This is a genomic window from Methylocaldum gracile (genome assembly GCF_053646815.1).
Window position 1 is genome coordinate 210,057 of sequence record NZ_CM132196.1, and the last position, 57,671, is coordinate 267,727.

The following is a 57,671-nucleotide window of genomic DNA, read 5'->3' on the forward strand; positions in this document are numbered from 1 at the left end:
TCCCGGCTTGAGTTTCAGCTACGTTCATCTCAATCGCCTAATCAATAAGTACGATCTTGATGCGATTTTCATCACCGGCCCCGGTCATGGAGCGCCAGGCGTATTGGCGCCGGTTTATCTCGAGGGTACGTACTCCGAAATCTATCCGAATAAAAATGAAGACGAAGAGGGGATGCGTCTGTTCTTCAGGGAATTCTCGTTTCCAGGCGGAATCGGCAGCCATTGCACGCCGGAAATGCCGGGATCGATCCATGAAGGGGGAGAGTTAGGTTACAGCATTTCCCATGCCTTCGGTGCGGCGTTCGATAACCCCGATCTCTTGGTTACCGTAATGGTCGGCGATGGCGAGGCAGAAACCGCAGCTCTCGCAGCCTCCTGGCATTCGAATAAATTCCTCAATCCGGTTCGGGACGGTGCGGTACTGCCGATCCTCCACCTCAATGGATATAAGATCAATAATCCGACCGTCCTGGCGCGCATTTCCCATGAGGAACTGGAGCAGCTGTTCGCGGGATATGGATGGACGCCCTATTTTGTCGAGGGCAGCGATCCGGAAACCATGCATCAAGCGATGGCGGCTACTTTAGAACATTGCGTGCTCGAAATTCGTCGGATTCGGCAGGAAGCCCGCCAGGGCGGTGGCCTGAGCCGCCCGCGGTGGCCTATGATCGTGCTGCGCAGCCCGAAGGGGTGGACAGGACCCAAGACGGTCGACGGCCACAAAATAGAAGGTTTCTGGCGTTCGCACCAAGTGCCGCTCGCAGGAATCGCCCAGAATCCGGAGCACCTCAAGATGCTCGAAGAATGGATGCGAAGTTATGAGCCGGAGAAACTGTTCGATGCCACCGGCCGCCTCGTTCCCGAGTTGAAGGCTCTGGCTCCCAGGGGGAATCGGCGCATGAGCGCCAATCCCCATGCCAATGGTGGCTTGCTCCGTAAAGCTTTAAGGATGCCCGATTTTCGCGATTATGCGGTCGAGGTGCCGAAACCTGGTTCCGTGGAGTCGGAAAATACGCGGCCCCTCGGACGCTTTTTGCGCGACATTCTGGCGCTAAATCCTAGTAACTTCCGGGTATTCGGTCCGGACGAGACCACTTCCAACAAGCTGGATGATGTGTACGAAGCCAGCAAAAAAATGTGGCTGGCCGACTACTTGCCGGAGGACGCCGACGGCGGCGAATTATCGCCGGAGGGGCGTGTTATGGAAATGTTGTCGGAGCACACGCTGGAGGGCTGGCTCGAGGGCTATCTGCTTACCGGGCGGCACGGATTCTTCTCGACCTATGAGGCCTTCGTCCACGTGATCGACTCGATGTTCAACCAGTTCGCAAAATGGCTGGATATTGCCAACGACATCCCCTGGCGCGCTCCCGTATCTTCCCTGAACCTCTTGATCACCTCTACCGTATGGCGACAGGATCATAACGGCTTCACTCATCAGGATCCGGGGTTTCTCGATCTCGTGGTCAACAAGAGCCCCGAAGTGACCCGTATTTACCTGCCCCCCGACGTCAATACGCTCCTATGCGTGGCGGACCATTGCCTCCGAAGTACCTATAACGTCAACGTGATTGTTTCGGACAAGCAGAAGCATTTGCAGTATTTGGACATGGAAGCAGCGATAAAGCATTGCATCAAGGGCCTGGGAATCTGGGATTGGGCGAGCAACGACCAGGGTTCGGAGCCGGATGTCGTCATGGTGGGTTGCGGCGACATCCCAACGAAAGAGGCGCTAGCGGCTGTCATGCTCCTGCGCGAGCACTTCCCGACATTGAAGATCCGTTTCATCAATGTGGTCGATTTGTTCAAGCTGCAGCCTGCAAGCGAACACCCCCACGGCCTTAACGACCGCGATTTCGACAGTCTCTTCACCTTGGATAAGCCGATTATTTTCAATTTCCACGGGTATCCGTGGCTGATCCATCGCCTCTCTTACAGAAGAACCAATCATAAGAACCTGCACGTGCGAGGGTATAAAGAGAAAGGAAATATCAATACCCCGCTGGAATTGGCCATCGAGAACGAAATCGACCGTTTCAGCCTGGCGATCGATGTGATTAATCGCGTGCCGGGGCTGTTGGTTGCGGGCGCCCATGTCAAGGAAAAGCTTCGCGACATGCAGATCGAGTGCAGCAATTATGCGTATGAGCACGGTGTGGACAAGCCGGAGTTCGCCAATTGGACATGGCCTCAATAATGAGCGAGCGACGATGGCGCGGCCCGGAAAGGATTTCGTAGACGCACTCCCTCAAGCTGACTGAGAATTCATGCAGAGGAAGCTTTTGGTCCTCAACTCGGGTAGTTCGTCCGTAAAGTATCGGTTGTTTGATCTGAGTGACGAACGTGTCCTGCTGTCAGGCATTATCGAACGAATTGGAGAGACTCACACTTCTTCGCCTGAAGATGGTGGTGAGGGGCATGGATTCGCTGACCACCGTCAAGCCTTTGCCGAAGTGATGCGGAGGCTCGACGAGTCTGGCGAGTTGCCGGACCCGAACGAGCTTTTTGCAATAGGCCACCGTGTGGTGCACGGAGGGGAGACTTTCCGTTCCGCTGTCGTCGTCGACGATTCGGTCATGGCGGCGATTCGAGCGGCTGTTCCGCTCGCGCCTCTCCATAATCCGCCAAATTTGCTGGGCATTGAGGTTTGCCGCGCACTCTGGCCAGGCGTGCCTCAGGTCGCTGTGTTCGATACGGCCTTTCACCAATCCATGCCGCCTCACGCCTACCATTACGCGCTGCCGAAAAAATTTTATCGGGACGATCGAATACGCCGGTACGGGTTTCACGGAACCTCGTTCGCGTACGTCACGAAACGAGCCGCCGCCCATCTGGGGCGACCGCCGGAGTCGTGCAACTTCATCGCGTTGCACTTGGGTAATGGGGCGAGCGCTACAGCCATTAAGCACGGCCGTAGCGTCGATACATCGATGGGCATGACGCCTTTGGCGGGCTTAATCATGGGTACGCGGTGCGGCGACATCGATCCCGGCATCGTCCTCCATTTGATGAACTCCCGCAATTATTCAGCGAGAGACATAGAGTGCCTTCTAAGCAGGAACGCCGGGCTCAAGGCGCTCGTCGGGGCGAATGATATGCGCGAAATTTTGCGGCGTGCTGCGGTCGGCGGCGAAGACGCCCGGTTGGCCGTCGAAATGTACTGTTACGCGATCAAAAAATACATCGGGGGCTACTTGGCTGTGCTGGGTAACATCGATGCGTTGATCTTTACGGGCGGTATCGGTGAGCATGCCGCTCCCATCCGCTACAAAATCTGCTCGGGTCTAGAGCCGTTCGGAATCGTGATCGATGTACGCAAAAACGCAATGGACGCGTCTGAAACGTCGGAGCTGCAAGCCTCCCATGGTCGAGCCAAAATCCTAATCGTGCCGACAGACGAGGAGCTGGAAATCGCCCGCGAGGCCGCGGAAGTGATTGATGCTCGGTCCGTCGGTTCAATCGAATAGTCTCGGAAAACCATTGGTACGTGTTTTTTCACTCCTTTGCGGCTTCTTCCATTTCTTTTGGTACTGAGCTTTCGTGTTCTCTGAATTCCGGGCGGCAGGCTCGTTTGGAGTGCCCATTCCTGGCCTTTCTGCAAGAGCGCGAACGCGTGCCGGTCTCTTTTCTGTGTGTGTGCTTTTGCCCTGATTTATCGCGGCCTCAGAGCTCCAGTCGGAAAGGCAGTAGGAATCGTCGGATATAGCCTTGACAAGGCATGAATGAGTGATAGACTGCAACGCACCCTAGGAGTGGGGCATTTTGTCGCAGGGGCCCTTGGGCCAGGGGCAAGAATGAAGAAGACAAGGATGCACGACGAGGTAGCGGGGCGGCGACGCACCGCGAATGAGTACTAACTTTGGAGGTAAAACTATGGCTGCAACAACAGTTGGTGGCGTAGCAGCGCAAGACAAGCCGCTTTTGGACATGAAGTGGCTGACCTTTGCGTTCATGCTGTACACGGTCTTTTATATGTGGGTTCGGTGGTATGAAGGGGTCTACGGCTGGTCCGCCGGTCTGGATTCGTTTGCACCGGAATTCGAGACGTATTGGATGAACTTCCTGTACACCGAAATCGTACTGGAAGTGGTCACCGCCTCGATTCTGTGGGGCTACCTGTGGAAGACCCGTGACCGCAACCTGGCGGCACTGGCGCCGCGGGAAGAACTGCGCCGGAACATGACGCACCTGATTTGGCTGTTTGCGTATGCATGGGCCATTTACTGGGGTGCGAGCTACTTCACCGAGCAGGACGGCACCTGGCACCAGACGATTGTTCGCGACACCGACTTCACGCCGTCGCACATCATCGAGTTCTACCTGAGCTATCCGATCTACATCATCACGGGTGGTGGCGCGTTCCTGTATGCGCATACCCGCCTGCCGCACTTTTCGACGTCGAAAGGCTTGTCGCTGGCGTACCTGATTCTGTGGACCGGTCCGTTCATGATTCTGCCGAACGTTGGCTTGAACGAATGGGGTCACACCTTCTGGTTTATGGAAGAGTTGTTCGTAGCGCCCTTGCACTACGGCTTCGTGATCTTCGGCTGGCTGGCATTGGCCATCATGGGCGTGTTGCTGCAGATCTTTGCTAGCTTCGGAAACCTGATGGGCAAGGAAATCTGTGAAGCGGTGGATCAAGGTCTGATCGCGAAATAAGTTTGGACGGGTTGCGGCGGAGCGGCGACGGTAACCACCGATCGGCGCGGCCGCTGCGACCGGCACTGGACGTGACGATGACCGCCCGGCGGGCGGTCATCTAAAACGACAATAAATGAACTTTTGGAGGTAACTCATGAGCGCACTTCAATCTGCGGTTCGGTCTCATGCCGAAGCAGTGCAAGTCTCCAGGACCATTGACTACCTGGGGATCTTCATTTTCTTCTTTGTAGTGTGTGGTTCGTATCACATTCACGCCATGTTGACCATGGGTGACTGGGACTTCTGGTCGGACTGGAAAGACCGTCGTCTGTGGGTCACGGTGACCCCGATCGTGTTGGTGACCTTCCCGGCGGCGATCCAGGCGTGGGCCTGGGAAAAGTTCCGCAACCCCTGGGGCGCGACCATCGCGGTGTTGGCGTTGCTGTTTGGTGAATGGGTCAACCGCTACTTCAACTTCTGGGGCTGGACCTACTTCCCCATCAACTTCGTATTCCCGGCGGTTCTGGTTCCGGGTGCGATTTTGCTCGACACCTTCCTGATGCTTTCGGGCAGCTACCTGTTCACGGCGATCGTGGGCGGTATGGCGTGGGGTCTGGTGTTCTATCCGGGCAACTGGCCGATGATTGCGCCGCTGCACGTGCCGGTGGAATACAACGGCATGCTGATGTCGATTGCCGACATTCAGGGTTACAACTATGTCCGTACCGGTACCCCCGAGTACATCCGCATGGTTGAAAAAGGCACCCTGCGTACCTTCGGTAAGGACGTAGCGCCGGTATCGGCTTTCTTCTCGGCGTTCATGTCGATCCTGATCTACTTCATGTGGCACTTTGTGGGCCGTTGGTTCTCGACCATTCGGTTCTTGAAGCAGACCTAATCGGGACCGGAATCGGACGTACAAGCAAAACGCACCCAGCCTTTGAAGCGCCCTGACGCGGGGGCTTGAGAGGCGGGTACAACAGAATAGACTCGAGAGAGGAAGAACCTATGAAACTACTCAAAGACAGGATCGCCAAGTGGTCCATGGTCGGTTTGCTGGCCACGTTTGCCGCGACCAGCTTCTACGCGCCGAGCGCCTCGGCCCACGGTGAGAAATCGCAGGCGGCGTTCATGCGTATGCGTACCATCCACTGGTACGATCTGAACTGGTCGAAAGAGAAGGTGAAGGTCAACGACACCGTCGAAATCACCGGTAAATTCCACGTGTTCGAAGGCTGGCCGGAAACGGTCGCCGAGCCCGATACCGCGTTCTTGAACATCGGTATTCCGGGTCCGGTCTTCATCCGCAAAGAATCGTACATCGGTGGCCAGTTGGTGCCGCGTTCGGTGCGCTTGGAGATCGGCAAGACCTACGAGTTCAAAGTTGTGTTGAAAGCGCGCCGTCCGGGTGACTGGCACGTGCACACCATGATGAACGTCGAAGGCGGTGGTCCGATCATCGGCCCCGGCAAGTGGATCACGATCGAAGGCTCCATGAGCGAATTCAAGAACCCGGTGACCACCCTGACCGGTCAGACCGTGGATCTGGAGACCTACAACGAAGGCAACACCTACTTCTGGCACTTCTTCTGGTACGCCATTGGCGTCGCCTGGATCGTGTACTGGGTCCGTCGTCCGGCCTTCTTGCCGCGCTACCTGATGGTGGAAGCGGGCCGTGCGGACGAGCTGGTCTCGGCGGGTGACAAGAAAGTGGCGATGGGCTTTGCCGCGGCGACGATCCTGATCGTGATCTTCGCGATGTCGAGCGCCAACAGCAAATACCCGATCACCATTCCGTTGCAGGCCGGCACCATGAGAGGCATTCAGCCGATCGAAATGCCGAAGTCGACGATTTCGGTGAAGGTTGCCGACGCCACCTACCGGGTACCGGGCCGTGCGATGCGCATGAAGCTCACCGTCACCAACAACGGCAACAAGCCGGTGCGGTTGGGTGAGTTCTACACCGCGTCGGTGCGTTTCCTGGACAGCGATGTCTACCGCGACACCACCGGTTATCCGGAAGACCTGTTGGCGGACGATGGGCTTGAAGTGAGCGACAACAGCCCGCTGCAGCCGGGTGAGACGCGGACGATTGACGTCACCGCCAGCGATGCGGCGTGGGAAGTCTATCGTTTGTCCGACATCATCTACGATCCGGACAGCCGCTTTGCCGGTCTGTTGTTCTTCTTTGACGATGCGGGCGGCCGTCAGGTCACCCAGATCGACGCTCCGCTGATCCCGTCCTTCATGTAAGACCAAGGGGGCGCCGGGTCCCGGCGCCCTCAAGGCTTTACGACCGACGGTCGGCACTGAAAAGCCCTCCTTCTCTGAAGGAGGGCTTTTTTCTTTGTTTAGATCGGAGATTAATTCGGATCTCGGGTGCGCTGTGTGCGGCCTAGAGAGCTTATAACGCGGAAGGTGGCTTATTTGGGCCCAGCTGATTATCCCTCTATATTATTATGAGGGCAGGGTGTTCCCCTTAAGACTATAGGTTCCTATATCTCGGTGGGTCATAGGTTTCGCATCGCTTGTGCCGATTACCGGCTAAATGCTTCCGAATGATGCCCACGCTACCGCCGAAAATGTACCAGCTGGTAATTTACCTGAATTCTATTCACGACAGAGCCAGAATGAACTGAAGACAACCTTCAACTCCTTTCCGGCTTCTAGTGATATAATTTATACCGTTTTATCCATATCTATTGCTGGCGTAGCTCAGTCGGTAGAGCAGCTGATTTGTAATCAGCCGGTCGGGGGTTCGAATCCTCTCGCCAGCTCCATTTCGCTATCCATTGCCTTGAATCCGGGTATCGCTCAGCGGCTCTCGCGACGGATATCTAAGCGGCGTACGAATTCGCCGATGATGATTTGATAGAGTCTGTCACCGAGGACGTGATCCTCGATGCCGGCATCGATGTTCGGGTTATCGTTAATTTCGATCACGTAGACACCGTTCTCGGTTTGTTTGAGATCGACTCCGTAAAGACCGTCCCCTATCAGTTTGGCGATGGCCAGCGCGGTATCGACGACAGCGCTAGGGGTCTCTTCGATTGGTAAAGTCCGAAAGTTTCCCTCTACGGCCTTCCCGGACGATCGGTGCCTGACGACTTGCCAATGCGCACGAGACATGTAGTACTGGCAGGCGAACAAGGGTTGTCCATTGAGTATGCCCACTCTCCAGTCGAACGACGTATAAACGAATTCTTGGGCGAGGATCAGATCGGATTCCTTGAACAGTTTTTGCGAAAGTGTTCTAAATTCACGCTCGTCATCGGCTTTGTATACGCCCCGAGAAAACGAGCCGTCCGGGATCTTAAGGACGACGGGGTAGCCGATGTTGCCATTCATCGATTCGACGTGCCCCTTTTGGAGAATTTTGCTTTTCGGTGTGGGAATGTGGTGCGCGTCCATTAGTTCGGCCAAATAGACCTTGTTGGCGCACTTCAGGATGGAATCGGGATCATCTATGACCACCATGCCTTCAATCTGCGCTTTTCTCGCGAAGCGATAGGTGTAGTGATCAATATTGGTGGTTTCGCGAATAAATAGAGCGTCGTATTCCGCCAAGCGCTCGTAATCTCTCTTCTCGATCAGTTCGACATCGACCCCTTGTTTTTTTCCGGCTTTGACGAGCTTTTGCAAAGCGCCGGCATTGGAAGGCGGCATGTTCTCGGCGGGATTACGCAGCACCGCCAGATCATAGCGCGACGTGCTCCTGGCGCGGGGCCTCCGCCATGGTTTCGCGAGGTAGCTGTTCAGTCCGTCGATGAAAAGTTGCCGGTTCGGTTCGCACATCGAGCTCGTGAGGTGCATCGGCTTTACGGTGTCTATATGCCACTTGCCTTGATAGCGGAACTCGACTTTAAGCAACGGACATTGAAATAGATCGAAGATCTGCCGGGAAAGGTCCTGCATATTCGGATCTTCGCAGCGACCGAAAAAAATCGGAAGCTCGAAGGTCTCATCGATTTTGCTCTCGCGCTTCTTGAAGCGTTTCTGGATTATGCCGTTGAGATCCTCGATGTTAAGGCTGTAAATGGATTTACTGCTGAGGCTGGTGAGGGTTCTCACGGTCGGAATGACCCGATGGCTGCGCGGCTCTGCCAGCAAAGAGCAAAAATACCCCATGCTTAAGTAACGATAACTGCGGCACAAATTGATGACGCGGACATCCTTCGTTTTTAGGTACTCGGCCTTCGATAAATAATCGCAGGCTGCAACCACGGGCACGCGCGGATAGTCCGGCTGCCAGTCCTTTAGACTCTCGACAACGACGATGTGGACGGACATATCAGTGGCGCCGGCGCGACTTTGATTTGCGAAGGATCAGTACAGACTTTTGTCCGGTTTTTCCGTAGCGGGCCATGCGTTGAAAATCGGTCTTGAGAATGGGCATGTTGATGCAGTCGGTGGCTGTCTTTCCGGCTGAATAATCGACATAGGGATCGTGCACGTAAAAATAATGTTCGTCGAAGCCTGTCACCACGATCCAGTGGGGAAACTTTTCCTGATAAAGACGATAGGAACTGATCAGCACAACCGGTATGCCGCCTTGCTCCATTTTTTCCTGCAACTCATTGCAGTTGAGGGCGGCATACACGATCTTGACCGGTAGTCTTTTCAGTTCATCCAAAAAATCCTCCTGTACGACCTGCATCACCACCCGTTTCTCTGGATCACGTACCGAGGTAATGAAAAGCGCGCCTTCATCATTGACATAAACCTCGACATCGAACCCGCGGTGAAACGCCGAAAGCGCGAGTCCATAAGGCCCGCACCCGCCGTGCCCGGAGGTCATGAAAACAGTGGTCGATTCGCGCCATAGCCGCAACTCGAGTTTTCGGTCCAGCTCTACATCGGATTGCAGGGTCTTCATGGCCATCATCAGGGATGCCGGACCGCAGGTGAAATCGAGAGTCTGCTGGTAATACGGCACCCGAGCCAGTTCCGGATTCAAATGAGGTGCCAGCATTTTCTCGAACCGCAAGGCCGAGGCGTGGTCTTCGTAGTAGTCGGGAACGCTTTCCAGATAACGATAGCCGAGATTTTCAAACAGTTTGATCGAAGGTCGATTATCGCGCCGAACTTCGAGCCGCAAGGTCACGCATTCGCGGTCCAGGGCCAATTCTTCGGAGGCTATTACCAGAGTCCGGCCTATGCCCTGGCTGCGATACGGCGGGTCGACCGCGTAGGAATACAGGCGCGCCAGCGAGGTGCCGGTATGGAATAGCACCATCGAATATCCGCGAATCACCCCTTCATGATCATCCACGAGGGTCGCCGCATTCGCCTTGGTAAGGAGATACCGGAAGTTGCGCCGGGAAATACGGTCCGTATCGAAACATCGGTCTTCGATCCGAACAAGGGCGTCCAGATCGTCCAAGTTGGCTGCGCGAATCATCAACGGTAGTGGGGGATAGGTGTCGGAAAAGATACTAGGCAGTTGTATGCCGACATCTTACCCGAAAATAGGTGGGCATTGTGCTCGCGGGGTCAAGCGCGGGAACAAGCCTGCGCTTGTCTGATGCCGATCAGCGGAGCTTGCTCTCGATATCAATGCGTTCCCAAGGCAGTTCGGTGAATGACGCGCCCATGTGGCCGTGTGCCGGTAGCATCCGGTAAAACATCCCTTTGTATTGCGCGGGCAAGTAGCGAAGTCCGAATTTCCGGATGATCGCTCCTAGCCGGAAATCGATGCATTCTTCGAGTCTGTTCTTGATCGTATTTTCGTCGACGCTGCCGGTACCGAATGCCGACACTTGAATGCTGACCGGCCTGGACTGCCCGATCGTGTAGCTCAGCTGGACTTCGCATTCGTCGGCGAGCCCGGCCGCTACAACGTTTTTGGCGGCGTAGCGTGCGGCATAGGCGCCGACGCGGTCGATACGGCAGGGGTCTTTGCCGGACAAGGCCGATCCGGAATGCCGCGCGTAACCGCCGTAGGTATCACTCGCTGTCTTTCGTCCGGTCATGCCCGAGTGTGCGGCGGGGCCGCTTTTCGGGAAAGTGCCGCGCGGATTGATGAAGATGTCTGTCTGATCGTCCGGCCGAATCGATTCGTTCGCAAAAGCGGGATTGATAACGTGGTCGAGAAGATCGGCGCGAAGCTGGGCTGCGTCGATTTGATCGCCCCCATGAGGCCCGGCGATCAGGGTAATGCTGTGAATCCTGTTCGGTCTGCCGCTTTCGAATTCCACGCCGACCTGCGTGGTACAGTCGGGCGATAAGTAGGAAACGGTTTTGTTCTCGCGCGCCACGGTCAGTTGCCGGGCCAAGCGGTTGGCCATGGTAATCGGAAACGGCATCAGCTCGGTCGTTTGATTGCAGGCGAAACCGAACTGAGTGATTTGATTGCGGACGGTGATTCGGTCGAGCTCCTTGTCGGTCAATTCCCGCTCGTCCCATTCATACCGTTGATCGAGAGGTTGCGCCATAAGGCTGGTGACCACGGTGCATTCGGCGGCGTTGAAATCTTCCTTGCGATAACCGACCGCGCCGACAACCTGCCGCGCCAGATCCGGAATGTCCACGGTCGCTTTCGAAGCAAAGCGGGCGGCGACGAACACGATTCCTTTCGACAAGGCGCATTCGGTCACGATATGAGAGTAAGGATCCTGCTGGAGAAACCGGTCAACAATCGCGTCGCTGATGGTGTCGCATAACCGATCGGGGTGCCCTTCGGCCACCGATTCCGAAGTGAACAAAAAGCTCTTTTTCATGATCGCCGCTCCTTTTGTTGCGAGTCGGTTTTTAACCGTTTAATCCCCTCATTGATTAAAAACGGCGTGGTTGCTCCGGCCCCGATCGCGACCCAATCGAGGGCGCCGATGGGCGAAAGTCGGAGCAAATTGCGCAACGGAGGCAAAAAGGCCGCGCCGATTTGAAGAGCGGCTGAACCGAACAAAGCCGCACTCAATAGCCGGTTGGTTGGCCGTTTCTCCTTATCGAACACGCCGGTGCGCTCGGACCGGCAACTGATGGCGTGGAGCAACTGACCGAGCGTGATAGTCATAAAGGCGCCGGTGCCCGCTTTTGGCCCCAAGCCATACCGGGCAACGCTATATCCGTAAACAGCCATGGCGCCGCCGGAGAGAAGCAGTGATTCACGCATCAATCTGGCGGCATCGGAGCGGCGGATGATTGGCTCGGTTGGGCTGCGGGGCGCCTGTTTCAGCACGTCCTGCTCGGGCGGCTCGAGCGCCAATCCGAGGCCGGGCAGGATGTCGGTCAATAGGTTGATCCACAGCAGTTGGATCGGGTTCAGCACTTCGCCGGCACCAAGCGCTGTGCCGATCAGCATGATCTCGACTTCGCTCAAGTTGCTGGAAAGCAGGAAATGCAGGCTCTTTCGGATGTTCAAGTAAATCGTTCGTCCCTGCTCAACGGCAGCGATCATGGTGTGCAGATTGTCGTCTTCCAGAACGATATCGGCGACGGACCGCGCCACCTCGGCGCCCCCCCCGCCAAGCGCCACGCCCACGTCGGCTGCCTTTAAAGCAGGGCCGTCGTTGACGCCGTCGCCGGTCATCGCTACGACGTGTCCGGCCTTTTGAAGCGCCTGGACGATGCGGAGCTTGTGCGCCGGGCTGACCCGCGCGAACACTGTCGTATCATTCACGATGCCCGCGAGCAGGTCGGGGTCGAGTTTGTCCAGGCTGGTGGAGTCGATGATTTCGAGAGCCTTAACGCCGTTCAGCCCCAAGCGTTTGCCGACGGAGAAGGCTGTGGCGCTCTGATCGCCAGTAATCATTACGGTATTGATTCCGGCTCCATGGAATTTGGCCATGAGTTCGGCCATCCCGGGGCGGACCGTGTCTTCCATCCCTATCAATCCTAGCCAGACCAGGTTTTGGCTTACGGATGCGGTGCCAATATCTTCGGAATATCCGAAGGCGACGCCCAGAACCCTCAACGCGCGCCCGGCCAAGCCTTCGTTCTGTGCCATGATCGCCGCACACTGCGTTTCGTCGAGCTCTACGTACTCGCCGTCGCGGAGCCCGTGGGTGCACAGCCCGAGCACGTCGGTCGGACTGCCCTTGACCGCGACCAAGTGTTTTCCATCAGTGTTCTTGTGAACGGTGACCATATACGGACGATCCTCCGCCCGATGTACCGTCTTGACGAGCGGATGCCGTGCCCGCAGTGCCTTGAAGTCCTCGCCCGCGTCCAGTGCGATCTCCACCAAAGCCGATTCGGTCGGTGTTCCGTCGAGCTGGCGCCCGCTGCCGTTTTCGACCAGCTTGACTTCGCTGCACAGGCATACGATCTGGAACAGGCGTTCGAGGTCATTCTGCTCAGCCAGATCGAACGGTTCTCCGTTCATCAGCAACCTGCCGTTCGTGCGAGTGACGGAGATTGCAGGCATTTCGATCGTGACGGCCCGCATCCGGTTCTCGGTCAGCGTGCCGGTTTTATCGAGGCAAAGGGTCCTCACCGAACCGAGGCTTTCCACGGCGGGCAGCTGACGGACCAGCACGTGGTGGCGCTGCATTCGCCGTATGCCGAGGGCCAGGGTGGTGGTCGCCACCGCCGGCAAGCCTTCCGGAACGGCCGCGACGGCCAGAGATATTGAGGACTTCAACATTTGCAGCCAGGCGAACCCGCGCAGCAGGCCGAGGCCGAACATCGCCGCGCAGATACCGCCCGAAAACAGCGCGAGCTGGGTGCCCATATGGTCCAATTGGCGCTGCAACGGCGTCTCCGGCGGTTTGACCGATCCAACCAGGGATTGGATCACGCCGATTTCGGTGTGGCGGCCGGTCGACACCGCTACGGCCGTCCCGCTGCCGCCGGTGACGACGGTGCCGCGATGAACCATATTCTTGCGATCGGCCAGAGGGGCGTCCGCAGGAGCCAGATAGTTGTGGTGTTTGCCGACAGGAAGGCTTTCGCCGGTCAGCGCCGATTCGTCGACAGTCAACCGGTTGCTGGCGATCAGACGTGCGTCTGCCGCTACAAACGATCCCGGCTCGAGCACCAGAATGTCGCCGGGCACGACGTTTTCGACCGCTATTTCCGTCTTCTCCCCATCCCGAATGGCAAGCGCCCGGGTTGGTGTCAGCTTGGCCAGCGAACCGATGATTTTTTCCGCTTCACTTTCGGTGAAATAGCCGATGCCGGCATTGATCAACACGACGCTCAGGATGGCTAGAGCATCCGCGACGCCTCCGGTGGCGATGGAAATCACCGCCGACACGCCGAGCAACGCGACCGGCGGACTCATGAGTTGTCCCGCAAACATCGCTATGGCCGAGCGGGGTTTTTGCTGGCTCAAGGTATTCGGTCCGTGACGAAGAAGACGCGCCGCGGCAAGCTTTCCGGTCAAGCCGTCCGGTCCGGACCCCAGTGCCGTCAGCACCTCTTCGTCCTCGATTGCGTGCCAGACTCGCTTGCGGGAGGGGGCCTCTAAATCCGGATTCTCGACGATTTGGAGTGGCGGTTTTCCAAAAGCAGCCCGCCGGGCTTTCCAAAAGCCGATCTTGAGCGCATTGGAGTGCCTCGTGCCCTGGTGTCCGACTTTCGTCCGGGGTCCGCCGATCGCGGCATTGGTTTTCCAGTGTCTACGGGCACAAAGTTCGAGCTCGTCGATGATGAGGGCAATCGGCAGATCCAGTCTGAACCGGACCAAGGCGCTTCCGGTAAGCGGATTGGCGCTGACCGAGTCGAGCCACCGGCTCTTGGCCGGAAGTTCTTCAAGCGCCTTCTTCATGATTTCCGAGCGATAGAGTCCACGAACCTTGACCCGGATTCGCCCGGGAGCCCCGCGATGGGCAAGCGTGATCAAGATCGGTCCGACAGGGCTCGAATGGGAGGAATGATTTTGGCGGCGGGCGCTTTGATCGAACGTATCTTTCATCGGAAAAGCCGTTCCGCGACGGGGGATGACGGGCACCTGTCGCGATGAAAAGTTACTATGCTTCTGCGTATCCGGTCTCGGACGTCAAAAATGAGCTTACCTTAGCGTGGTTACCAAAATGTGACCCTGCGGCTACGATCCGTTACGGGATGCAGCCATATGCCCATGAACGAAGGTCGACGCTATGTGACGCTCATCCGCCAGTTGCAATAGGCAGAACAGCTGCTCTACGGCGTTTTCGCAGCGACTTAGTCGGGCAGCGAGGTATTGGTCTTCTTCGTAATCGAGCACGAAAAAATCGGCGCTCTTGCCCGGCTCGAAGTTTCCCGCTTCACTCTCAAGCCCGAGTGCCTTTGCCCCGCCCAGGGTCGCGAGATAGAGCAACCGGCCGGCATCCAAGCAGAAGTCCTGCAACTGCTGCACTTTATAAGTTTCGGACAGTTCCCGCCACACGGAGAACTGCGTACCGGCACCGATATCCGTGCCCAGCGCCACTCGAATGCCGCGCCGTAAATGTCGCCGTAACGGAAACAAGCCGCTCCCGAGATAGGAATTGCTGGTGGGGCAGTGGCACACGGTGCAGTCCGTCTCGGCCATCCGATCCATTTCCGGTTCCGTGGTGTAGATACTGTGCGCCAGCACCGTGCGTTCGGTGATGAGCCCGAAGCTATCGTAAACGTCCAGGTAGTCCCGCCTTTGGGGGAATGCGGTACGCACCGCGGCAATTTCTTCGCGCGTTTCGTTGATGTGGGTCTGGAGGTAGCTTTCCGGGTGGCTTCTCAGCAGCGAACCGCACAGCTCCAGCAACTCGGGTGAGCACGACAGCGCGAACCTGGGCGTAACGGCATAGTGGAGCCGTGGGGCGTGCCGGCACAATCCGATGAGCTTTTCGATCGAATTGACAGACTGTTCCGCCGTTTGCAGCAGCATCGGCGGTGCGTTCCGGTCCATCAAGGTCATGCCGGCAATCAGGCGAATGCCGGATCGTTCGGCCGCCTCGAATAGTGCGAGGTTTGCGTCGTAGAACTGAGAGCCGAACACCATGGCGGTGGTCGTTCCGCAGGTTAACAGGCGCTCGATGAATTGTTCCGCCGCCGCCCTGGCAAAGGATTCGTCGGCAAAGCGAGCCTCGGCCGGATAGACGGTGTTCTCCAGCCAGTCCAGCAAACCGTTTCCGAATCCGGCGGTCGCGTAGAACTGAGGGAAATGCAGATGTGCATCGATCAGGCCGGGGATGAGCCAAGCATCGCCATGGTCGACAAGCTCGCTCTCCGGAAAGGCGTCGAGCACGGCATCGCGTTCTCCGAGCAAGGCAACTCGGCCCGATGGGTCTATCGCCAACGCGCCTCGCTCGATGATTTCCAGAGTGTTTTCTCCGGCAAACGGATCGCCCCTCAAATGGGCGACCGTGCCGGCGTGTATCGTATCGGTCATCGCTGGCGTATCGATTCTTTGCCTCGTGATGTCTATTAGAGACCCAACAGCGCCGGCAATTCGTTGACGGAATCGATGATCTTGTCGGGCCGAATCGATGAGGCGTTCACATAACTTTCCCGATACTTGCCGGTTTTGACCAATATTCCGGTCATCCCGGCTTTTTGGCCACCGCCGATATCGAAATCGATATCGTCGCCTACGATGGCTGTTTCTTCGGCTCTCAGGCCCATATCCTGCAGCGCTATCCGGTAGAAATCCGGAGACGGTTTTCCCATTACCGTGGCTTCGACGCCGCTGCAATACTCGAGCGCCGCGACGAACCCGCCGATATCCATTCTAAGTCCCGTTTCGGTTTGCCAGAATCGATTCTTGTGGACGGCGACGAGCTTGGCACCCTGCATCAGTCGGTTAAATACTCGGTTGAGCAAGTTGTAAGACCAGTTTTCGCCGATATCGCCAAGGACGATATAGTCCGCCTGCTCGATGTCCGCTTCGGCGATATCGGCGAAGTCGCGTTTTACGTCTTCGGCCAGTAACAGAGTGCAAGGCCGGGAGCCACGTTGTTTCAGGTAGCGCAGAACCGCCTGCGGGGCACTCAGAATTTCATTGAATTCGATGTCGAACCCCAGTTTCACCAGTTTGTCGTGCAGCGAAGCCAGCGACTGAGTGCTGGTATTGGTGATGACACGAAGCCGATAACCCGCTGCGCGGATACGTCTTACGGTTTCCGGAGCGCCTTCGATGGTATGTGAGCCAACGTATAGCACGCCGTCGAGATCGAGCAGGATGCCTTTGATGTTGGAGAAAATGGCGGTTGACGAGCTGCGCTGGGAATTCATGGGATATCGGAGAGATTGTCCACGCTCGCCTTTATGGTCCGGTATTGCGCGTTATTCCGCAATTGCAGAACCGGCGATCGAATGCGCTATGACAAGCGAATTCGCGAAACTACGTATCTCCGTTAGGCTGTCAATGTATGACAGCGAAACTCGGCTTGATGATTTCGAAAACCTCGAAGGTCTGGATCCAGGCATCTTGAATGATGTTAGGGACCGTGTCCAAGGACAGTTCGAGCAGTTCCCAGGCGCCCTTGTCGACTCCCGTTTTTTCGGTGCTTAACACATCTTCCAGATTCACGCTGGGTTCGATATGGCTGGCCAGGGCGCTGGCCACGTGGATGAGCGCCGCATTTTTTCGATGATCCGCCGGAGCCTTGTTGGGCTCTAAATAGTGTGCCACGGCCCTTTGCAGGCGTTCGGGAAGTCTCCAGTTTCTCAATAGTTCGGCGCCGAGCTCGGCATGAGTAAAGCCGAAAATTCGCTGTTCCGCCTCGTTGATGGCATCTTCGCCGCGTTCGCTGAGTTCCAGAACGCTCCGGTATTGATCGGGACGGCAGGAGTAGAAGACCAGTCTGCCTACCTTGTGCAGCAGTCCGGCTATGAATAGGGGTTCATTTTCGAAGATCCGGCAGCGGAAGGCCAAGGAGCGCGCAATGACGCCGCAGGCGATGCTATTGAGCCAGAACCGTTCCATGTCCACCCAGTGCGGCGGAATTCCCCTGAACGTACTCGCCACGGACGTCGCCAGCACCAGATCCCGGACGGCATCTCTACCGAGTAATGAAATCGCCTGGGAAACCGTTTCGACCTTGTGCGGCACGCCGGCAAAAGCGCTGTTCGCCAATCTCAACAATCTTGCGGTCAAGGCCGGATCGTTGACGATCACTTCACCGATCGCGCCATTGGTCGAATCGGGAGACTCCATGAGCTGAGTCACTCTCAGAGTCACTTCGGGCAGGGATGCGAGCGTCTTTACTTCTTTGACGAGCGTTTGGGCAGTCATCGGTTTAACCTGATGTTCTTGGCGCTGGTGCGTCACTATTTTTTTACCGGAAATGCGGCGTTCGAGCGGACTCTCCGCTCGAATAGCGCAACCCCTCGGGCTAGAAAGATCTGATTTATCTTGTGGGGCGGCACTGTAGAAGTGTAGTCGTCCTGAGAAAACCGTCCTGCTCGTTGAGATAAGCGGAAGGGAAGGACTTATGGAGGCTGGAATGAACGCTAGCCGTGAAAAATCGACATCAAATCAGTCCCGGACGAATCGACATGTCCGAGGCTCTGGCGTCGGTCGGCAGAGGCGACCCTTAATAATGCCGATAAAGCTTTTTGGTCGAATCGCTTAGCGGTGCAGTCTCGCGCTTCAGATGATAACGGTTTTTGCCGGTCCGTTTGGCGTAATACATGGCCTCGTCGGCGGCTTTGACCAGGCTGTGGTTGTCGGTGCCGTGAATGGGGAAAATCGCGATGCCTATGCTGGAGCAGACGGCGATCTCCGAGCCATTCACCTCGATCGGACGAGCGACCGCGCTCAGAATTTTTTCCGCGACGATGCAGGCTTCCTCGGCTCCGGAAATTCCCGGAAGCAGCACGAGAAATTCATCTCCGCCGATGCGGGCGACCGTGTCGCTCTCGCGGAGCGATTGAGATATCCGAAGCGCGGCTTGCTGTAGGACGAGGTCTCCCACATTATGTCCGTGCGTATCGTTGATTTCCTTGAAACAGTCCAAATCGACGAATAGGACGGCAAACTGCTGCCCATATCGGCTGGCGAACGACAGGGCATGGCTGATTCGGTCGTTGAACAGAATCCGGTTCGGGAGACTGGTAAGCGCGTCATAGTGCGCCAGGTAGTAAATCTGCTCCTCGGCGGTTTTGCGCGAGGTGATGTCGAGGCCTACACCCAGAAGGCAATCGCTCTGTCCCAGTTTGGCTTTTGTGCTGGTGAAGAAAAACGGGATTCGCTGCCGGTCCTTGGTCAGGAAATACGATTCGGCGAGGGACCGTCCCGAGGTGAACATTTCGATGATATTGTCCCCGACAAAAGCGTGTTTGTCGTCTTCGGGAACGAAATCCAGCGGGTGTGCACGTTTCAGTTCGCCCGCCGAATAACCGGACATCTCTTCAAAATTAGCGTTCCAGCGTAGAAATCGCCCATCCTTGTCCGCCAGATAGAAGATGCCGGGCAAACTTCTTATCAGATCGTCGGCGAATCGGACTTCATTCCGGAGTGTCTCCTCGGTGTTTTTCTGTTCCGTGATATCGGCGAAAGACCACACGAACTTTCCGTCGTCGATCGTCCGGACGCTGACATCGACCGTTAAGATGTTTCCGTTTTTGTGCCTCACTTTCAGCGTGCTTCGCGCGATATCGCCGGACGTCAGCGCGTCCAGGCGTAACAGTTGAGCGGAGCAGTCCTCTACAATCACGGCTTCGACATCGATTTCACTGTGCTCTCCGAACCGGTGGCCGAGTAAGTCGCAAGCGGCGCGATTGGCATAGACGCAACGTAGGCTGGTCTTTTCAGTCACGCAGATGGCGGCAGGTGACAATTCCAGAATCGTTTCGAGATCTTCCCGGGAAGGTGGGGGAATTTGTCTTGTTTTTGTGAAGCGTTTGCCAAGAATGGCAAGCAATGCGATGAGCGACAGCGGCCCGACGAAGCCCAAAAGCTGAAAATTTTCGAAAGCGCCTCCGTCAAGACGCAAAAATCCTTCGTTTCCGAGTATTGGAAGCGAAGGAGCAATAAGCACAAAAAGGCCCGCCATCCAAGGAAGCCAGCTTAGTACGGGAAATGATAGTCCTTTCATCCCTACGATCCAGTATCCGTAAAAGATTACGCGGAGCGAACCGCATTCGTCCCAGCGATATTCCGATTTCCGTAGTATGGGATGACGAGTACGAAACACCATAAGTATTTCTACTCATACAGAGGTATGAATCGCGGTCGAGATGGCGGCGGTTTCCGCCGGTTTGAGATGGCTGTGATTACCTACAGGAGTTCGGTATTTCGAGCAGTGTTGGGTTGGCCGGTGTCGATATCTGCGTATTCGCAGAACGATGGATGAGGCTTTGATTCGAAGCTTCGGTTGTTGGGCTGGGGTGGGTGAAAATTCCGTGCGGGGTCCGAGGCAGCGGACAAACCGTGTTGCTTGCGATGCCCGTCTGTTTGGCTGAAAGCACGGGAAATTCTCGTCGGCAGTGGAGTAGCAAAAAAGTAGGGGCTCGGGGTGGGAGCAGGCTTCAGCCCGCGATGAACGGACGTGAGCAGACCGTTCCTGAAAAGGCGCAATTCCTTTGGCGCCTCTTTCTTCAGGACAGGGAAACGGTCACTCGGAATCTTCCTTGAACTGTCCCGGCTCCAGATTGTGCCGGCGCAGCAGCGAATAGAATTCGCTGCGGTTGCGCTTCGCGAGCCTCGCGGCATGGGTGATATTGCCGTGGGTCACTCTGAGCAGGCGGATGAGGTAATCCCGCTCGAAGCTCTTCTTGGCGTCATCCAGAGACACCATCTCGCCGGCCTGTCGCTGCAAGGCCCGTTGGACCAGGGAAGCCGGTACGATCTCGACGGTGGCGAGGGCGACGATTTTTTCGATGACGTTCAGGAGTTGCCGGATATTGCCCGGCCAGGGGCAGGTCAGCAGCAGGTCCATGGCCTCCGGGGCGTAGCCGTTGATGGTCTTGCCGTATTTCCGAGCGAGTTGCGCCGTGAAATGCCGGGTGAGCAGCGGAATGTCGTCGACCCGCTCCTGTAGCGAAGGAAGACAGAGATTCACCACGTTCAGTCGGTAGTACAGATCCTCCCGGAACCGCCCTTCGGCGATTTCCTTTTCCAGATTGCGATGGGTTGCGGAGACGATCCGCACGTCCACCGGCACGCTTTGCAAGGCCCCGACCGGCCGCACCGTGCGCTCTTGAAGAACGCGGAGGAGCTTCACTTGCAGCGGCAGCGGCATGTCTCCGATCTCATCCAGGAAGACCGTCCCGCCCTGAGCCGCTAGGAACAGCCCCTTGTGATCGCGGACGGCGCCGGTGAAGGCACCTTTGACGTGACCGAACAGTTCCGATTCCAGGAGATTTTCCGGGATCGCACCGCAATTGACGGCGATGAACGGTTTCTGCGCTCTGGGACTGGCGCGGTGTATGGCCTCTGCCATCAGTTCCTTGCCGGTGCCGGAGGCCCCGGTGATCAGTACGCTGGCATCCTGAGCGGCGACCATGCGCGCTTCGGTGAGCACGGCTTCCATCCCGGCATTGCGGGTGATGATGGTGTCCGACCAGTCGAATTCGGGGGGCGCCCCGCTCTGCTCCAAGGCTCGCTCCACTTCGGCCAGCAAGGCCTCGGCCTCGAACGGTTTGGACAAATAGCCGAACACGCCCCGCCGTACGGCGTCCACCGCATGGGAAACGGAACCGTGGGCGGTGAGAATGATGACCGGCAGGGCCGGATGGATGTGCTTCAGGGAGTCGAACAGGGTCAGGCCATCCATGCCGCCCATCTGGACATCGGTAATCACCAGCTTCGGCCGATGGGTGGCCGTTTTCGCCAGGGCCTCCTCGCCGCTGCCGGCCTCGATGACGGCAAAGCCTTCGAGGTCAAGGCGCATGGCCAGGAGCTTGAGCAGCGCAGGGTCGTCATCCACGATCAGGATTTCCGGCCTTTGTCTCATGGCTGCGACCCCGCGGGGCCGACCAGGAGACTGCGGATCGTCTGCAGCAGTTCGGCGTGTTGAAATGGCTTGATGATGAAGCCGGAGGCGCCCTCGCTCAAACAGGCTTCCCGTTCGCTGGGCGCGGCGCTGGCCGTTAGGAAAACCAGGGGAATGTTGGCCGTTTCGGGACTCCGCATCAACTGGCGCAGGACCTCCCAACCGTTCAATTCGGGCATCAGAAGATCGCACAGCACCAGGTCCGGCGGTTCGGCCGCGATGGCCTCCAGTGCGAGCCGGCCGTTTTCCGCCTGGATTACCTTATAGCCTTCCAGTTCCAGCAACTGCGACGTCAGCATCCTCAGTGCCGGATCGTTTTCAACCACAAGGATTGTTTTCATCATGCTCCCCCCTTAACGGTATCCGTACCAGAAACCGGGTTCCTTTTCCCAATTCGCTGGTGTAGGTAATGTCGCCGCCGTGCAGCTCTATGCATTTCTTGACGATGGCGAGTCCCAACCCCGTACCCTGGATATTGTTGACATTGCGGGCGCGGTGAAAGGTATTGAAGAGATTCGCCCGGTCTTCCGGCGGGATGCCGACCCCCCGGTCGGCTACTTCGAAAACGAGCCCCGCGGCGTCGCGGGTGCAGACCAGACTGACGGTGGACCCCTTGGGCGAAAATTTGACGCCGTTGCTGATCAGATTCAGGATGATTTGGCGCAAGAGGTGGGTGTCAACCAAGGCCGGCGCGGGATGCCCGGTCGCGGTGAACTCGATGTCGTGTTCCCGGCCGACCCCGGTTCTTACCTCCTTGAGCAATTGCTCGCAGAAGTCGTCCACATCGGTCGGCTGCGGATTGAATTGCAGATGGCCGGTATCGGACTTGCCTATGAACAACACCTCTTCCAGCATTCGGGTCATATTCTTGACGGCCGTTTTGATCATACCGAGCAATTCGGCCTTCTTATCCGAGGCGAGGCGCTCGCCATAGGCTTCCAGCAGTTCGGTGGAGGACAGAATGGCGGTCAGGGGCGTGCGGAATTCGTGGGAGGTCATGGACACGAAGCGGGATTTGAGTTCGTTGAGTTCCTGCTCCCGCGCCAACGCTTTCCGCACTTCGGCCTCGGCCTGGCGAAGGTCCGCTTCCGCCTGGGTCCGGTTTGCGGCTTCGAGGGTGAGCGCCACCAAATTGCCGATGGACAGGGCAAAACCGACTTCCTCGGCGGTCCATGTACGCGCAGTTCCCATGTGCTCGTGGCAAACCACCGCCACGACCCGCCCGTCCAGCCATACCGGGACGTCGAGCATGGAGGTGATCCCCAGGGGTGCCAGGTAATGGTCGCGGAATTCGACGGTTGCCGGATCGGTCCAGGCGTCATTGGCCACCACCGGCCGGTTGGAAATGATGGCGGCATAGTACTGCGGATATCCGCTCATCCCGAAACCGCCGAGTTCCGATTCCGGTACGGTATCGTCGGACTCGGCGCGATAGATGATTTCCGGCCGCAGAGCCACGTCGTCCTCGCGCTCTTCGAAGCGGCCGAATACCATTCGCCCCAGACCCAAGGTGTAGGCCGCGGTTCTGAGGATGCGCAGGAGCGACCCCTTGTAATCGGTCTTATCCATGCGCGCCAGTTCGAACAGCACCGTGCGGAAGCGGAGCGCCCGCTCCGCCGTTTCCGCAGCGCCCTGCATGGCCCGCTTGCGCTCGGTGATGTCGCGCAGGAAGGCGCTGAAGCGATACCCTTCCGCGCAGCGTACCGGCCACACCGAGAGTTCGATGGGGAATTCCTCGCCGGCGCTATTGAGAGCCGAGAGCTCGATGGTCCGGTTGAGTACGGTGCCTTGTCCCGTGGCGAGGAAGCGCTTCAAACCGGCCTCGTGAGCCTCCCGGTAGCGATGCGGAATAATGAATTCGGACAGTCGGCCGCCGATCATTTGATCGCGTGGCCAACCGAAAATGCGTTCGGCCGCTCCGTTCCATTCCTTGATGATGCCATGCCGGTCAATGGTGACTACCGCTTCCGCGGAGGACTCGATCATCAACCGCATCAGCTCGGTGCGCTCGGCGATGCGCTCTTCCAGCTCCCGATTGAGCCGGTACAGTTCGTCCTGGGCGGCGCGGCTGTCGTAACCGCCGGCCGCCTCGGCCAAGATCCAGTCCACCCGGCCGGTATCGTCCCGCACCGGCCGCAGTGACAGATCGACCTGTAGCCAATGGTTTCCAGCACTGCGTACCGTGGTAATGAGCCGTATGGTTTCACCTGCGGCGGTTCGGGCGATGGCTTCCCGGATTTCCTGCTGTTTGGCGGGATCGTCGTACCACCAGGGGCCCTGCCAGAACGGCTTGCCTACAGCCGCTCCCCGACCGACCGAAACGGATTCGAAGGCTGCGCGGTTCACTTCCGCGACCACGCCGTTTGGCCGCAACACGGCGGTCAGCACGAAACCGGCCTCGAAAAAGCCGCCCGGCGCGGGTTGATTTTCAAGTTCAATACGTTTGTGCAAGTTCGGTATGGATTTGGATCAGGATTTAGTGCGCCGCCGCTTTTTATGCCGCCGGCGTCCATTGATAAAGCCAGGTTTCGGTCAGCGCGCCCAGTTCGTCCCGAAGATAGCAACGTAAGTCGACCGGCTCGCTGCCGTCGCTTATCAAGTCAAAATTGCAGCGCCAGGCGTTGGTGCCCCTCAGCGGACGTGCCGCCGGCTCCTTGATTTGTCCACGGGAGGTTGTAATGATCGGCTCGACCTTGGCGGTTTCCGGCAGGTCGCTCAGCCGGCCGCCTTCGAAGTCAATGACGAACTTGCGAGATGGAATGCGGTTCTTTTGTCCGGGAATGCCGCCTGCTCCGATACGGGTGGCAACCACCTTGGCTGCACGGGAACTGACCGGCGGCTCGCCCCAGTGCAATCGATATTTGAATACTCGCTCCTGGCCCGGCTGGAATAGTTCCTCCGGACTCCAAAAAACGACGATGTTGTCGAAGGTCTCGTCAGCCGTCGGGATCTCCACCAACTGCACGGCACCTCGACCCCACCCATCGAGCGGTTCCACCCAAGCGGAAGGACGTAGATGGTAGTTGGCGCCATCGTCCAGATAATGGTCGAAGTTGCGATCCCGCTGCAACAGACCAAATCCTTTTGGGTTGTTGTCCACGAACGAATTGACGCGCACCACAGGGCTGTTGACCAGGGGGCGCCAAATCCATTCGTCGGTGCCGGCCCATAAGGCCAACCCGTCGCTATCGTGGATTTCCGGGCGGAAGTCGTCGGACACCCGGCGGTCGTTCTCGCCGTGCTGATACATGGATGTCAACGGGGCTATGCCGATCCGCTCGATCGATTCGCGCGGAAATAAGTGGGCTTCGATTTCCATGACCGTCGTATCCCCCGGATTGACTTCGAAGGTGTACGCGCCGGTGACGCTGGGGCTGTCGAGCAGCGCGTGGATGGTTACGAACTCGGCCTTGGGCGACGGCCTCTCCAGCCAGAAACGGCGGAATTCGGGAAATTCTTCGGGGCGCGGCAGCCCAGTGTCGACGGCCAATCCGCGCGCCGACAGGCCGTACTGCTTGGTGCCGCCGACGGCGCGGAAATAGCTCGCCCCGAGGAAGGCGAACATATCGCGTTCGAAGTCCGGCTCGGCATTGACGCGGAATCCGGCAAAACCGATGTCGCCGACTTTTCGGGGCCTTTCGAGTTTCGACCCGAACTCGAACAGGTCGGTCGAATACTCTATGGGTTCAGCCACGCCGTGGACGACCTCGTAGATCTCGACGGGGTGTTTGAAGAACAAGCCAAGGTGGAAAAGTCTTGCTTGGAACGGCAGATCTTGCTTGGCCCAGATCGAATGCTTGGTTTTGAAGCGGATCGATTGGTAGTCATCCCAATCCAGATTGGCGATCCAGGCCGGCAATTTTTCTTTGGGCGGATCGAAAGGTTTCCGGGAAAGCCGCTTCGCTTCCTCGATAAGCCATGCCTTGCTGAATGGCTTGGGTCCTGCTTTGCCTTTAGCTTCCGCGAGAGGCGTATAAAGCGCCGCCGGGCTGAGCACCCCCCATGCCGCCAGAGTCAGCAAACGCGCCAATAAGTCTCTTCGAGTCATCATGCTGTTACATCAATGAGAAATGAAGGTACGCAATCTAACGATCTTCCGACCTTACGTCCAGAGCCCAGAAAGCCCGTATGCGCCTGATGAAGAATGCGGTAGCTTCCCTCGGGCTGAGCTAATAGCGCTATCATGGGGAGCACGGCCGCCGCTGACGGCAGCGGTTTGCAGAATCGAGAACGCAGGAGGGCCAGTCAAAGATGGGGGCGTGCCAATGGTGATGCGAGATGATTTGGAAGCATTCTTGAAAGAACTCTTAAAACCGCAGGATTTCGCGGACTACGGCCCCAATGGCCTGCAAATCGAAGGGAGCGAGCGGATCGAGCGTATCGCGTTTGCCGTTTCGGCTACGGCGCACTCGGCATTCGCTGCGGCGGAACGAGGCGCTCAAGCGCTGATCGTGCACCACGGACTCTTCTGGAAGTTCCATGGCCCGAAAACCCTGACCGGCCCTTTCGCCCGGCGCGTTTTCCCGCTGGTGCGCAACCATGTCAGCCTGTTCGCTTATCATCTCCCGCTCGATGCCCATCCGGAAGTGGGCAATGCCGCCAGCCTGGGGCGGGCCATCGGTCTTGGCGAGCAGCAATCTTTCGGTGATTACCAACGTTGCCCGACCGGCATCAAGGGAGTGTTTGCCGAGCCGCTAAGCGCCGCCGCATTGCGGGACAGATTGGGCGCGGTGCTCGACCATCCGGTGCTGTTCGCAACCCCCGATGAAAGAGCGATTGTTCGGTCGTGCGGGATCATTACGGGCGGTGCGAACCGGGATTGGCCCTTGGCCTTGCAAGACGGGCTCGATGCCTACGTCACCGGCGAGATGAGCGAACACGACTGGCACGAGGCGCAAGAGGCCGGAATGCACATGTACGCGGGCGGCCACAACGCTACCGAACGCTTCGGCGTTCAAGCCTTGATGGAAAGGGTGCAGGATACTTTCGATGTCGAGTGTTTCTTCATTCCCAGCGACAATCCGGCATGATCGATCATGGCGTTTTCGACCTACCAGTTACTGATTCACGTCTCCGAAAACCTCCGAATCCGGATAGGGCAACTCGGCACCTTCGATTTTCCCACAGGCCGTTACATTTATACCGGGAGCGCGAAACGTAACTTCGAAGCGAGAATCACGCGGCATTTGGCCAAGAGCAAACGGCTGCGCTGGCATATCGACTATTTATTGGCCGCTTCCGGCGTCGATGTCGTGGACGTGCTAAGGTTTGACGCGTCCGAATGCGAGGTCAATCGTCGCACCGCAGGTCGCGTTATCGTCAACCGCTTCGGAGCCGGCGATTGCCGATCGGGTTGCGGCAGTCACCTCAAGTATCGAGCGGCCGGAGAGACTGTTGGGGAGCCATGCTGAGCATCGTTTCTGCCCAACCCGAAGATGCCGAAGCCATCGCCGAAATGGCTCTGGATATATGGCGACGCCATTATTATCCGGACGTGCTGACCCAGGATGAGATCGAGCATTTTTGGAATCGCATGTATCGGCCTGAAGCGATACGAAGCGAAATGGAGCGCGGAGTCGTTTACGAACGGATCATGCTGGACGGTGAAATGGTCGGTTTTCTCGCTTATCACCACCATCTGGAGCAGATGCGTATGCGGCTCAACAAGCTTTATCTTTTGCCGCAATTTCACGGGCGGGGATACGGCGCGTCCGCGCTGGCGCACGTCAAGGCCGTCGCGGCGCGCTTAGGGGCCCGCGAGATTTATCTTTACGTGTTCAGGAAGAACGATAGGGCAGTCCGTGCCTATCTTCGGGCCGGTTTCGTCATCGTCCGCGCAGAAATAGCCGAAGGCGGCGATGGTTTCTATTACGATGACTACGTGATGTGCTGTACGCTTGATTGAAGCGGGCGGTCCGCGGCTAAGCAACTGGGCATCCAGAGCACCGAGATGTGAGCTGGGCCGACGCCATCCTTGGCTTTTGGATTCCGAATCACAAACGGTTGCTTTAGCTGCAACCCTATTGTCGTCAGCCGCTCGTTATTGCGCGGGAGTTCCGTGCTGCATCTGTTGGCCGCCCTGCATCGGTCCGCCTTGCTGCATTTGACCGCCGCCATGCTGTCTCATCTGCTGCATGTGCTGCTGCATCATTTGCTGATGCTGCGCGTGGTGTTCTCGCATGAGTTTCCGTTGTTCTTCTTTCAGTCGCTCCCGTTCTTTGTCGTCTTTGGCGGCGATGATCTGGTTCATGAGTTCGTGCATTTTCAGCATGTGATCCTGGGCTTGCCGAATGTGCTGTTCTCGTTGTTCCTCGGTCATGTTTCCCATCATGCCGCCCATGCCCCCCATCATTCCACCCATACCCCCCATGCCACCCATTTGGTGCTGACCGGTAGACTGTTGAGACGCGTGTTGTTCGGCGAAGCCGGTTGAACAAATCGGAGAAATCAACAATGCGGCAGCGATGCATTTCAAAGTTGTTTTCATAATGATCTCCTCCTAACGATGAGCTGATTAAACTGTCGACTCTGGTCCGCCGTCTTACGTGACATACGTTCCATCTTTTCAAAGTAGCAGCTAATGGACGGATGCACCATAGGCGGGAGCGGTTCGGAAACCGTCGTCCCCAAATAACATGAGGACATCATCTGAGCCGGCCGAGTTCAAGTCTGGAACCTATTTGGAACCCTAATGCGTTTTATCGGCGTTATTTCGGATACTCATGGTTTGATGCGACCTGAAGCGATAACCGCGCTTGGAGGCTGCGATCTGATTCTTCATGCCGGCGACATCGGTCGTCCCGAAGTGCTCGATACATTGCGATCCATTGCGCCGGTCGTCGCCGTTCGTGGAAACGTCGATAAGGGGGCATGGGCGGAGCCGCTTCCGGAACGGGAAGTTGTTCGTATCGATGGCCGTTGCATCTATCTCTTGCACAACCTGAAAGAGTTGAATCTGAACCCGGCGGCAGCCGGATTCGCCGCCGTGGTTTCAGGGCATTCCCATCAGCCGAAGATCCGTAAAGAAGGCGGGGTTTGTTATCTGAACCCCGGGAGTGCGGGACCGCGGCGGTTCAAATTGCCGGTTTCGATCGGGCGTTTGGTGCTCTCGGACGGAGAACTGTGCGGTGAGATCGTTGAACTCGATGTTTATTAATCAGGCCCGTAAATACCAGGAGGGTATTTACGGGCCGCTGCCAAGGCCGGTGTACAGGCCCGGCCTTGGCTCACTCGGCTTGCCGCCGCGCCGGGGTATCCGTGTCCCGGATTAACCCGGCCTATGTTTATAGGCCGGGTTAATAAGACGGTTTTTATCCGTCCATGACAGCTTTTGCTATCTTCTACCTGCCGGAGTAACTATTATGTCGCCGTTGCCCGACAACAACAAGAAACAACCCGATGGCAGAGCTTACTTATATTTCCCCCCTCCGGCTCATAGATCTTTATATTTTCTATGGCTTTTCTTTCCTGACTCTGTCGATTGTCGTCTTTTTGCAGCCCAGAAGTGATCGTGTTCTTCCTTTTGCCTCGGAGTTTTGGCTGTTGGGGATATTCGGTTTTCTCCACGGCATCAAGGAATGGCTGGATGCCTGGATGTTGCTCAATCGAGCGGACGGCGCGGGGCTGCGTTGGTTGAATGCTTCCATATTGGTGTTTTCCTATCTGGCGTTGTTCGAGTTCGGGCGCCGATTGGTGCTGCTCTGCGCGGCTTCCCGGAATGAACGGCAACCGGTTTGGCAACCATGGCTCGGCGCCTGGATTTATCTTCCCTTCTTGACCGGCGTGTTCGCACTGACTTGGATCGCCGATGATGCCATTCGTGGGGTAAGTGCCGGCGGAAGGATTTTTTTCGGTTTCAGCGGCAGTTTGATAAGCGGTGCGTTGTTGGTGGTGAAGCGGGGCCGCGTATGCGGGTGGCCAACCTTTCCCGAGACCAGACCTTATTTCTATGTCGCCGCGGGGGCGCTGTTCGCCTATGGAGTCGTCGCCGGATTGCTGACCGAGGGCGATGCTGCATTTCCCGACTGGATACCTACCGCGAACTCGTTCCTCGCCTCCACGGGCGTTCCCATATATGTCCTCAGAGGGTTTTGCGCGTTCGTGCTGGCTCTGGCTTTGGCAGTCATTACGCGAGCGGCAAACATTGCCGCGCGAAAACACGAGGAGGCAGCGCGCGCCGAGGCGGCGGCGCTCAATATCAGTCTTGCGCGACGGGTGCGGGAAAGTACGGTTTCGCTCGAAGAGGCTAACTGCAAACTTCAGGAGGAAGTCGACGAAAGAAAACTCATCGAGCAGGGACTGCGGGAGCGTGAGGCCGATTTGCGGCGTGCGCAGTCGGTCGCCCACGTCGGCAGTTGGCATTTGGACGTTCGGAATAATGCGCTCCGCTGGTCTGCCGAAACTCACCGAATCTTCGGCGTTCCCGAGGCTGAGCCCCTCGCGCTCGAAAATTTTTTGAGATTGATTCACCCGGAAGACCGTGACTTTGTCGAAAATTCCTGGCAGGCCGCCTTGCGCGGCGAGCCCTATGACATCGAGCATCGAATCGTGGTCTCGGGGCAGGTGAAATGGGTACGGGAAAGGGCCAAACTCGAATTCGATCCCAGCGGCCGCCCGGTTTCCGGTACCGGCATCGTTCAGGACATTACTCAGCGAAAGCAGGCCGAAGAGGAACTGAGGCATGCCAAGGAGCTGATCCAGTTGGTGGTGGATTCGATACCGGCGTATGTATCGTTGGTGGATCGAGAGCACCGCTATGTCTTGGTCAATCGAGGTTATGAAGAGTGGTTTCAAAAATCGCGCGGCGAGATCATCGGCAAGCATATGTCCGACCTCATGGAACCGGACATTTATGAACAGGCGAAGCCCCATGCCGATAAGGCTTTATCCGGCGAGGTCGCGCGCTTCGAATTGCCGGCCAGGAATCAAAAAGGCGTGCAGCGCTGGCTGGATATTCAGTATCTGCCACGAATCGGTGGGAACGGTTTGGTATCGGGATTCTTTGCGCTTTGCTTCGACGTTACACACCGCAAGCATACGGAGCAGCGGTTAAGACGGGTACTGGAGCGATTGCGGCTTTCCGAGAATCGGCAGCGCGAGCTGGCGAGACTCGCGCAGCAAGAGCATGGGCGGATGGGTGCGTTGTTGTCGGCCATGAGCATCGGCATTTTGTTCGAAGATCGAGGGGGGCTGATCGAGTATGTCAATCCGGCTTTCCACCGCATGTGGGCGATAGACGAAGATTTTCAACTGGTGGGGCGCACTACCCGTGATGTCCTGGAGCATTCGACACACCGGTTCGCCCGGCCGGATCACGCGTCCAAATACGTGTTGCATGTGCTCGACACTCACGAAATCAGCGAGCGATTCGAGCTCGATCTATACGACGGCAGGGTTCTGACGCAAATATCCTATCCGGTGACCGATGACGACGGGCGGACCATCGGGCGCTTGTGGATTTATGAGGACATCACCTACGAACGTCAAACTGCCCAGCAACTCCTTTATCTGGCCGAGCGCGATCCCTTGACCGGCCTGTTCAATCGTCACCGCTTCCAAGATCAGCTGGAACGCCTGATCGCCACTTCGGTGCGTACCGGCAGCCGATTTTGCCTGATCTATTTCGACCTGGACGAATTCAAGTACATCAACGACACCTTCGGCCACAAAGCCGGCGACACGGTGCTCGTGCGCATCGCCGGTGAAATATCGACTTTGGTGCGCCATGAGGAAACCTTCGCCCGGCTTGGCGGCGACGAGTTCGCCATTTTGAGCACGATAACCCCGAGCAGCGACCTCGAGGCTCTCCCTGGGCGTATCGCAAACGCGATTTCGGCGATCCCGTTCCGGTTCCGCGGCACCAATATGCGCGTTACCGGGAGCGTGGGCGTGGCGGTCTTTCCCGACCACGGGGAAAACGCGGAGGATTTGGTGGCGCATGCCGACGCCGCGATGTATCAGGCTAAAGGGCAGGGCAAGAACACTTGGGCGATTTACGACCCGACACGCGACAGCTCGGAAGCCATGATGCAGCGCCTGTCGTGGAACAGGCGCATCGCGGAGGCGCTTCAGAAAGATTTATTCGAACTTCATTTCCAGGGGGTTTACTCCGTCGACAGCGGCGCATTGAGTCATTTGGAGGTTTTGGTGCGCATGCGAAATCCTGTCGATCCCGCATGTCTCATCATGCCGGGGCAATTCATTTCCATCGCCGAGAAGAGCGGCCAAATCACCGAGATCGACCGCTGGGTGTTACGGCACGGAATCGAACTGTTGGCGCGGAATCCGTCGATTCCGCCGCTCGCCATCAATATTTCCGGCCGTACATTCGACGACCCGTCCCTGCCGCATTTCATTCGCAGTCAATTGAAGCAGAACGGCGTCGATCCTGCACGGCTCATCATCGAGCTGACGGAAACGGCGGCGGTTTCGGATATTCAGGATGCGCAACGGTTCATCGAGGCCATCCAACAGGCTGGTTGCCTGGTTTGTTTGGACGATTTCGGGAGCGGATTTTCGACTTTCGGCTATCTCAAATACTTGGGTGTCGAAGTGCTCAAAATCGACGGGTTGTTTATCCGGGACCTGCCGAACAATCGCGATAATCAAGTTTTTGTCAAAGCGATGGTCGACGTGGCGCGCGGACTGCAAAAAATCACTGTCGCCGAATATGTCGAGGACGCCGCGACGCTGGAGATGATCCGTGGTCTCGGCGTCACCCTGGCTCAAGGATACTATCTCGACCGGCCAGTAGCCGACCATCCGGCCTTACTGGAGAAATGAGGCTTTAAACTACGTAATCGATTTGCTGAACCGTGCCGGCGCTTGCCGGGTTATCCGGCTTGCCTCGGGCGGCGTGTAACCGATTTCCGTCGATAGTTTCCTCGTTCCCTCGAGCTTCCTGTACAACTCTTCCGGAGACCGGATTACCACATCGTGACCGGTAACGGCCTTTACCATGCGGCGGACGATATCGGCGATCAGGCGGTCTTTGGGACTGAGTCGGATATCAACGGGCCGATCGGCTTTTTCGGTGTCTCGGACCGACGCGGCGTCGGATGTGAGCGATACCCGATCCATTTTGGTTAGCGGTTCGGTGGATCGACGGGACTCGCCTGTCCGCTTTCCAGTCCGAAGATCGAGCGACTCACGGCGGGCTAATACCTGTGAGGACTCGCGGTAGGCATTCATGCCGGCGGAAAATGACGCTATTCGCATGCTAAACGCTCCTCTTGCGGGAAAGAACCGTCGGCATTGCTCGGATGGCCGGGCGGGAATTCCACGGCTATAAGAGTTGTATCGGCTCGGCATGCAAAAACTGGAGCCCTCGGGTGTTTCTCTAGGGAAACGGGCGCAGGTAATCGGCTGTCGTGTCGTTTGGGAGGATAAGAACAGGTTCAGGCGTCACGCATATCGAACCGCAGGCTCGGCAAAGAACGTTTTCAGGACGGCCGCCAAGTATGGTTGATCGAGAACGCCCGCGCTTTCCCGAATGCTGTGCATCGCCCATAAGGGGCAACCCACGTCGACTGTAGGGATGCCCAGCCGAGCGGCGGTCATCGGGCCTATCGTGGAGCCACACGCGAGATCGGTCCGGTGGGAATATTTCTGGTAGGGTACATCCGCCTGCCGGCACAGCTCGATGAACTTTGCTTCCGTCATGCTGTCGGTAGCGTAACGCTGGTTCGCGTTGACCTTGATCGCGGGTCCCAGGTTGACCGCGATGCGGTGCAGCGGCTCGTAAGCGTTGGGGAAATTGGGATGATAGGCGTGAGCCGCGTCGGCGCTGATCATAAAACTGCGGGACAGGGCTTGCTTGTAGCCGGATACGTCCGCATCGGCGGCGTAGGCGATGCGTTCCAGAACATCCGAAATGAAGCTTCCCATCGCACCCCTGTTGCTTTCGCTGCCGATTTCCTCATGGTCGAAAAAAGCGCCTACGCAGGTGCTTTCCGATGCTTCGGTTTCCAAAAGCGCTACCAAGCCGGCATAGCAAGAGCTGAGATTATCGAGTTGGCTGTCGGCGACGAACTCGAGCTGAGGTCCCCAGAAAGAGCCTTTTTGGGTATCGTAGACGTTCAAGTCCCAACTGAGAATGTCGCTGGGCTTACACTCAGCCTTATCCGCCACAAGATTGAGAAATTTATGCTCCGGCGTTTCGGCGTCGCAAAGGCCGCTGAACAACAACGGCAACTCGTTTTGTTTATTGAGCTTCAATCCGTCTTCGTTCACGGAGCGGTTCATGTGAATGGCCAGATTGGCCAACCGCACCAAAGGCTGTTCGAAATGAATCAGCCGGCTCTGCAGCATCGAGTCGCTTCTGACGCAGATTCGTCCAGCGAGGCTCAGGTCCCGGTCGCTGAAGGTGGCTAGGATTGGCCCGCCGTACACTTCGACGGCGAGACGCATCATGGTTTCCGTCTGGTGCGGGGCCTTGGGTTTAAGGCGCAAACCGGGCGAGTCCGTATGAGCGCCGACAATGCGAAAGCCGCTTTCGATCATGGGCCTGGAGCCGACAATAAAAGCAATCAGCGAAGACCCGCCGCGGATGACGTAGTGTCGCCCTTCCGGACGCAAACTCCAGGTTTGACTTTCCTCCAGGCGTGTGAAGCCCTTCTCGCGCAAGCGTTTTTCCATCGTGGCAACGGCATGCCACGGGCTGGGACTGGCATCGATGAAGTCGAGCAGCCCTTGAGCGTGTCTAGCAATTTCGGGAGGAATCATGCTGAAGAATCTCAATAAAACGTTTGACGAGACTTGGTTCTGAATCGATACTATGTGGTGGGTGTCCGTTACAGACGGGGCCCTAACGGAGGAGTGACGATGCTAACAAAGATTCTAAAAAGCGTGATTTTCTTGCTTGTCGTGCAAGCGTTTACGGCAGTCGCCTACGCGAAGCAGGAAGACACCAGCTTTCAACAACTAAAAGACAAATACTATCAAGATCACCCCGGAAAGGGAAAATTCGGGGACCTTTGGGAGCCGATTCCCATCCAGAAATATTGGAATCCGAAGGACTTTTATAAGCCGCCTACAACCGTGACCGGCGAAGTTACACGCGAGCAATGCGTTGTCTGCCATCAGTCCGTAACGCCCGGTGCGTTCCATGCCTGGCAAAATAGCAGCCATGCGAACTTGGACAAGATTCGCAACATGCCCAATGCTCAGGACCCGCGCTTCTATAAGAAAGCGAAGCTAGCCGAAGTCGAGCAGCAACTGGTCAAGCAAGGGCTGCTCAAAGACGGCGAACAGCTCAAAGATGTTGGCTGTATCGACTGTCACGGCAGTGTCGGCGCCAGCTCCATTCAGCACGACAAAGATTTGGTGATGCCGGATCGGGCCAAGTGCGGAACCTGCCACACGACCGAATTTGCCGAGGCCGAGTCCGAAAAGGATCAGGAGTGGCCGCAAGGCCAGTGGCCTAAAGGCCATCCGTCCCACGCGATGGACTGGAAGGCTAACGTGGAGACCGCGATTTGGGCGGGAATGGCGGAGCGCGAAATCGCCCAAGGCTGCGATATGTGCCATTACCAGCAGAACAAATGCGACGGCTGCCACACGCGGCATACGTTTTCTGCGGCCGAGGCGCGCCAGCCGGAAGCCTGTTCGACCTGCCACAACGGCGTGGACCACAACGAATGGGAAAATTATCTGCTCTCAAAGCACGGCACGGTTTATCTGACCCAGGGCAAGCAGAAATGGAATTTCGAGGTTCCGTTGAAAGACGCCATCACCAAGGGCGGTTATACGGCGCCGACTTGCCAGACTTGTCACTTCGAGTTCGAGGGTGAATATTCGCACAACCTGGTACGCAAAGTGCGTTGGGCATTCAACCCGACCCCGGCGATCGCGGATAATCTGAATCACCCCTGGTTCGAGCAGCGGAAGGATGCTTGGCAGCAAACCTGTGCGAACTGCCATTCGCCAAGCTTTGCCGAGAGTTATCTCACCGCGGCGGACAAGGGCACGATCGCTGGCCTGAAAGTCGAGCAGGAGGCCAAGAAAGTCGTCGAAGCTTTGCATAAAGACGGTCTGTTGCCCGGACAAAAGACCAATCGGCCGGAGCCGCCGAAACCGGAGAAGGATGCTGCCGGCGGGTTCTTCCAGCTGTTCTGGGCCAAGGGAAACAACCCGTCTCACGTGGAGCGCGTATACGCCGACATGTGGGAGCACGACGTGATCAAGCTCTACAAAGGGCTGTTCCACGCCAATCCGGGCGGTTTCACCTACACCGAAGGCTGGTCGGAACTGATGCGTGATTACGCCATCATCATGGATGAGAACACCAAGCTTCGGGAAGCAGCCGGGAAAACCGCGCAAAACGGCGAGTCGTCGACCCGGGTGGCATTGCGGGAGTTCAAGGATGCCGCCACCAGCCGATACGTGCTAGGTTCACTCCTAGTCGCCGCCGGCATCGTGGTGATCCGTTCCCGCAAACGCTAGGAGCGGCATGACGCAGCTTAACGAAGACACCCGGCGGAGCAGCAAACCGAGACTGTTTCTAGGCCTTGGATTGCTGCTTGCCGGGATAGCCATCTTCTTTTTGGGATTGCCGCACTTCTTTTCCGAGGAATTGCGGTTCGAAAAGATCAAGGAGATGAAGCCCGGCGATCCGGGTTTCCCCACGCTGGACGGGCAGTTTCAGCCCGAGAGCCTGGGGGAATACGAGATCGGCCGGGCGGATCAGGTGATGGTCTCTTTGCACGCCGTAAGCTACAGCGACAAAAGCGGCGCATTGCGGCGTGCCATTGTTTTTCCGCCTTCCGATCAAGGTTCATCGGCACCGCAGGGTATCAGGGACGGAAATCAGGTACGGCATGATCTCTGGGCGAACGCCGCGAAAGCGATTCGCCAACACACGGATGAGAATGCCTTGTTCGTGTCGTGGTGGGATAACGCTCAACGGATCCACTTCTTGTCCGGGCGCGACGCCTGGGCGGCGCAGCCGGTGGGCGATGCATTTCCTGAGCCGCGATCAAGAGGCTTTTGGGGTGAAATTGCCGGTGGTTTTGCCGAAGACGAGCAGCCTCTACGCCAATTGGCACGCTGGCTGACCATGGACGCCGACCAAGCACTTGCCGAGCTTTCAGAGCGTCTACCGAAAGACAGGCCGGTTTTCTGGGCCGTTTGTTTGGACGATCTGGCAAGGCTTTCGGAGATCGAAGCCTTGAGCGGCGTTAGCCTTCCCTTAGAGGCAAGGTTCTTTCCGGCCGAAGCGAATATCCACGCCCAGATTTCAGCGGTAAAACGCTGGGCTGAAGAAAAAGGCCGCGCCAGTTATCTGGTTCATCCGCTTCCTGGCGGCGGCATTCGTGCCTGGCGCATTACTTCGGAAGAGGGTGAAAAAACTCTTTTAGCCCGACTATTGCCTTTCGTCGGCTCCGTGGGGCGTACTCCCGAGCAACTGCAGCTGGTCTATCAATCCGGGCAAGGCGCTTACCTAAGTATTTTTAAGTGGATTGCGCCATAACCGAGCAAACATCGCAACGCGGAAAGCGGACGTTTTTTGAGCGTTGGGATTGACTGTCATTCGTTGAAATTATCGCTTCGATGTCGCATGCCTCTATTATTCTGCAATAATTTGACCTCGACTTTGTGGCAGAATGGGGGAGGGATGAACGATCAACGAAAATACTTGCGGACGCCACTCAACGCTAAAATATCGATCATGCATGAGTCGCTCGGTACAATCGAACTGACCACAGCCGATATCTCGGACGGTGGGTTATTTGTCCAAACGGCGGGTTGTCCGCGATTTGTTGCCGGAGACGAGGTAACAGTTCAGGTTTGCGGGATGGAGGACGCACCCATTATTCGAGCGGTTGTAGTAAGACTGACGACTAACGGAGCGGGGCTCCGGTTTCTCGACGATCCCGAAGCTTTCTAGTGCTTTCAACTTAATGTCCCGCTGGTCAGCGAGATCATCATACGGCGCCGTTGCCGCTTCGTCCGATCTCCCTTTAACGCATTGAGCATTCAAAACGCATTCCCGACCGATAAATGAACGATCCAGAGCCTACGCTTCAAGCGCGGGGATTGGAGTGCGTGCGCTCCGATAGCCTTTTGTTCAGTGACCTGAACCTCAGCGTCAGAGCCGGGCAAGTTCTTCAAATCGAAGGCCCTAATGGTAGCGGCAAGACCAGTCTGCTGCGGATACTCGCTGGCCTTACTCCGCCCAGCGATGGTGAAGTGCTCTGGCGCGGCGAAAATATCGCACGGCGGCGCTCCGCGTTTCTTTCCGAAGTCGCTTATTTGGGGCATCAATTGGGACTGAAAGCGGAACTGTCCGTAGAGGAGAATCTGCGTCTTTCTCTCGCCCTTAATGGCCTGTCTTTTTCACACGAAAGTTTGGCTGAGGCTTTGCGAACAGTAGGGCTGACGGGCCGAGAGGATACTCCCGCCCGCGCGCTCTCGGCGGGGCAGCGGCAACGCATTGCTTTAGCTCGATTGATCATGTCGTCCGCGAAGCTTTGGATTCTCGATGAACCTTTTACGGCCCTTGATGTCGGCGGCGTTTCCTTGGTGGAGACATTGCTGGAGGCTCATTTGAGCTGTGGCGGGTTGGCTGTTCTCACGTCTCATCAAACCGTGCGGATCGACCGTAGGCTCGTTAAGCTGCCTTTGGCGTGAGACAGATGATCGGTCCTTTCTTGGCACTACTTAAGCGCGATCTATTATTGGCCTTTCGGCATCGGGGCGAACTTGCGAATCCGTTGTTGTTTTTCTTGATCGTGGTGACGCTTTATCCGCTCGGGGTTAGCCCGGAAGAGGCTCTCCTCCGGAAGATTGCGCCGGGAGTGATCTGGATCGCGGCTTTGTTGGCTGCGTTGTATTCCCTGGAAAATATGTTCCGCTCCGACTTTGACGATGGTTCGCTGGAACAGATGGCCTTAAGCCCTTATCCTCTTTCGCTGCTGGTGCTCGCGAAAGTGCTGGCGCACTGGCTGGTGAGCGGATTGCCGATGCTGTTGCTGGCGCCATTGCTGGCTTTGTTTCTGGCTATGCCTACGCCGGCCCTGGCCGTACTCGAATTAACTCTGCTGATCGGCACGCCGCTCTTGAGCTTGATCGGGTCCATCGGGGTGGCGTTGACCGTCGGGCTTAGGCGCGGGGGTATCCTGCTGACGTTATTGGTTCTGCCTTTGTATATCCCCGTCTTGATTTTTGCCACTAATGCCGTTTCGGCCGCTGCCGCAGGAATGGCTGTTACTGGCCAGTTATATTTTTTAGCCGCTATGCTGGTGCTGGCGCTAACCCTAGTCCCGCTGGCAACGGCTGCCGCTTTGCGAATTAGCTTGAGTTGACCCTTATGTGGACGTTCTTCCATAAACTGGCTTCGCCGAAACATTTTTACCGCATTTCCGGATATTTGATTTCATGGCTAGGATTGATAACGGCGCTGTTGTTATTGGCCGGTCTATACCTGGGCTTATTCGTTGCTCCCCCTGATTATCAACAGGGGGAAAGCTATCGAATTATGTTCGTGCACGTGCCTAGCGCGTGGATGTCTCTTTTTATTTACGTCTTTATGGCCGTGCTTAGTGCCATTTACTTGATTTGGAATATCAAGCTGGCCGATGTGATGGCGAGCAGTTCGGCGGCCCTCGGCGCGTCCTTTACATTTCTTGCGCTGGCCACGGGGTCTCTCTGGGGCAAGCCAATGTGGGGTGCTTGGTGGGTATGGGATGCGAGGCTCACATCCGAGCTGATTTTGCTCTTCCTCTATCTGGGCTATATCGCTCTGGTTTCCGCGATCGAAGATCAGCGCTCGGCGGCTCGGGCGGGCGGTGTTTTGATTTTGGTCGGGGTGGTCAATATTCCGATCATCCATTACTCGGTCGAATGGTGGAGTACCCTTCATCAGGGGCCTACGGTAACCAAATTCGACAAGCCCTCCATTCATGTCAGCATGCTGCTGCCTTTGCTGCTCATGGCCGCAGCGTTTCAGCTCTATTACTTCACGGTGCTTCTAATCCGCGCCCGCGCCGAAGTTCTCGATCGTGAAAGGCGCAGTGCCTGGGTGCAGGAAGCATTCTCGGGCACTGAACCCCGTTAGGTGCCGGCTTTTTAGCTCGTCATCCGCATACCGCCTGCTGGTAAGGTTCCCGTTTATCTCGGCGCTCTAACCGCTCCTCAAGCCAGCTTATGTCGTCCTTTCGCCCATAAAAAACCCCGGACGACTTGCGTCGACCGGGGTCTCGTAAACTGTTCGCGACTTTGAGAGACGCGAGATTACTTCATCATCGATTTTCTGAACATGCGATCCAATTTGCTGTTCACTTCCTCAGAAGAGGCAGCGGCTCTGCGAGCAGCAGATTCAGCGCTGGCAGCTTTCGATTCAGCAGCCTGAGCAGCAGACAACGCTTCGTCGGCGGTGCTCTTAACAGAGGAAACCTCCGCTTTCAAACCGTCAACCTGAGTCTGCAGGTTGTTGAGGTCGGATTTGCTGGCGCAGCCTACGGTCAAACCAGCAGACAACAGTAATACGCCCAATTTGGTTGCTTTCATCATCGTTTCTTTCCTTTTTTATTGACTGAAATGCTTGGCGAGATCATCCGTCCCGAAGAACAAATGGGTGACATTTGAAGTGTGCCCCGGAATGGATAATCTTTCCAGTATTATTTTGGCACAAATTACCGAATTACCACTAGGGTGCCTTTTTTCACCCAGGTACTGAGTCTATCGATTTGCTCGTTAGTCATCGCTATGCATCCTTGAGTCCAGTCAAAAAACTCGTGAACGGCGAGATTGGCTCGCCCCAAACCGTGAATTCCGATTTGTCCGCCGAGCACTGTGTTTTGAGGGGGAATGGCCGCGCCGATGCTGGTGCGCAAAATCGTGCGATAGGTATCCGGCCCGATTAAGCCCGTCGTAAAGGCACGCTCAGCGTTCTCCCGATTGGGATATGTAAAGCCGAAAAACTTATGGTATCGGCTGTTTTCGTTGATCCAGCCGATATGATATTCACCCAGCGGGGTTTTGTAGTCTCCCCGTTCTTTGAATAGGCCGACGCCTCTGCGCCCGAGTGCAATTCTTTCGAAAACTTCCAAATCGTGGTCGCCTTCCATTACCTTCAATACATGCGGTGCGGTTTCGACCAGCAGCCATATGCTGTCGTCTTTCATACTTGCTTCCGTGTTCAGTGAGAGCAGCGCCGGAAGTAGGCCGAGAACAGATCGCAGTTTCACGTGTTGTCTCCTAGGTTTTTGTATCGTAAAGCTTACGCCAAAAAAATTTGCTCGACTGTTAAGTGGACTGAGTAGAATAAATAGACGATTTCAGCCATCTTGAAAATATTAGCCATGCCAATTGAAACCCGAAAGACAACTCCGTATTCCGATCAAAAGCCAGGAACCTCTGGATTGCGCAAGAAGGTGAAGGTTTTCTTGCAAGAGAACTATTTGGAGAATTTTGTCCAGTCGGTTTTCGATACCTTGGGCGATACGGCCGGGAAAACGCTGGTCCTGGGCGGCGACGGACGCTATCTCAACCGCCAGGCGATCCAGACTATCGTCAAAATGTCTGCGGCCAACGGCGTGGGGCGGTTGTTGATCGGGCAGGGCGGCTTGCTGTCGACGCCGGCCGCATCCTGCGTGATCCGCAAGCACAAGGCGCTGGGCGGTTTCGTTCTTTCCGCCAGCCACAATCCCGGCGGGCCGGAGGAAGACTTCGGGATTAAATACAATGTAACCAACGGCGGGCCCGCGCCCGAGAGCTTTACCGATGCGGTCTTTGCGCGCAGTCGAGTCATCGATCAGTACAGGATCGTCCGTGCTGACGACATCGATATCGACAAGATCGGCGAAACACGGCTGGGCGACATGACGGTTCAGATCATCGATCCCGTGAGCGACTATGCTCAGTTGATGGAGCATCTGTTCGATTTCAGTTTGATCGAATCGGGGCTGAAATCCGGAGCGATCACCCTGAGCTACGATGCGATGCATGCCGTCACCGGACCGTACGCTAAGCGTATTTTGGAGGAAAGGCTGGGTGCCGCGATCGGCTCCGTGATGAACGGGGTCCCCTTGGAAGACTTCGGCGGCGGCCATCCCGACCCCAATTTGACCCATGCACGGGAGCTGGCGGACCTCATGTTCGGGGCGCGGTCTCCTACGCTAGGCGCAGCGTCCGACGGCGACGGCGATCGCAACATGATCATGGGCAGCCAGTTTTTCGTTACACCGAGCGATAGCCTTGCCGTCTTGGCGGCGAATGCACATCTTCTTCCGGGTTATAAGGACGGCTTGCGAGGTGTGGCGCGTTCGATGCCGACCAGTCAAGCGGTCGATCGGGTGGCACATGCGATGGGTATCGAGTGTTACGAGACGCCCACCGGCTGGAAGTTTTTCGGCAATTTACTCGATGCTCGCAAGATCACGTTGTGCGGAGAGGAAAGTTTCGGGACCAGCTCCGATCACGTCCGCGAGAAGGATGGTTTATGGGCGGTGCTGTTCTGGCTCAACCTGATCGCCGTTCGCAAACAGTCGGTAGCCGAAATCGTCCGCGAGCACTGGCGCCGGTTCGGTCGCGACTATTATTCGCGCCATGACTACGAAAGCATGCCGGCGGAGATCGGCGACTCGATCATATCTCGCCTCCGCGCACAGTTGCCCGGTTTGGTTGGGAAGACTTTCGGTCCTTACCAAATCAGCGTCGCGGACGATTTCAGCTACCATGATCCGGTGGATGGAAGTGTCAGCGAAAAACAAGGGATTCGGATCATCTTCGAAAACGGGGCGCGGATCGTATTCAGGCTGTCGGGCACGGGAACGGACGGTGCAACCTTAAGAATCTATATCGAGCGTTATGAGCGCGATCCCGCGGAGCATAACCAAGATCCGCAGGAGGCGCTCAAAGACCTGATCGAGTTGGCCGAGAGTCTTTCTGAAGTGAAAACGCGAACCGGCATGTCCGGGCCGACGGTGATCACCTGAGCGGCAAGCGATTTCCGCGGCCGCCGAGTTGCCGGCGGCCGTTTTCGATCGGTCGCCTTATCCTGCTTTTCCTGTAAGCGCGCGGGCCAAGCGAGCATAAGCCTCCAAGCCCAGCGTTTCCGCCCGAGCCTGTGGGTCTATCCCGAGATCCTGGATTTCTCCCTCTTCAAACAGGTGCTTGAGAGCGTTTCGGAGCGTCTTGCGGCGTTGCGAGAAGGCCGCGGCAACGACCTGCCCCAAAGGCCCCGGATCGACATCCACGGGCCTGGTTTCGTGCGGTACCAGACGGACGACGGCGGACATGACTTGCGGTCGAGGAAAGAAGCTCTCGGGAGGAACCTCGAAAAGACCGTCCGCGCGACAATAGTATCGAGCCATGATGCCGAGCCGCCCATAACTCTTGTCGCCGGGAACGGCGCACAGCCTGTCGACGACTTCCTTCTGCAGCATGAAGTGCATGTCCGCTATGCATTCCGTCTGCGCGAAAAGATGAAAAAGCAGCGGCGTAGAAATGTTGTAAGGCAAATTGCCGACGACGCGAAGCTTTTTTCCGGAGCTTAACTCGCAGAACCGGAATTTGAGTGCATCTGCACGATGCAGGCGGAACTTGGTGTTACCCGAAAATTTTGTTTCCAGCGAGGCAGCCAAATCTCGGTCGATTTCAATCGCGTCCAAGCGTCCGCAGAGCGGCAACAACGCTTCGGTCAGGACGCCTTGGCCGGGACCGATCTCCACGAGGTGATCTTCGGGATCCGGGGCTATTCCGAGGACGATACTCCGCACGACGGTACTATCGCGCAGAAAATTCTGGCCAAACCGCTTGCGGGGCTGGTGATTCATGACATCTCACCGAGTCTGCAACGCATTCTGGACGCCATGCCGATAGCCTCATCGATTGCGGCCGCCAAGCTTCCCGCATCGGCTTTTCCTGTTCCGGCCAAATCCAAGGCCGTGCCATGGTCAACCGATGTGCGGATGACGGGTAGCCCCAATGTGATGTTCACCGCGCACCCGAAGCCCGCGTATTTCAGTACCGGCAGTCCCTGATCATGGTACATGGCGAGTACGGCGTCGGCACGCTCGAGATATTTCGGAAGAAAAAGAGTGTCCGCCGGCAGCGGGCCGACCAAGTTCATTCCTCGTTGTCTGAGCGACTCCAGCACGGGCTCGATAATCTCGATTTCCTCGCGCCCCAGATGACCGCTCTCGCCGGCATGAGGGTTGAGGCCGCAGACGAGGATGCGCGGTGCGGCAACGCCGAAGCGGGCGATCAAGTCCCGATCGAGGGTGGTGAGTACTGCGGACAACCGTTCGCGCGTGATGCTGCGGCTGACTTCGGCCAGCGGCAAATGTGTCGTTGCCAATGCGACGCGAAGACCCGGTGCGGCGAGCATCATGACCGGGTGGCCTCCGCTGATGTTCGCGATGAACTCGGTATGGCCGGTGAAGGCGACGCCGGCCTCATTGATGATTCCCTTGTGTACGGGGGCGGTGACCAAGGCATCGAAGCGCCTTTCCAGGCACGCGGTAACGCCGCTGGATATGGTTTCGAGAACATAGGGAGCATTGGCGGCATTCAATCGTCCGCAAGCCGGGTCGACGGCATTGGCCGTAGGCCACACTTTGAGTGATCCGGCTCGATGCGGCTGGATGTCGTCGGTGCCCGGCGTTCGAATTTCGAGATTAAGTCCCAGCCGCTGCGCTCGTTCCGCCAACAGCCGGGGATCGCCGATTACCGTGAGATCGCAGGCAAGTTCCCGCTGGGCGATCTGCACGCACAAATCCGGGCCGATGCCGGCGGGTTCTCCTGTAGTCAACAGTATTCTGGTGATCATTGGAATGATGGCATGAAGGACGTCGTTTCCGGTTCGTTCAAGCGAATTTCGACATAGGCCTCGTCGCGAATCCGGCGCAGCCAAAGCTCGGTTTCCTCTTCCGCTTTACGTTTGAAGATTTCTTCGCGGGCTTTGTTCTTCAACAATTCGTCGGTGTCGCTGGACTCTTGCCGTTCCAGAACTTGAAGGAGATGCCAGCCGAATTGGGTTTGCACCGGATCGCTGAGCTGGTTGACCGCTAACCGGTTCATGGCTTCCTCGAAGGGTGGAACCAAGGCGCCCGGCTGGACGAAGCCGAGATCGCCGCCCTTGATCGCCGAACCTTTATCGTCGGAGTGGCCCCGCGCCAGTGTGGCAAAGTCTTCGCCGCCTTCAATGCGCGTTTTCAAATTCAATAGCTTTTGCTTGGCGTCCTCGTCGGACAGTACTTCGTTGGGCTTGATCAGGATGTGACGCACGTGAGTTTTGGTCATGCGCTCGTCCTCGCCGCCTTTGACTCCGAGCAGTTTGATGATATGAAATCCGCTCGGGCTTCGAATAGGACCCTCGATGCCGCCTTCCTTCATCGCGGGCACCAGATCGGCAAACAGTGACGGCACCTGGCTTAACTTGCGCCAGCCGAGATCGCCCCCGCTCAGGGCTTGCGGCGAATCGGAAGAGCTGAGGGCAGCTTGCTTGAAATCCAAGCCTTGTCTGAGCTCGTCGACCAATCTCTCAGCTTTTTCTTTGGCCTTTTGCACCTCGGACGGCGACGCCGCTTGAGGGGTCGCGATCAGGATATGGCCCAGCAGATATTCGCTATCGCGATTGACATCCGATTTTCCATGGGTTTCCAGATAGTGTTGCACTTCGTGATCGCTGACCTTGATCTGGCTGTTGACCTGACTGCTTCTCAGGCGTCCTACGGTGATTTCGTTGCGGATCTGTTCGATGAAGGCGGCGTAATCGATCCCTTCTTGCCGCAATGAGCGGCGAAACTCTTCCAAACTCATGTTGTTGCGCTGGGCGATTTGCTGGACTGCCTGCCTGAGGGTTTCGTCATCGACGCGGATGCCTGCTTTTTCGGCCAAATGCACTTGAATTTTGTCGACGATCAGGCGCTCGAGGACTTGGCGGGTCAAAATTTCGTCAGGCGGAAGCTGTGTGTTGTTTTGCAGTAGGCTGGCTTTGATGGATTCGACTTTTTGCCGCAATTCGCTTTCCAGAATCACGCCGTCCTCTACGACGGCCACGATGCGATCGATCGGTCCATCGGCGAGTACCGCCGACGGCAATAGGAAAAGCGACAGAAAAAAGACCCTGCCGAACCGGGTGCTTCTGGAAAGAAAAAATGAGATCTTGAACATAGTCGGTCGTATTCGATCAATCGTTCTCAAGCCGGTAACCGCTGATGCTGCGTTGCAAGAACCGGTCTACCTGGTCGCCGAAACGGGTCAAGCCTTTCAACTCAAGCTGAACGAAGACCCCGTTGTTGGCGACATTGCCGCCGTTTACGCCAGTCCGTACGTCGTTGATGTAATGCCGTCCAATGAGACTGAAACGCCAGCAACAGGTTTCGCGCTCGATTCCCAAAAAGCTTTCCAGCGTTACCTGATCCAGCAGCGAGTATTGCCAGCGGCCGATAGCATTCCACCCTTTTGCGAAGGGCAATCGGAAAGACACATCGGTCAGGTCCAGGCGGACGAAGTCGAAGTTTTGATCGCGGCGAAACCGATAGGCGATGTTGAGCAGATGATTGTCTCGGTCGTCGTACTGCAGGGCCACTTGGCCGCGGTCGATCGTGCCGCCCTCCGGATTCCACTGTCCGCCGGTACGAAGTGACCAGGTATTGGTCAATCTGGAATAGACTTCGGCCACGAAGTTGGATTTGTCCCCGGTTTTTGCGGGGATATTGGGCAACGTCACATCGTGATCGTCGAAATAGAAAATTTCGCCGATGCTGGCCCGGAGGCGCTCCATCCCAGACACCTGGTCGATCAGTCGGGAGGTAAGCGCCAACGTGACCTGATTGGCGTCGCCTAGCCGATCGGCACCGGTAAACCGGTTCTCGCGAAACAATTGATAAAAAGTGAAGTCATATTCGCCGGTATCGAATACGGGAAGGTTTTCTTGGTTCTTGTCCGGAATGTAAAGGTAGAAGAGTCGAGGCTCCAAAGTCTGAAGCAGCGGCGTTTCGGCCAGCTCGAATTCGCGCTCGAAGAACAGTCCGCTGTCCAGGGAGAAGATCGGCGCGGTTCGGCTCAGGCTGTCATTGAGGCCGGGGGTTTGATCCTGCAGCCAGTATTGGGTGTGCTGCAAGCTCAGGCTCGGAACGACGAAACCGGCGGCGGTTCGCCAGGGGTACGAGATCCGCGGTATTACATTCAGCCGTTGGCCGGTGACTCGGCCGCCGGTGTGATTGAAATTGGCGATCTCACTAAAGCCGTTGAAGACTAAGCCGGTATTGCCCAGCCCTTGCCCGTAGTTGAAACTCACCTGCGGAAGCCGGTAATACGGTCTCCCTTCCGGGGGAATCGTGGGGTCGATCGTTTGATAGTAATCGGCCAGCGTCGAAATGCTGTAGTTCGAACCGACGTAATTCAGCTGGCCATAGCTGCGGATATGCCGCCGGTCGACGATATTCAGCGTGTTGCCCAACTCGTTCAGATAGCGATCGTCGGACACATAGTGCGCATCCACGCGGGAATACAAGTTTTCGGTGAACCGTGTATCGTTCAAGAAACCGACCTGGCCTCGGCTATCGCCTCGCACATCATCTTGGGGCATGTACTCGGCCAGCACGCGGCCCCGAGTCATTTCGGTCAGATACCGGAAATCGCCGCGCAGCAGCAGGCCGCGCTTGGTGAGGAGTCGTGGCGTGAAGGTGGCGTCATAATTGGGCGCTAGATTGAAGTAATACGGCGCCGTAAAGTCGAAGCCCCCCACCTTGGTGTTGCCGAAAGAGGGCGTAAGGAAACCGGTCATCCGGCGGTCGTCGACCGGGAAGCTCATGTACGGCGTGTAAAGTAAGGGTACGCCTTTGAATTCCAGCCAAGCGTGTTTCGCCGATCCACGGCCGGTTTCCTTATTGATCTTTACATTGCGGGCGTGAAGCATCCAATCCTGGTCGCCGGGCGGGCAAGTGGTGTAGGTGAATTTCTCGTAGCGCGATAAAGTATCGCTGTCGAAATGAGTTAAACGCGAGGTGCCTCGCGCCGGGATTGTCTCCAAAATGAACTGGGCGTTACGAAGAACGCCACGGTTCGTATCGAGCTCCAGGAAGCCGGTATCGCTGGAGAAGGTGAGTCCCTTCTCTTGATAGATGACATTGCCCTGTGCGTTCAAGGTTTCTGAAACGGTATTGTGGGTGACGAAATCCCCCCACAGCTTTTGATCCGCACGTGTCAGTTCGGCCGAACCGGTAAAGGTTGCGATTTCGTCGTCCACCATTTCGGCATAGTCGGACCGAATTTCCAACGGTTGCTGTTCACGCGCCAGCCTGTCTTGAGGAGTCAGCAGAAATTCGGTCATAGGCGCCGATTCGGACTTGCCGGCGCACGCTTGAGCCCAGGGATTGGCCGGCAGTAAGGCGGTCAAGTTGCGGAAGCGCTGTTCGTCTTCCTCGGTAATCGTGGTCGTTTCCGCCCAATTTTCGACCTTTTGGCTCTCTTCCGAGACCACGTGGGGAAGACCTTTGGGGTCGGGGCCGACTAAGGAGCAGTCCCACTCCTTGCCGGTTTCGCCAGGGCGGCAGTTCCAGCCGGGAGGTTTGGCCGCCGCGACCGATTTCGGTGGTAATGGCTGCACGGGTTGGTCCACAGGTTTCTGCTCCGCGTCTCTTTGAGACCGCGCGGGCTTGGCGGCCAGCGCCGGTTCTCGGGTCTTCGGTGGACGGACCGGTTCCGGCTCGGCAGTGGCGGGTGCCGATTCCCTCTCCTGTGTCGGCCCGGCCTTTTCAATCTCTGGCTCGTCAGGAGTCGTGGCGGCGGTATCGGGTTTGGATTTCTTGGTGATACAGACCCACTCCTTATCGTCCTTGCTGCGCTGGCAATCCCAGTCGGACGTGGCTCCCAGCAGATAGGAAGGGCTCAGTCCAAGGCACAGGATAAACACCCATCGACCACGATTGAGATGAATCAGAAACACCATGCTGCGGCTGAGGTACTTTATAACTGAGAGGCGAGTCGCAAAGTGGCTGCCACACAATTTAAGCTTGTGAACGGAGCGGCAAGAGTGGCGACAGGGGCGGAATCGCGGAAGGCATTATCTTCAGGCTGTTCTTTATGGTGAAATATCCGGTCCAATCGCCGCATTCTACCGTAAGATCCACGTTATTCGAGTACTTTTCGACACAGGGACCGTCAATATGACAATACAGAAAGATGAACGGCTCGAGGCGCTTTCCGACTGGTTGTCGAAAACCCTCAAACTTGGGGTCAGGGCTATAGAGCCCGCCTCGAGCGATGCCAGTTTTCGTCGTTATTTTCGCGCCTATTTCGATGGGGCTTCGCGCATTGTGATGGATGCGCCGCCGCCCAAGGAGAACGTGCGCCCTTTCGTCAGGGTGGCCGCGCTCCTGCGAAGTGCCGGCGTTCAAGCGCCCGAGGTGATCGCGGCCGATGTAGACCAGGGTTTCTTGTTGCTCACCGATCTGGGAACCCGATCGTATCTGGACTGCTTGAACCCTGCATCCGTTGATCGTCTCTATGAAGACGCTCTGGACGCTCTGCTGCGCTTGCAGTATGGCGTGGAACCCGAAACTTCCGGATTGCCTCCGTATGACGAACGCCTGCTCGGGGTCGAGCTGGATTTGTTCCGCGATTGGTTCCTCGGCCAACTTTTGGGGGTGGCGCTGGATCCCGAGGAATCCGTCGTCTTCGATGAGCTGAAGCGGCTTCTGATCGCATCCGCGCTGGAACAACCCCGGGTCTGCGTGCATCGGGATTATCATTCCCGCAATCTCATGGTCACCGAACGCCTCAATCCGGGCATTCTGGATTTTCAGGATGCGGTCGTCGGTCCCATCACCTATGACCTGGTCTCGCTGCTGCGGGATTGTTATGTTTCATGGCCGATTTCCATGGTGGAGGTTTGGGTGATCGATCATTACACGCGCCTTGCCGAAGCCGGATTCCTCTCTTCGGTCGGTCCGGACCTATTCCGGCGGTGGTTTGATCTCATGGGAATGCAGCGTCACCTCAAGGCGATCGGCATTTTTTCCCGGCTCAAGTTGCGCGATGGCAAGTCCGGCTATCTCAAGGATATCCCGCGTACCATGAGCTATGTGATCGAGGTCTGTAAGCAATATCCGGAACTTACCGGCTTCCTGCACTTTTTGGAAAATCGGGTCTTGCCCCGAATGACTTTGGATAAGGTGACATGAAAGCCATGATTTTGGCGGCCGGGCGCGGCGAGCGGATGCGGCCCCTCACCGACCGGACACCGAAGCCGCTGTTGACGGCAGGCGGTCGGCCACTGATCGAGCATACGATCGAATCTTTGGTCCGGAGCGGGTTCGTCGATATCGTCGTCAACACCGCCTATCTCGGAGATCAGATCGAAGCCCACTTGGGACACGGGGCCTCATTAGGGGCGAGGATAGCCTATTCTGCCGAAGGCGAGGCGCTCGAGACCGGTGGCGGTATTTACCGGGCATTGCCGCTATTGGGCGAGGATCCGTTTTTGGTGGTCAATGGCGACGTCGCTACCGATTATCCTTTCGGGCGGTTGCGGAGCCAGCCGTCCGGGTTGGCTCATCTGGTGCTGGTCCCCAATCCGTCTCACCATCCGCGGGGCGACTTCGCTTTGCATGACGGGATGGTTTTGGATTCCGTGGATTGCCGCTTTACCTTCAGCGGCGTCGGTGTTTATCGTCCCGAGTTGTTCGCGGGCTGCTCGCCCGGCAAGTTTCCCCTGGCGCCCTTGCTGAGACGAGCAATGGCGGACGGGCTGGTAAGCGGAGAAGTGTATGCGGGCTTTTGGATGGATATCGGCACCATCGATCGGCTCCAAGCATTCGATGAGTACTTGAGGTCTAACCGAAAAATGAATGCCTCGATTGGTCTGAACCTGGAGGTTTGAGATGCAGGGCAAAATGTTCCCGGAATCAGATGCAAGAGATCTCAGCAAAGAGAAACGGCTTACCCAAGTTATTTATGCCTTGCAGGCCGCGTCTTTTTTGGTTGGGATCACCTACATCGTCGCAGCGGTGATTAATTATGTGAAATGGCCGGACGTGGCGGGGACTTGGCTGGAGACCCATTTCCGTTGGCAAATCAGGACCTTTTGGTACGGCATCCTGTGGGGAATCGTGGGTGGGCTGACTTTGTTCGCTTTCGTAGGCTACGTTATTCTTACGGCCAATACGATCTGGATTGTTTACCGTATCGCCGTGGGGTGGATGGCGCTAAGCGAAGATCGGCCGGTGAGCTGACGAAATTGTGAAAAAACCTACTGCGCGGCCCGCCTCTACCTCTGCGATGCTCAACGTACTCCTTTGTACGCTGCGCTTTTCATAGCGAATATGGGCCGCTCGCGACGGGTTTTTCACAACCTCAAAGGTTAAAGTGCGTGCAGCGAACCGCTGTGAAAAACCAGTTGCCCCAGAAACTCTTCTCCCTGCTCCAGGCATTCGATCCGTGTGATTCCTGCGGTGGCGACCTTGATTCGAAATAGGTTCGACAAAGGGATGTCCAAAATATGGGCGAGCACCATGCGAATGGTGCCGGCGTGGCAAATAATGAGAATATGCTTTCCGGCGTGGCGGTTCAGAATGTCGTTCCAAGCCGAAACGATGCGGCTTCTGAATTCTGCGAGCCCCTCGGCATCGTCCGGGCGATTGGTCATCGGATCGCGATAAAAACGCTGGATCAGGCCGGGATCGTACTGAGTAATTTCCTCCCGCGTCTTCCCTTGCCATACACCGAAACCGATTTCCTTCAATCGCGGTTCGATTTCCAGTGGAATGCGGCTTCGCTCGCTCATTTCTTCGGCAAAGGCTTGGCAGCGGGCGAGAGGGGAGGTGACGATGACCTCCCATGGGTGATGCTGACCGACGGCTGCGCGCATCTGCGACCAGCCCTTGTCGCTTAGGGGATCGTCCATCTGTCCGCGGTAACGGCTTCCGCCCACGGGCTCGCCGTGGCGCATCAAGTCGATGAGAGTTGAGACGCGCTCGTCGGTAATCAAGTCTTAGCCACCTCCTCGAGACGCTGCCGAGCTCGCTTTACGGCCGCCCTGACCTGTTCAGGAGCGGTTCCGCCGAAGTGTTTGCGTGCGCTGACGGAACCTTCCAGCGTCAGTATTTCGAAAACATCGGGTCCGATCGTAACAGACAATTGTTGCAATTCGGTCAATGACAACTGGGAAAGATCGCGTCCGGTTTCGATGCCCAAGCGCACGGCTTTGCCGACGATCTCGTGGGCATCTCGGAACGGAACCCCTTTCCGAACCAGGTAATCCGCCAAATCCGTGGCCGTTGCGTAGCCCTTCTGCGCTGATTTGTACATGCCGTCACGATTCGGTCGAACGTGGGGCATCATGTCGGCAAAAGCCCGCAGGCAATTTCGTAAGGTGTCCACCGTATCGAACAGAGGTTCCTTGTCCTCCTGATTGTCCTTATTGTATGCCAAGGGCTGACTTTTCATCAGTATCAGCAGGCTCATGAGGTGTCCGAAGACGCGCCCCGATTTGCCCCGGACGAGTTCCGGTACGTCCGGGTTTTTCTTCTGCGGCATGATGGATGAGCCGGTGCAAAAGGCATCCGGCAAATCGATGAAACCGAACTGGGCCGATGTCCATAGAATCAGTTCTTCGGAGAATCGCGACAAGTGCATCATGATGAGGCTGGCACAGGCCGTGAATTCGATGGCGAAATCGCGATCGCTGACCGCGTCCAAAGAATTCGCAGCCGGTCGGTCGAAGCCGAGCAGTTCGGCGGTATAGAATCGATCAAGCGGAAAGGTTGTGCCGGCCAGGGCTGCCGCGCCCAAAGGCATGACGTTGACGCGCTTTCGACAGTCGAGCAGGCGCTCGTAATCTCTCGCCAACATTTCGCACCAAGCCAATAAATGATGGCCGAAGGTTACCGGCTGGGCCACCTGGAGATGGGTGAATCCCGGCATGATGGTATCCGCTTCGCGTTCCGCCAAATCGAGCAAGGCCTGCTGAAACCGAAGGATTTCGCCGGTGATCCGGTCGATTTCGTGGCGCAGATACAGTCGGACGTCCGTGGCTACCTGGTCGTTGCGGGATCGGCCGGTGTGCAGCTTCTTCCCCGCTTCGCCGATACGCTCGGTAAGGCGGGCCTCGATATTCATGTGGACGTCTTCGAGCTTAACAGACCAGGAAAATTCGCCGCGTTCGATTTCCGCAAGGATTTGTTCCAATCCGTCCGTAATGGTTTCGCATTCCTCTTCGTTTAAGACGCCGATCCGTTTCAGCATCGAGGCGTGGGCAATGGAGCCTCGAATATCGTACGGGGCCAGACGTTTGTCGAAGTCAACGGATGCGGTAAAAGCTTCTACGAAGGCGTCGGTGGCTTCGGTAAAGCGGCCTGCCCAAGGTTTTGGTTCGCTGCTCATCGGGATCTTGTTAAAAGAGAACGGCTTTTGTTCCAGTCATTATAACCGGAGTGGTTATTCTTCGAAGATTTTCAGTTGACTGATACGGAAAGTAAATCGCCAAGACTTGACTTAAGTCAAAAGTACGTCTACGCGGCCGTTATACAGTTCTTCGGCCTATTCGGCATACAGATCACTGAACAAATTCAATATTCAGGAGACAAATCCGATGGCCCTAATAGAGTGGACTAAAGAAGCATTTGGAACAAACGTCAGTGAAGCCGACCATCAACATCAGGAAATTTTCGCCATGTTGAACGGCTTGCACGATACCGTCGCATCGGGTGATCGGCAGGCAGTCGGGCGTCAACTCGATGCACTGATCGATTATGTAGCCATGCATTTCAAGACCGAAGAAGATTTGATGCAGGCTCACGGATACCCGGATTACGCGGCGCATAAAGCCAAGCATGACGAGCTGGTGCAGACTTGTCTCGACGTTCAGAAGAAATTCCATGCCGGAGCGCTCGACATTACCCCGGAAACGACCACGTTCGTCAAAGACTGGCTCGTCAACCACATTCCGAACATCGATAAGCATTACGGTCCGTTTTTTAACGGCAAGGGCGTTGCCTGACGCCGGCAGACAGACTTAAGGGCTGCGTTTTTCCTCATTTCGCAGCTTAAGGCTCGTCATCCTAAAGATTGCCGGCCTCGATGCCGGCAATCTTCGTTATTCATGATTTATTCACTTCGTTGCCTGTAGTAGCATTTTGGGGAGAAAATAACGAACTCGGATCTTGTAGATGACCCAATCTTCCTGCCTTCCGGCTTGGCAGTCGCTCAATCGACATTACCGTGAAATCAGCGATCTCCATCTGCGGGATCTGTTCGCTGAAGACCCTCGCCGTTTCGAGCGTTTTTCGCTGCGCCTTGACGACCTGCTGTTTGACTATTCTAAGAATCGAATCGCGGAACAAACCGTGATGCTATTGCTCGATCTGGCCAGGCAAGCCGGATTGAAAGAAAAAATTGCCGCCATGTTCCGTGGCGACAAGATCAATGTCACCGAAAACCGTGCCGTATTGCACGTGGCCTTGCGCAACCGATCCAATCGACCGATTTTCGTCGACGGCAAGGATGTCATGCCCGATGTCAATCGGGTTTTGACGCAGATGCGTCGGTTCAGCGACTTGGTGCGTTCCGGTGAATGGCGGGGATGTACGGGCAAAGCCATCACCGATGTGGTCAACATCGGCATCGGCGGGTCCGATTTGGGGCCGAAAATGGTGGTGAAGGCGCTGTTGCCCTATATGCAGCCCCGGCTGCGCGTTCGCTTCGTATCCAATGTGGACGAAGCGGATCTTGTCGAGAACCTGAAGGACCTCAACCCCGAAACCACACTGTTCTGCGTTTCATCCAAAACCTTTACCACGCAGGAAACCATGACGAATGCCCGATCGGCGCGGGAATGGTTTCTGGCCAAAATCAACGATGAAGCCGCTATTGCGAAGCATTTCGTGGCGGTCTCCACCAATGCCGAAAAAGTGGCCGAATTCGGCATCGATACCGCCAATATGTTCGAATTCTGGGACTGGGTGGGCGGCCGGTATTCGCTGTGGTCGGCCATCGGCCTGCCGATCGCCTTGGCCGTCGGCATGGATGCTTTCGAAGCACTGTTGGCCGGCGCCCACAAGGTGGACGAGCATTTCCGAACGGAGCCCTTCGAGCGGAATATTCCGGTGATCATGGGGTTGCTCGGCATCTGGTACGCCAATTTTTTCGGCGCCGAATCATATGCCATTCTGCCCTACGATCAATATCTGGAAGATTTGCCGGCCCATCTTCAGCAGGTCGATATGGAAAGCAACGGCAAGATGGTGGATATCGAAGGCCATCTGATCGCCTACAGCACCGGCCCGATTATCTTCGGCCAACCGGGCACCAATGGACAGCATGCCTTTTATCAGTTGATCCATCAAAGCCGAAAGCTGGTTCCTTGCGATTTTATTGCTGCGGCGCAAAGCCATCACGGTCTCGGCCGGCACCATGAGACACTGATTTCGAATTTCCTCGCTCAACCGGAGGCGTTGATGCGTGGCAAGACCACCGAGGAAGCGACGGCCGAGCTCGAAGCAGGGGGCGTTACCGGTGAGCAACTGACGGAACTCGCTGCTGCGAAAACTTTCCCCGGCAACAAACCATCCAATTCAATTCTTTATCGAAAACTGACCCCGGAAACTCTGGGATCGCTGATCGCCTTGTACGAGCACAAGATATTCACTCAGGGCGCGATCTGGAACATCAACTCCTTCGATCAGATGGGGGTCGAGTTGGGCAAACGGCTGGCGAGAACCATTCTTTCGGAACTGACCGACGACAGTGCGGTTTCGTCTCATGACGCTTCCACCAACGGTCTGATCAATTACTACAAGCAATTACGCTAGGGTGACGGTCATGAACCCATCCACGCGATGTATTCCCGTCAAGAGAAAACGACCCATTCGTCCTTTCTCTTGACGGAGAGCGGACCGTGCCGGTTCCGAAAATAAGGGTCTACTCTCAGGAACTACGCGTAAGTCTGATCTGATCGAATAAACAATGGACTGCACCAGGGGGCGGCGACTCTCTTCAGCGTGTTTAAAGGAGTTACGGCATGACCGACCTCAATGATCCTACGGCAAGCAATCCAAGCGTGCTAACGCCGGTACATCCGGACATCGAACGTTACTTGACCACTCTCGCCGGTTCGGCCGACACCCCGGTTCTCGTGGAGATGGAAGAGTTGGCTCGTCAGCAGAACTTTCCCATCGTCGGGCGTCTGGTCGGATTGTTTCTGAAGGTCCTCGCCAAAAGTATCGGAGCGAAGCGCATTTTCGAATTCGGCAGCGGTTACGGTTATTCCGCCTACTGGTTCGCAGAGGCCGTCGGGCCGGACGGGCGGGTGATCTGTAGCGATGGCGATCCGAACAATCTCTCCAAGGCGGAACATTTTCTCAGCCAAGCCGGGCTGTGGGACCGCGTCGATTTCCGAACCGGCTTTGCCCAGACCGTCTTCCAGGCTACCGAGGGCGAGTTCGATATCTGCTACAACGACGTGGACAAGGGCGACTATCCCGAAGTGTGGCGCCTTGCCCGCGAGCGTATCCGGCCAGGCGGGCTTTATATTGCGGACAATGTCTTGTGGCACGGTCGTGTTGCTGCCGAAAACCCCGTCGACATCGTTCCCGGCTGGACCGACGCTATCCGCGAACATAACCGACTTATCTTCAACGATCCGGAATTCGATGCGTCCATCAACCCGACCCGAGATGGCGTGGTCGTTGCCCGAAGAAAATAGAAGGCAAAACTCTTGGGATCGGTCAGATCGCGTGTGGAACTATCCATACCGACTGAGACCGATTTGGCCAACGTTTATTGCTGGTTGCATTGGTCCCTGATAAGCGTTCTGGCGCGCGTCACTTTCTGGTGGCGATATCGTAAAGTACATTGACACTAGGTTTCCTCGCTGCGAGATGTCCATCCGAGTCTTAAGCCTTGATAGTGAATACAGAGCCGTTTGTTGGACTTGAGGCATTCCTTCTGTCGCGCTTTGTGTCGGTAGATCACTATATCTGTCAGTAATTTTTACACTTCTAGCGGAAAATGTTACGTGGGCGTTGCTCGTTGCGTGTAGGTGATTGATTATAAATAATCTTTATGCCTTGGCACAAAAATCGCAGATACGTCGGTGCGATTAGGCCGACGTTGTTAAGTCAGACTTCGGCATAACATTAACTTAATACTCTGATGCTATCTGGGAGCGACATATCATGAAGATTTATTTGAAGCATATCGTAGGCGCGGCCGCGCCCCTGCTGTTTGCGCTGAGTACGTCGGCTTACGGCGGCACGGTTGATCTTTTTAGTGAGGGAAATCAGTCCGCCATCGATACTACTAGCGGGGCAGCATGGAACGGCGATTCCACGACTCTTCCCGGTACCGGGGTGGCTAGCAGCACGGGCACTGGTTTGTCGACTGTGCTGGGCGGTCAGCGTGACATTTGGGCAAACTGTATCACTGGTTGCGATGATACTGTTTCCCGGTCGTTAGCCGTCGTCAGCGGTGGTCAATTCAGATTCAGCAACGATTCGGGTGTAACGGGCGAAGCTATTGTCCAGTGGGACGGCAACGATCAGGATATCGCGCTTAATACCACAGGTTTAGGCGGGTTCGATTTAACTTCGGGCGGCACCATTCATGCCTTTCAATTAACCACGATCGAATCGGATCTCGGATGGTTCTTCCGCATCGAAGCTTTCACGGATGATGATGAGTGGACCAAAATTACGCTGGCCGCTACCTGTGTGGACGCTAGCGGTCCGCTCGATCCCGGTTGCGTACCTTCTCCGCACACGTCTACTATTCCCTTTGCGGCCTTTATGGATGGTTCTCTATGCGGATTTACCGGAACGTCGCCCTATGTAGATGGCGTAGTCGCCATCGAATGCGGCTCCGGCGGTACGGCAAATCTTGCTAACCTCGGCGCACTACAGGTGGCACTGAATACCGGTGATGACGTTGCTGGCGGCTCGGCTCCTAGAACCGCAAACCTGGATCTACGCTTGGATAGCGTCGAAACGATTCCTGAGCCCATGACGCTGGGACTGCTTGGTATCGGCCTGGTTGCGGCAGGACTCTCTCGCCGGAACGGCAAGGTTGTCGCAGTATAACACCAACCGGTAAATGCCCGGCGTTATCGGCTGGGCTCTGGTGATAAGTTAAGCGGTTCTGTCATTGCGGCAGAACCGCTTTTTTTTGTGCTTGCGGTCTGTGGACATGCTGGCTTTTTTCGGCTTTCGGCCTGGCTAAGCATTCGATAAAGGGATTGCATTCTCAATG

General features: G+C 56.6%; 47 protein-coding genes and 1 tRNA gene (1 of these 48 only partly in view). 26 read left to right on the plus strand and 22 right to left on the minus strand.

From position 1 onward, the window contains the following. The 6 genes from ACWJJK_RS00960 to ACWJJK_RS00985 form a co-directional block, all read left to right on the plus strand. Positions 1-2,197 carry the 3' portion of a phosphoketolase family protein gene (locus ACWJJK_RS00960; RefSeq protein ID WP_086133484.1) on the plus strand. 182 nt of this gene lie to the left of the window's left edge, so the window shows 2,197 of its 2,379 coding nt (coding positions 183-2,379); the start codon falls outside the window, past its left edge; it ends in the stop codon at positions 2,195-2,197. Positions 2,198-2,267: 70 nt separating this feature from the next. Continuing rightward, positions 2,268-3,467, plus strand: a complete 1,200-nt coding sequence (locus ACWJJK_RS00965; protein WP_454128557.1) for an acetate/propionate family kinase — start codon at positions 2,268-2,270, stop codon at positions 3,465-3,467. 406 nt (positions 3,468-3,873) lie between these two features. Then, positions 3,874-4,659: a bacterial ammonia monooxygenase, subunit AmoC gene (gene amoC / locus ACWJJK_RS00970; protein WP_434101818.1), complete on the plus strand. Its 786-nt coding sequence runs from the start codon at positions 3,874-3,876 to the stop codon at positions 4,657-4,659. Positions 4,660-4,795: 136 nt separating this feature from the next. After that, a complete protein-coding gene (gene amoA / locus ACWJJK_RS00975) occupies positions 4,796-5,539 on the plus strand; it encodes a bacterial ammonia monooxygenase, subunit AmoA (RefSeq protein WP_086132856.1) in 744 nt (247 codons plus the stop codon). Between the two features lie 110 nt (positions 5,540-5,649). Beyond that, a complete protein-coding gene (gene amoB, locus ACWJJK_RS00980; RefSeq protein WP_086132855.1) occupies positions 5,650-6,894 on the plus strand; it encodes a bacterial ammonia monooxygenase, subunit AmoB in 1,245 nt (414 codons plus the stop codon). Between the two features lie 451 nt (positions 6,895-7,345). Continuing rightward, positions 7,346-7,421, plus strand: a tRNA-Thr gene (locus tag ACWJJK_RS00985). A gap of 34 nt (positions 7,422-7,455) precedes the next feature. On the opposite strand, the gene ACWJJK_RS00990 is transcribed toward ACWJJK_RS00985, so the two are convergent. The 12 genes from ACWJJK_RS00990 to ACWJJK_RS01045 all read right to left on the minus strand — a co-directional run bounded on the left by ACWJJK_RS00990 (position 7,456) and on the right by ACWJJK_RS01045 (position 25,530). Continuing rightward, the gene (locus ACWJJK_RS00990) at positions 7,456-8,931 is read right to left on the minus strand and encodes a RimK family protein (protein WP_077730720.1); all 1,476 of its coding nucleotides are present in this window, start codon (positions 8,929-8,931) and stop codon (positions 7,456-7,458) included. A 1-nt stretch (position 8,932) separates the two neighbouring features. Continuing rightward, on the minus strand, positions 8,933-10,042 hold the full coding sequence (locus ACWJJK_RS00995) for a GNAT family N-acetyltransferase/peptidase C39 family protein (protein WP_086134663.1): 1,110 nt from the start codon (positions 10,040-10,042) through the stop codon (positions 8,933-8,935). A 130-nt stretch (positions 10,043-10,172) separates the two neighbouring features. Next, the gene (gene metK, locus ACWJJK_RS01000) at positions 10,173-11,360 is read right to left on the minus strand and encodes a methionine adenosyltransferase (protein WP_077730722.1); all 1,188 of its coding nucleotides are present in this window, start codon (positions 11,358-11,360) and stop codon (positions 10,173-10,175) included. Then, the gene (locus ACWJJK_RS01005; protein WP_156880155.1) at positions 11,357-14,497 is read right to left on the minus strand and encodes a cation-translocating P-type ATPase; all 3,141 of its coding nucleotides are present in this window, start codon (positions 14,495-14,497) and stop codon (positions 11,357-11,359) included. Before ACWJJK_RS01005 ends, metK begins: the two co-directional genes overlap by 4 nt. A 132-nt stretch (positions 14,498-14,629) precedes the next feature. Further along, positions 14,630-15,931, minus strand: coding sequence for a guanine deaminase (guaD, locus tag ACWJJK_RS01010; RefSeq protein WP_156880154.1), 1,302 nt, complete (start codon positions 15,929-15,931; stop codon positions 14,630-14,632). Positions 15,932-15,966: 35 nt separating this feature from the next. Continuing rightward, positions 15,967-16,773 carry a TIGR01458 family HAD-type hydrolase gene (locus tag ACWJJK_RS01015; RefSeq protein ID WP_156880153.1) on the minus strand — a complete coding sequence of 269 codons (807 nt, stop codon included), beginning with the start codon at positions 16,771-16,773 and terminating at the stop codon, positions 15,967-15,969. Positions 16,774-16,903: 130 nt separating this feature from the next. Next, positions 16,904-17,776, minus strand: a complete 873-nt coding sequence (locus ACWJJK_RS01020; RefSeq protein WP_077730726.1) for an HDOD domain-containing protein — start codon at positions 17,774-17,776, stop codon at positions 16,904-16,906. A 301-nt stretch (positions 17,777-18,077) separates the two neighbouring features. After that, on the minus strand, positions 18,078-19,478 hold the full coding sequence (locus ACWJJK_RS01025; protein WP_168175436.1) for a diguanylate cyclase domain-containing protein: 1,401 nt from the start codon (positions 19,476-19,478) through the stop codon (positions 18,078-18,080). 621 nt (positions 19,479-20,099) lie between these two features. Next, entirely contained in the window at positions 20,100-21,440 is a 1,341-nt protein-coding gene (locus ACWJJK_RS01030) for a sigma 54-interacting transcriptional regulator (RefSeq protein ID WP_077730728.1), read from the minus strand. Beyond that, complete coding sequence (locus ACWJJK_RS01035; RefSeq protein ID WP_086134668.1) at positions 21,437-21,823, minus strand: response regulator; 387 nt, start codon at positions 21,821-21,823, stop codon at positions 21,437-21,439. The genes ACWJJK_RS01030 and ACWJJK_RS01035 overlap by 4 nt, the downstream gene beginning before the upstream one ends. Continuing rightward, positions 21,798-23,930: an ATP-binding protein gene (locus tag ACWJJK_RS01040; protein ID WP_156880151.1), complete on the minus strand. Its 2,133-nt coding sequence runs from the start codon at positions 23,928-23,930 to the stop codon at positions 21,798-21,800. Before ACWJJK_RS01040 ends, ACWJJK_RS01035 begins: the two co-directional genes overlap by 26 nt. Before the next feature lie 43 nt (positions 23,931-23,973). Beyond that, positions 23,974-25,530 carry a glucan biosynthesis protein gene (locus ACWJJK_RS01045; protein WP_156880150.1) on the minus strand — a complete coding sequence of 519 codons (1,557 nt, stop codon included), beginning with the start codon at positions 25,528-25,530 and terminating at the stop codon, positions 23,974-23,976. Between the two features lie 220 nt (positions 25,531-25,750). Here ACWJJK_RS01045 and ACWJJK_RS01050 point away from each other — a divergent pair, with 220 nt between their 5' ends. From ACWJJK_RS01050 to ACWJJK_RS01075, 6 genes are all read left to right on the plus strand, one after another. Further along, on the plus strand, positions 25,751-26,509 hold the full coding sequence (locus tag ACWJJK_RS01050; protein WP_454129030.1) for a Nif3-like dinuclear metal center hexameric protein: 759 nt from the start codon (positions 25,751-25,753) through the stop codon (positions 26,507-26,509). Between the two features lie 6 nt (positions 26,510-26,515). After that, positions 26,516-26,890: a GIY-YIG nuclease family protein gene (locus ACWJJK_RS01055; protein WP_077730733.1), complete on the plus strand. Its 375-nt coding sequence runs from the start codon at positions 26,516-26,518 to the stop codon at positions 26,888-26,890. Then, positions 26,884-27,384, plus strand: coding sequence for a GNAT family N-acetyltransferase (locus tag ACWJJK_RS01060; protein WP_168183851.1), 501 nt, complete (start codon positions 26,884-26,886; stop codon positions 27,382-27,384). Before ACWJJK_RS01055 ends, ACWJJK_RS01060 begins: the two co-directional genes overlap by 7 nt. A gap of 153 nt (positions 27,385-27,537) precedes the next feature. Next, positions 27,538-27,912, plus strand: coding sequence for a hypothetical protein (locus ACWJJK_RS01065; protein WP_434110502.1), 375 nt, complete (start codon positions 27,538-27,540; stop codon positions 27,910-27,912). 258 nt (positions 27,913-28,170) lie between these two features. Next, the gene (locus tag ACWJJK_RS01070; protein WP_077730735.1) at positions 28,171-28,635 is read left to right on the plus strand and encodes a metallophosphoesterase family protein; all 465 of its coding nucleotides are present in this window, start codon (positions 28,171-28,173) and stop codon (positions 28,633-28,635) included. Between the two features lie 242 nt (positions 28,636-28,877). Further along, positions 28,878-32,261, plus strand: a complete 3,384-nt coding sequence (locus tag ACWJJK_RS01075; RefSeq protein WP_156880148.1) for an EAL domain-containing protein — start codon at positions 28,878-28,880, stop codon at positions 32,259-32,261. Between the two features lie 9 nt (positions 32,262-32,270). On the opposite strand, the gene ACWJJK_RS01080 is transcribed toward ACWJJK_RS01075, so the two are convergent. After that, entirely contained in the window at positions 32,271-32,696 is a 426-nt protein-coding gene (locus ACWJJK_RS01080; RefSeq protein WP_156880147.1) for a hypothetical protein, read from the minus strand. 186 nt (positions 32,697-32,882) lie between these two features. Next, positions 32,883-34,202, minus strand: a complete 1,320-nt coding sequence (locus ACWJJK_RS01085) for a M18 family aminopeptidase (RefSeq protein WP_086134675.1) — start codon at positions 34,200-34,202, stop codon at positions 32,883-32,885. 99 nt (positions 34,203-34,301) lie between these two features. On the opposite strand from ACWJJK_RS01085, the gene ACWJJK_RS01090 reads away from it, so the two are divergent. From ACWJJK_RS01090 to ACWJJK_RS01115, 6 genes are all read left to right on the plus strand, one after another. After that, entirely contained in the window at positions 34,302-35,921 is a 1,620-nt protein-coding gene (locus ACWJJK_RS01090; protein WP_086134676.1) for a multiheme c-type cytochrome, read from the plus strand. Between the two features lie 7 nt (positions 35,922-35,928). Then, positions 35,929-36,948: a hydroxylamine oxidation protein HaoB gene (haoB, locus tag ACWJJK_RS01095; RefSeq protein ID WP_156880146.1), complete on the plus strand. Its 1,020-nt coding sequence runs from the start codon at positions 35,929-35,931 to the stop codon at positions 36,946-36,948. Between the two features lie 144 nt (positions 36,949-37,092). Then, complete coding sequence (locus tag ACWJJK_RS01100; protein WP_086134734.1) at positions 37,093-37,365, plus strand: PilZ domain-containing protein; 273 nt, start codon at positions 37,093-37,095, stop codon at positions 37,363-37,365. A 113-nt stretch (positions 37,366-37,478) separates the two neighbouring features. Beyond that, entirely contained in the window at positions 37,479-38,108 is a 630-nt protein-coding gene (ccmA, locus tag ACWJJK_RS01105) for a cytochrome c biogenesis heme-transporting ATPase CcmA (protein ID WP_086134678.1), read from the plus strand. Positions 38,109-38,113: 5 nt separating this feature from the next. Beyond that, the gene (gene ccmB / locus ACWJJK_RS01110; protein ID WP_156880145.1) at positions 38,114-38,782 is read left to right on the plus strand and encodes a heme exporter protein CcmB; all 669 of its coding nucleotides are present in this window, start codon (positions 38,114-38,116) and stop codon (positions 38,780-38,782) included. Between the two features lie 5 nt (positions 38,783-38,787). Continuing rightward, positions 38,788-39,534, plus strand: a complete 747-nt coding sequence (locus tag ACWJJK_RS01115) for a heme ABC transporter permease (RefSeq protein WP_156880144.1) — start codon at positions 38,788-38,790, stop codon at positions 39,532-39,534. Positions 39,535-39,710: 176 nt separating this feature from the next. On the opposite strand, the gene ACWJJK_RS01120 is transcribed toward ACWJJK_RS01115, so the two are convergent. Continuing rightward, complete coding sequence (locus ACWJJK_RS01120) at positions 39,711-39,989, minus strand: Lpp/OprI family alanine-zipper lipoprotein (protein WP_077730742.1); 279 nt, start codon at positions 39,987-39,989, stop codon at positions 39,711-39,713. A gap of 122 nt (positions 39,990-40,111) precedes the next feature. Next, positions 40,112-40,666: a L,D-transpeptidase family protein gene (locus ACWJJK_RS01125; RefSeq protein ID WP_434110493.1), complete on the minus strand. Its 555-nt coding sequence runs from the start codon at positions 40,664-40,666 to the stop codon at positions 40,112-40,114. A gap of 114 nt (positions 40,667-40,780) precedes the next feature. On the opposite strand from ACWJJK_RS01125, the gene ACWJJK_RS01130 reads away from it, so the two are divergent. Continuing rightward, the gene (locus ACWJJK_RS01130) at positions 40,781-42,415 is read left to right on the plus strand and encodes an alpha-D-glucose phosphate-specific phosphoglucomutase (RefSeq protein WP_156880143.1); all 1,635 of its coding nucleotides are present in this window, start codon (positions 40,781-40,783) and stop codon (positions 42,413-42,415) included. A gap of 57 nt (positions 42,416-42,472) precedes the next feature. Here the strand turns inward: ACWJJK_RS01130 and rsmA are convergent, their stop codons facing one another. The 4 genes from rsmA to lptD are packed head-to-tail and all read right to left on the minus strand — an operon-like array spanning position 42,473 to position 48,378. Further along, positions 42,473-43,255: a 16S rRNA (adenine(1518)-N(6)/adenine(1519)-N(6))-dimethyltransferase RsmA gene (gene rsmA, locus ACWJJK_RS01135; RefSeq protein WP_077730745.1), complete on the minus strand. Its 783-nt coding sequence runs from the start codon at positions 43,253-43,255 to the stop codon at positions 42,473-42,475. Then, positions 43,252-44,250, minus strand: coding sequence for a 4-hydroxythreonine-4-phosphate dehydrogenase PdxA (gene pdxA / locus ACWJJK_RS01140; protein WP_454128558.1), 999 nt, complete (start codon positions 44,248-44,250; stop codon positions 43,252-43,254). Before pdxA ends, rsmA begins: the two co-directional genes overlap by 4 nt. Further along, positions 44,247-45,596: a peptidylprolyl isomerase gene (locus tag ACWJJK_RS01145; protein ID WP_086134684.1), complete on the minus strand. Its 1,350-nt coding sequence runs from the start codon at positions 45,594-45,596 to the stop codon at positions 44,247-44,249. Before ACWJJK_RS01145 ends, pdxA begins: the two co-directional genes overlap by 4 nt. 16 nt (positions 45,597-45,612) lie before the next feature. Further along, a complete protein-coding gene (gene lptD / locus ACWJJK_RS01150; protein WP_077730748.1) occupies positions 45,613-48,378 on the minus strand; it encodes an LPS assembly protein LptD in 2,766 nt (921 codons plus the stop codon). Positions 48,379-48,595: 217 nt separating this feature from the next. Here lptD and ACWJJK_RS01155 point away from each other — a divergent pair, with 217 nt between their 5' ends. From ACWJJK_RS01155 to ACWJJK_RS01165, 3 genes are read left to right on the plus strand one after another with little or no spacing between them, the layout of a single operon-like run. After that, the gene (locus ACWJJK_RS01155; RefSeq protein WP_077730749.1) at positions 48,596-49,612 is read left to right on the plus strand and encodes an aminoglycoside phosphotransferase family protein; all 1,017 of its coding nucleotides are present in this window, start codon (positions 48,596-48,598) and stop codon (positions 49,610-49,612) included. After that, on the plus strand, positions 49,609-50,310 hold the full coding sequence (murU, locus tag ACWJJK_RS01160; protein ID WP_077730750.1) for an N-acetylmuramate alpha-1-phosphate uridylyltransferase MurU: 702 nt from the start codon (positions 49,609-49,611) through the stop codon (positions 50,308-50,310). The genes ACWJJK_RS01155 and murU overlap by 4 nt, the downstream gene beginning before the upstream one ends. A 1-nt stretch (position 50,311) precedes the next feature. Continuing rightward, the gene (locus tag ACWJJK_RS01165; protein ID WP_205780787.1) at positions 50,312-50,662 is read left to right on the plus strand and encodes a DUF4870 family protein; all 351 of its coding nucleotides are present in this window, start codon (positions 50,312-50,314) and stop codon (positions 50,660-50,662) included. A gap of 128 nt (positions 50,663-50,790) precedes the next feature. On the opposite strand, the gene ACWJJK_RS01170 is transcribed toward ACWJJK_RS01165, so the two are convergent. Both ACWJJK_RS01170 and argH read right to left on the minus strand, forming a co-directional pair. Beyond that, positions 50,791-51,417 (minus strand): histidine phosphatase family protein, encoded by a 627-nt coding sequence (locus tag ACWJJK_RS01170; protein WP_240502538.1) that lies wholly within the window; start codon positions 51,415-51,417, stop codon positions 50,791-50,793. After that, positions 51,414-52,811 carry an argininosuccinate lyase gene (argH, locus tag ACWJJK_RS01175; RefSeq protein ID WP_077730751.1) on the minus strand — a complete coding sequence of 466 codons (1,398 nt, stop codon included), beginning with the start codon at positions 52,809-52,811 and terminating at the stop codon, positions 51,414-51,416. The genes ACWJJK_RS01170 and argH overlap by 4 nt, the downstream gene beginning before the upstream one ends. A gap of 208 nt (positions 52,812-53,019) precedes the next feature. On the opposite strand from argH, the gene ACWJJK_RS01180 reads away from it, so the two are divergent. From ACWJJK_RS01180 to ACWJJK_RS01195, 4 genes are all read left to right on the plus strand, one after another. After that, positions 53,020-53,427 carry a bacteriohemerythrin gene (locus ACWJJK_RS01180; protein ID WP_077730752.1) on the plus strand — a complete coding sequence of 136 codons (408 nt, stop codon included), beginning with the start codon at positions 53,020-53,022 and terminating at the stop codon, positions 53,425-53,427. 169 nt (positions 53,428-53,596) lie between these two features. Further along, complete coding sequence (gene pgi / locus ACWJJK_RS01185; protein WP_454128559.1) at positions 53,597-55,237, plus strand: glucose-6-phosphate isomerase; 1,641 nt, start codon at positions 53,597-53,599, stop codon at positions 55,235-55,237. 209 nt (positions 55,238-55,446) lie between these two features. After that, positions 55,447-56,130 carry an O-methyltransferase gene (locus ACWJJK_RS01190; RefSeq protein WP_077730754.1) on the plus strand — a complete coding sequence of 228 codons (684 nt, stop codon included), beginning with the start codon at positions 55,447-55,449 and terminating at the stop codon, positions 56,128-56,130. A gap of 472 nt (positions 56,131-56,602) precedes the next feature. Continuing rightward, positions 56,603-57,502 (plus strand): PEP-CTERM sorting domain-containing protein, encoded by a 900-nt coding sequence (locus ACWJJK_RS01195; protein WP_156880141.1) that lies wholly within the window; start codon positions 56,603-56,605, stop codon positions 57,500-57,502. The last annotated feature ends 169 nt before the right edge of the window (positions 57,503-57,671 follow it).

Coding starts and splice junctions, on each gene's coding strand:
- ACWJJK_RS00965 (WP_454128557.1), top strand. CDS start 2,268: ATGCAGAGGAAGCTTTTGGTCCTCAACTCGGGTAGTTCGTCCGTAAAG.
- amoC (WP_434101818.1), top strand. CDS start 3,874: ATGGCTGCAACAACAGTTGGTGGCGTAGCAGCGCAAGACAAGCCGCTT.
- amoA (WP_086132856.1), top strand. CDS start 4,796: ATGAGCGCACTTCAATCTGCGGTTCGGTCTCATGCCGAAGCAGTGCAA.
- amoB (WP_086132855.1), top strand. CDS start 5,650: ATGAAACTACTCAAAGACAGGATCGCCAAGTGGTCCATGGTCGGTTTG.
- ACWJJK_RS00990 (WP_077730720.1), bottom strand. CDS start 8,931: ATGTCCGTCCACATCGTCGTTGTCGAGAGTCTAAAGGACTGGCAGCCG.
- ACWJJK_RS00995 (WP_086134663.1), bottom strand. CDS start 10,042: ATGATTCGCGCAGCCAACTTGGACGATCTGGACGCCCTTGTTCGGATC.
- metK (WP_077730722.1), bottom strand. CDS start 11,360: ATGAAAAAGAGCTTTTTGTTCACTTCGGAATCGGTGGCCGAAGGGCAC.
- ACWJJK_RS01005 (WP_156880155.1), bottom strand. CDS start 14,497: ATGAAAGATACGTTCGATCAAAGCGCCCGCCGCCAAAATCATTCCTCC.
- guaD (WP_156880154.1), bottom strand. CDS start 15,931: ATGACCGATACGATACACGCCGGCACGGTCGCCCATTTGAGGGGCGAT.
- ACWJJK_RS01015 (WP_156880153.1), bottom strand. CDS start 16,773: ATGAATTCCCAGCGCAGCTCGTCAACCGCCATTTTCTCCAACATCAAA.
- ACWJJK_RS01020 (WP_077730726.1), bottom strand. CDS start 17,776: ATGACTGCCCAAACGCTCGTCAAAGAAGTAAAGACGCTCGCATCCCTG.
- ACWJJK_RS01030 (WP_077730728.1), bottom strand. CDS start 21,440: ATGAGACAAAGGCCGGAAATCCTGATCGTGGATGACGACCCTGCGCTG.
- ACWJJK_RS01035 (WP_086134668.1), bottom strand. CDS start 21,823: ATGATGAAAACAATCCTTGTGGTTGAAAACGATCCGGCACTGAGGATG.
- ACWJJK_RS01045 (WP_156880150.1), bottom strand. CDS start 25,530: ATGATGACTCGAAGAGACTTATTGGCGCGTTTGCTGACTCTGGCGGCA.
- ACWJJK_RS01050 (WP_454129030.1), top strand. CDS start 25,751: ATGCGAGATGATTTGGAAGCATTCTTGAAAGAACTCTTAAAACCGCAG.
- ACWJJK_RS01055 (WP_077730733.1), top strand. CDS start 26,516: ATGGCGTTTTCGACCTACCAGTTACTGATTCACGTCTCCGAAAACCTC.
- ACWJJK_RS01060 (WP_168183851.1), top strand. CDS start 26,884: ATGCTGAGCATCGTTTCTGCCCAACCCGAAGATGCCGAAGCCATCGCC.
- ACWJJK_RS01070 (WP_077730735.1), top strand. CDS start 28,171: ATGCGTTTTATCGGCGTTATTTCGGATACTCATGGTTTGATGCGACCT.
- ACWJJK_RS01075 (WP_156880148.1), top strand. CDS start 28,878: ATGGCAGAGCTTACTTATATTTCCCCCCTCCGGCTCATAGATCTTTAT.
- ACWJJK_RS01080 (WP_156880147.1), bottom strand. CDS start 32,696: ATGCGAATAGCGTCATTTTCCGCCGGCATGAATGCCTACCGCGAGTCC.
- ACWJJK_RS01085 (WP_086134675.1), bottom strand. CDS start 34,202: ATGATTCCTCCCGAAATTGCTAGACACGCTCAAGGGCTGCTCGACTTC.
- ACWJJK_RS01090 (WP_086134676.1), top strand. CDS start 34,302: ATGCTAACAAAGATTCTAAAAAGCGTGATTTTCTTGCTTGTCGTGCAA.
- haoB (WP_156880146.1), top strand. CDS start 35,929: ATGACGCAGCTTAACGAAGACACCCGGCGGAGCAGCAAACCGAGACTG.
- ACWJJK_RS01100 (WP_086134734.1), top strand. CDS start 37,093: ATGAACGATCAACGAAAATACTTGCGGACGCCACTCAACGCTAAAATA.
- ccmA (WP_086134678.1), top strand. CDS start 37,479: ATGAACGATCCAGAGCCTACGCTTCAAGCGCGGGGATTGGAGTGCGTG.
- ccmB (WP_156880145.1), top strand. CDS start 38,114: ATGATCGGTCCTTTCTTGGCACTACTTAAGCGCGATCTATTATTGGCC.
- ACWJJK_RS01115 (WP_156880144.1), top strand. CDS start 38,788: ATGTGGACGTTCTTCCATAAACTGGCTTCGCCGAAACATTTTTACCGC.
- ACWJJK_RS01120 (WP_077730742.1), bottom strand. CDS start 39,989: ATGATGAAAGCAACCAAATTGGGCGTATTACTGTTGTCTGCTGGTTTG.
- ACWJJK_RS01130 (WP_156880143.1), top strand. CDS start 40,781: ATGCCAATTGAAACCCGAAAGACAACTCCGTATTCCGATCAAAAGCCA.
- rsmA (WP_077730745.1), bottom strand. CDS start 43,255: ATGAATCACCAGCCCCGCAAGCGGTTTGGCCAGAATTTTCTGCGCGAT.
- pdxA (WP_454128558.1), bottom strand. CDS start 44,250: ATGATCACCAGAATACTGTTGACTACAGGAGAACCCGCCGGCATCGGC.
- ACWJJK_RS01145 (WP_086134684.1), bottom strand. CDS start 45,596: ATGTTCAAGATCTCATTTTTTCTTTCCAGAAGCACCCGGTTCGGCAGG.
- lptD (WP_077730748.1), bottom strand. CDS start 48,378: ATGGTGTTTCTGATTCATCTCAATCGTGGTCGATGGGTGTTTATCCTG.
- ACWJJK_RS01155 (WP_077730749.1), top strand. CDS start 48,596: ATGACAATACAGAAAGATGAACGGCTCGAGGCGCTTTCCGACTGGTTG.
- murU (WP_077730750.1), top strand. CDS start 49,609: ATGAAAGCCATGATTTTGGCGGCCGGGCGCGGCGAGCGGATGCGGCCC.
- ACWJJK_RS01165 (WP_205780787.1), top strand. CDS start 50,312: ATGCAGGGCAAAATGTTCCCGGAATCAGATGCAAGAGATCTCAGCAAA.
- argH (WP_077730751.1), bottom strand. CDS start 52,811: ATGAGCAGCGAACCAAAACCTTGGGCAGGCCGCTTTACCGAAGCCACC.
- ACWJJK_RS01180 (WP_077730752.1), top strand. CDS start 53,020: ATGGCCCTAATAGAGTGGACTAAAGAAGCATTTGGAACAAACGTCAGT.
- pgi (WP_454128559.1), top strand. CDS start 53,597: ATGACCCAATCTTCCTGCCTTCCGGCTTGGCAGTCGCTCAATCGACAT.
- ACWJJK_RS01190 (WP_077730754.1), top strand. CDS start 55,447: ATGACCGACCTCAATGATCCTACGGCAAGCAATCCAAGCGTGCTAACG.
- ACWJJK_RS01195 (WP_156880141.1), top strand. CDS start 56,603: ATGAAGATTTATTTGAAGCATATCGTAGGCGCGGCCGCGCCCCTGCTG.